Source organism: Chitinophaga sp. G7 BAM 1005 (genome assembly GCF_057126945.1).
In genome coordinates, this window is the sequence record NZ_CP181478.1 from 5,014,078 (window position 1) to 5,071,748 (window position 57,671).

The 57,671-nt window shown below is 46.6% G+C and carries 41 protein-coding genes (1 of these 41 running past the window's edge); 13 read left to right on the forward strand and 28 right to left on the reverse strand.

The genetic code is table 11. The features are described from left to right. The 3 genes from ACMXI2_RS19980 to ACMXI2_RS19990 form a co-directional block, all read right to left on the reverse strand. Positions 1-1,818 carry the 5' portion of a heparinase II/III domain-containing protein gene (locus ACMXI2_RS19980; RefSeq protein WP_483777832.1) on the reverse strand. The gene continues 1,296 nt to the left of window position 1, outside the view, so 1,818 of the gene's 3,114 nt are visible here — the first part of the coding sequence; it begins with the start codon at positions 1,816-1,818; its stop codon lies off the left edge, out of view. A 91-nt stretch (positions 1,819-1,909) separates the two neighbouring features. After that, positions 1,910-3,460 carry a RagB/SusD family nutrient uptake outer membrane protein gene (locus ACMXI2_RS19985; RefSeq protein WP_483777833.1) on the reverse strand — a complete coding sequence of 517 codons (1,551 nt, stop codon included), beginning with the start codon at positions 3,458-3,460 and terminating at the stop codon, positions 1,910-1,912. A gap of 107 nt (positions 3,461-3,567) precedes the next feature. Continuing rightward, the gene (locus ACMXI2_RS19990) at positions 3,568-6,678 is read right to left on the reverse strand and encodes a SusC/RagA family TonB-linked outer membrane protein (protein ID WP_483777834.1); all 3,111 of its coding nucleotides are present in this window, start codon (positions 6,676-6,678) and stop codon (positions 3,568-3,570) included. An 802-nt stretch (positions 6,679-7,480) separates the two neighbouring features. Between ACMXI2_RS19990 and ACMXI2_RS19995 the strand changes: the two genes are divergently transcribed. The 4 genes from ACMXI2_RS19995 to ACMXI2_RS20010 all read left to right on the forward strand — a co-directional run bounded on the left by ACMXI2_RS19995 (position 7,481) and on the right by ACMXI2_RS20010 (position 10,263). Further along, positions 7,481-8,053 (forward strand): Crp/Fnr family transcriptional regulator, encoded by a 573-nt coding sequence (locus ACMXI2_RS19995; protein WP_483777835.1) that lies wholly within the window; start codon positions 7,481-7,483, stop codon positions 8,051-8,053. A 220-nt stretch (positions 8,054-8,273) separates the two neighbouring features. Next, positions 8,274-8,633 carry a DUF1801 domain-containing protein gene (locus ACMXI2_RS20000; RefSeq protein WP_483777836.1) on the forward strand — a complete coding sequence of 120 codons (360 nt, stop codon included), beginning with the start codon at positions 8,274-8,276 and terminating at the stop codon, positions 8,631-8,633. Between the two features lie 42 nt (positions 8,634-8,675). Beyond that, complete coding sequence (locus ACMXI2_RS20005; RefSeq protein WP_483777837.1) at positions 8,676-9,266, forward strand: Crp/Fnr family transcriptional regulator; 591 nt, start codon at positions 8,676-8,678, stop codon at positions 9,264-9,266. A gap of 46 nt (positions 9,267-9,312) precedes the next feature. Beyond that, positions 9,313-10,263 carry an amidohydrolase family protein gene (locus ACMXI2_RS20010; RefSeq protein WP_483777838.1) on the forward strand — a complete coding sequence of 317 codons (951 nt, stop codon included), beginning with the start codon at positions 9,313-9,315 and terminating at the stop codon, positions 10,261-10,263. A 111-nt stretch (positions 10,264-10,374) separates the two neighbouring features. Here the strand turns inward: ACMXI2_RS20010 and ACMXI2_RS20015 are convergent, their stop codons facing one another. Then, complete coding sequence (locus ACMXI2_RS20015) at positions 10,375-10,596, reverse strand: hypothetical protein (RefSeq protein WP_483777839.1); 222 nt, start codon at positions 10,594-10,596, stop codon at positions 10,375-10,377. 181 nt (positions 10,597-10,777) lie between these two features. Between ACMXI2_RS20015 and ACMXI2_RS20020 the strand changes: the two genes are divergently transcribed. The 6 genes from ACMXI2_RS20020 to ACMXI2_RS20045 all read left to right on the forward strand — a co-directional run bounded on the left by ACMXI2_RS20020 (position 10,778) and on the right by ACMXI2_RS20045 (position 16,014). Further along, positions 10,778-12,664 (forward strand): tetratricopeptide repeat-containing sensor histidine kinase, encoded by a 1,887-nt coding sequence (locus ACMXI2_RS20020; protein WP_483777840.1) that lies wholly within the window; start codon positions 10,778-10,780, stop codon positions 12,662-12,664. Further along, positions 12,654-13,295, forward strand: coding sequence for a response regulator (locus ACMXI2_RS20025; protein WP_483777841.1), 642 nt, complete (start codon positions 12,654-12,656; stop codon positions 13,293-13,295). Before ACMXI2_RS20020 ends, ACMXI2_RS20025 begins: the two co-directional genes overlap by 11 nt. 87 nt (positions 13,296-13,382) lie before the next feature. Further along, positions 13,383-13,724, forward strand: a complete 342-nt coding sequence (locus tag ACMXI2_RS20030) for a zinc-ribbon domain-containing protein (RefSeq protein WP_483777842.1) — start codon at positions 13,383-13,385, stop codon at positions 13,722-13,724. 5 nt (positions 13,725-13,729) lie between these two features. Continuing rightward, entirely contained in the window at positions 13,730-14,155 is a 426-nt protein-coding gene (locus ACMXI2_RS20035; RefSeq protein ID WP_483777843.1) for a hypothetical protein, read from the forward strand. 33 nt (positions 14,156-14,188) lie between these two features. Continuing rightward, positions 14,189-14,797: an SIMPL domain-containing protein gene (locus ACMXI2_RS20040; RefSeq protein WP_483777844.1), complete on the forward strand. Its 609-nt coding sequence runs from the start codon at positions 14,189-14,191 to the stop codon at positions 14,795-14,797. A gap of 182 nt (positions 14,798-14,979) precedes the next feature. Next, positions 14,980-16,014 carry a Fic family protein gene (locus ACMXI2_RS20045; RefSeq protein WP_483777845.1) on the forward strand — a complete coding sequence of 345 codons (1,035 nt, stop codon included), beginning with the start codon at positions 14,980-14,982 and terminating at the stop codon, positions 16,012-16,014. A 56-nt stretch (positions 16,015-16,070) separates the two neighbouring features. Here ACMXI2_RS20045 and ACMXI2_RS20050 read toward each other — a convergent pair whose 3' ends face one another. The 17 genes from ACMXI2_RS20050 to ACMXI2_RS20130 all read right to left on the reverse strand — a co-directional run bounded on the left by ACMXI2_RS20050 (position 16,071) and on the right by ACMXI2_RS20130 (position 47,928). Then, entirely contained in the window at positions 16,071-19,274 is a 3,204-nt protein-coding gene (locus ACMXI2_RS20050) for a TonB-dependent receptor (protein ID WP_483777846.1), read from the reverse strand. A gap of 601 nt (positions 19,275-19,875) precedes the next feature. Beyond that, positions 19,876-21,279, reverse strand: coding sequence for a DUF5005 domain-containing protein (locus tag ACMXI2_RS20055; protein ID WP_483777847.1), 1,404 nt, complete (start codon positions 21,277-21,279; stop codon positions 19,876-19,878). Between the two features lie 8 nt (positions 21,280-21,287). Further along, a complete protein-coding gene (locus ACMXI2_RS20060) occupies positions 21,288-24,350 on the reverse strand; it encodes a SusC/RagA family TonB-linked outer membrane protein (protein WP_483777848.1) in 3,063 nt (1,020 codons plus the stop codon). A 36-nt stretch (positions 24,351-24,386) separates the two neighbouring features. Then, complete coding sequence (locus ACMXI2_RS20065) at positions 24,387-26,093, reverse strand: RagB/SusD family nutrient uptake outer membrane protein (RefSeq protein WP_483777849.1); 1,707 nt, start codon at positions 26,091-26,093, stop codon at positions 24,387-24,389. Between the two features lie 22 nt (positions 26,094-26,115). Beyond that, positions 26,116-29,196, reverse strand: coding sequence for a SusC/RagA family TonB-linked outer membrane protein (locus ACMXI2_RS20070; protein ID WP_483777850.1), 3,081 nt, complete (start codon positions 29,194-29,196; stop codon positions 26,116-26,118). A gap of 2 nt (positions 29,197-29,198) precedes the next feature. Next, positions 29,199-30,158, reverse strand: coding sequence for a DUF4961 domain-containing protein (locus tag ACMXI2_RS20075; protein WP_483777851.1), 960 nt, complete (start codon positions 30,156-30,158; stop codon positions 29,199-29,201). Positions 30,159-30,179: 21 nt separating this feature from the next. Beyond that, positions 30,180-30,617 (reverse strand): DUF5004 domain-containing protein, encoded by a 438-nt coding sequence (locus tag ACMXI2_RS20080; protein ID WP_483777852.1) that lies wholly within the window; start codon positions 30,615-30,617, stop codon positions 30,180-30,182. An 11-nt stretch (positions 30,618-30,628) separates the two neighbouring features. Beyond that, entirely contained in the window at positions 30,629-32,338 is a 1,710-nt protein-coding gene (locus tag ACMXI2_RS20085; protein WP_483777853.1) for a RagB/SusD family nutrient uptake outer membrane protein, read from the reverse strand. Between the two features lie 185 nt (positions 32,339-32,523). Next, positions 32,524-34,836, reverse strand: coding sequence for a GH92 family glycosyl hydrolase (locus tag ACMXI2_RS20090; RefSeq protein ID WP_483777854.1), 2,313 nt, complete (start codon positions 34,834-34,836; stop codon positions 32,524-32,526). 2 nt (positions 34,837-34,838) lie between these two features. Then, a complete protein-coding gene (locus ACMXI2_RS20095; RefSeq protein WP_483777855.1) occupies positions 34,839-36,215 on the reverse strand; it encodes an SGNH/GDSL hydrolase family protein in 1,377 nt (458 codons plus the stop codon). Positions 36,216-36,223: 8 nt separating this feature from the next. Then, positions 36,224-38,653, reverse strand: coding sequence for a glycoside hydrolase family 38 C-terminal domain-containing protein (locus tag ACMXI2_RS20100; protein ID WP_483777856.1), 2,430 nt, complete (start codon positions 38,651-38,653; stop codon positions 36,224-36,226). Positions 38,654-38,660: 7 nt separating this feature from the next. Then, the gene (locus ACMXI2_RS20105) at positions 38,661-40,145 is read right to left on the reverse strand and encodes a RagB/SusD family nutrient uptake outer membrane protein (protein ID WP_483777857.1); all 1,485 of its coding nucleotides are present in this window, start codon (positions 40,143-40,145) and stop codon (positions 38,661-38,663) included. A gap of 16 nt (positions 40,146-40,161) precedes the next feature. Continuing rightward, positions 40,162-43,485 carry a TonB-dependent receptor gene (locus ACMXI2_RS20110; protein ID WP_483777858.1) on the reverse strand — a complete coding sequence of 1,108 codons (3,324 nt, stop codon included), beginning with the start codon at positions 43,483-43,485 and terminating at the stop codon, positions 40,162-40,164. Positions 43,486-43,524: 39 nt separating this feature from the next. Further along, positions 43,525-44,508, reverse strand: a complete 984-nt coding sequence (locus ACMXI2_RS20115) for a FecR family protein (RefSeq protein ID WP_483777859.1) — start codon at positions 44,506-44,508, stop codon at positions 43,525-43,527. 42 nt (positions 44,509-44,550) lie between these two features. Next, positions 44,551-45,177 carry an RNA polymerase sigma-70 factor gene (locus tag ACMXI2_RS20120; RefSeq protein ID WP_483777860.1) on the reverse strand — a complete coding sequence of 209 codons (627 nt, stop codon included), beginning with the start codon at positions 45,175-45,177 and terminating at the stop codon, positions 44,551-44,553. Between the two features lie 85 nt (positions 45,178-45,262). Then, a complete protein-coding gene (locus tag ACMXI2_RS20125; RefSeq protein ID WP_483777861.1) occupies positions 45,263-47,602 on the reverse strand; it encodes a GH92 family glycosyl hydrolase in 2,340 nt (779 codons plus the stop codon). Positions 47,603-47,643: 41 nt separating this feature from the next. Further along, complete coding sequence (locus tag ACMXI2_RS20130) at positions 47,644-47,928, reverse strand: DUF3817 domain-containing protein (RefSeq protein WP_483777862.1); 285 nt, start codon at positions 47,926-47,928, stop codon at positions 47,644-47,646. Between the two features lie 210 nt (positions 47,929-48,138). On the opposite strand from ACMXI2_RS20130, the gene ACMXI2_RS20135 reads away from it, so the two are divergent. Next, the gene (locus ACMXI2_RS20135) at positions 48,139-48,453 is read left to right on the forward strand and encodes a hypothetical protein (protein WP_483777863.1); all 315 of its coding nucleotides are present in this window, start codon (positions 48,139-48,141) and stop codon (positions 48,451-48,453) included. Between the two features lie 72 nt (positions 48,454-48,525). Here the strand turns inward: ACMXI2_RS20135 and ACMXI2_RS20140 are convergent, their stop codons facing one another. Together ACMXI2_RS20140 and ACMXI2_RS20145 are read right to left on the reverse strand one after the other, a co-directional pair. Continuing rightward, on the reverse strand, positions 48,526-49,395 hold the full coding sequence (locus ACMXI2_RS20140; RefSeq protein WP_483777864.1) for an SDR family oxidoreductase: 870 nt from the start codon (positions 49,393-49,395) through the stop codon (positions 48,526-48,528). Between the two features lie 70 nt (positions 49,396-49,465). After that, the gene (locus ACMXI2_RS20145; RefSeq protein ID WP_483777865.1) at positions 49,466-50,326 is read right to left on the reverse strand and encodes a helix-turn-helix domain-containing protein; all 861 of its coding nucleotides are present in this window, start codon (positions 50,324-50,326) and stop codon (positions 49,466-49,468) included. A gap of 26 nt (positions 50,327-50,352) precedes the next feature. Here ACMXI2_RS20145 and ACMXI2_RS20150 point away from each other — a divergent pair, with 26 nt between their 5' ends. Beyond that, the gene (locus ACMXI2_RS20150; protein WP_483777866.1) at positions 50,353-51,288 is read left to right on the forward strand and encodes a 3-keto-5-aminohexanoate cleavage protein; all 936 of its coding nucleotides are present in this window, start codon (positions 50,353-50,355) and stop codon (positions 51,286-51,288) included. Between the two features lie 52 nt (positions 51,289-51,340). Here ACMXI2_RS20150 and ACMXI2_RS20155 read toward each other — a convergent pair whose 3' ends face one another. The 4 genes from ACMXI2_RS20155 to ACMXI2_RS20170 form a co-directional block, all read right to left on the reverse strand. After that, positions 51,341-52,231, reverse strand: coding sequence for a glycoside hydrolase family 43 protein (locus ACMXI2_RS20155; protein WP_483777867.1), 891 nt, complete (start codon positions 52,229-52,231; stop codon positions 51,341-51,343). Positions 52,232-52,319: 88 nt separating this feature from the next. Beyond that, on the reverse strand, positions 52,320-52,844 hold the full coding sequence (locus ACMXI2_RS20160) for a hypothetical protein (protein WP_483777868.1): 525 nt from the start codon (positions 52,842-52,844) through the stop codon (positions 52,320-52,322). 44 nt (positions 52,845-52,888) lie between these two features. Continuing rightward, positions 52,889-53,446, reverse strand: coding sequence for a hypothetical protein (locus ACMXI2_RS20165; protein WP_483777869.1), 558 nt, complete (start codon positions 53,444-53,446; stop codon positions 52,889-52,891). Between the two features lie 196 nt (positions 53,447-53,642). Continuing rightward, entirely contained in the window at positions 53,643-54,641 is a 999-nt protein-coding gene (locus tag ACMXI2_RS20170) for a hypothetical protein (RefSeq protein WP_483777870.1), read from the reverse strand. 398 nt (positions 54,642-55,039) lie between these two features. Here ACMXI2_RS20170 and ACMXI2_RS20175 point away from each other — a divergent pair, with 398 nt between their 5' ends. After that, positions 55,040-56,497 (forward strand): amino acid permease, encoded by a 1,458-nt coding sequence (locus tag ACMXI2_RS20175; RefSeq protein ID WP_483777871.1) that lies wholly within the window; start codon positions 55,040-55,042, stop codon positions 56,495-56,497. Here ACMXI2_RS20175 and ACMXI2_RS20180 read toward each other — a convergent pair. After that, positions 56,478-57,662, reverse strand: coding sequence for a hypothetical protein (locus ACMXI2_RS20180; RefSeq protein WP_483777872.1), 1,185 nt, complete (start codon positions 57,660-57,662; stop codon positions 56,478-56,480). The two genes, ACMXI2_RS20175 and ACMXI2_RS20180, sit on opposite strands and share 20 nt — an antisense overlap. Between the last annotated feature and the right edge of the window lie 9 nt (positions 57,663-57,671).

The following is a 57,671-nucleotide window of genomic DNA, read 5'->3' on the forward strand; positions in this document are numbered from 1 at the left end:
ATCACCATCAGAGAAACCATGCAGGGTTCCTGCTGTGTTGATGTATTGCGCCTGTGCATCTACCACCACAGTGCTATGAGAAACGGTATTCGTGGACCAGGTATAAACTTCTTTTACAAATTCATTCATCGCATCCGGATAACCCAAATCAGGCATCATTTTCTGGCCGTTTGCAAACAATTCCACATTTAAAAAATCCCAATGGTAATGCGTTCCTTTATAGCCATAATTAAATGAAATACCTATGTTATCATTTTTGTTGTTAAGAATCCCCATGCCATATCCTGCCAGCAAACGAGTATTTTCCGGGGCCAGCGCTATTTTTCCCCGAAGCGTATCTTTAATTGCATGTCTGAATAATGACTGGTAGGAATCAAAAGAGTTATCACCGGTTTTATCCATGAACTTCAACCAGTTTAAAAATTCAGGCGTTCCATAATTTTCGTAAGCTACCTGGTAAATATTGCTGTTTAGTCCTACAATGCCTCCCAGGGTACTGCCGGAATCGCCGATATCCGGCGTATATTTTTTTGCGACCACCATCTGCAAAGGGCTTTCAAACATCATTCTCATCCTGGTTTCTCCAAACAGGTCTTTCCCGGCTCTTTTTAACAATGCGCCCAGCACAGCAAGTTTCTCCACTGTTAAAATATTATAACCGGGAGATTCGAGTGGAGTACCATCCCTGAAAATCATGTTATACAAAGCATAGCGAATACCGGTTTGTACGCGGCTTACGCCTGGCTCGTCGACCATTTTATGGATATACTTTTCGGTTTCCATATACTGCCGGGCAAGCAACACATACAATAATGCCGCCTGATGCATACCATAATTCCCCTGTATCTTAAATTCCAGGTATGCATCCAGTGCATCTTCCAGCACATTAGCTTCAACGGCAGCCCTTATTTGCCTGCCCGATTTACCATATAGCTTCTGCAGGGCAACATCTTCATCAATACTATCCCATACGGCGTCATAGGCTTCTGCAATATTTTGTATAAACCCGGTTTCCCAAATGAGGTTAAAAATTTTTCCGTTATATACTGCTCCCTGCTGCTTTAATATGTAACCATATCTGGATTGATTGGCGTGGTCCATCGAAGGATACACTTCTGCCAGTCTGTATAACATTACGGCCGCTTTATGCGCATATCTTTTATCTCCGGTAAGCAGGTACGCCCGGCCAAGGTTCAATATTGCCGGTTCAATATAACTTTTCCATAACCAATGATTAGCATATGCTACAAACCAATAGCGTTCACCATCCGGCGCTATCCAGCCCCAGCCGCTGTCAGTATAGTTGCCATCCCATCCTTTCTTCTGAGTAAAACTGCTCTTATAATATGCTCCATAGTCATTAGACGGATAGGTTTCACCGCCAACAGGACATTTAACCTTAAAAGGCTCGCGGGGATTAATTATCCACGGGTATGTACCTCCCTTTTTGAATACAGCATCGCCATGCTGCGGGCAGCCCAGGGGATTTAAATCAAAAGCGCGGGGAACCACTGCACCTGTCAGCAACGACCTTAAATCTTCATCCTTCCATCCTACCCATTGATTTGCCTCCTGTACAATTTTATCTCTTATATCACCAGCTTTAACATAATGCTGTATGTTGTTCAAAGCTACCTGCACATCTTTCTCTGTGTAAATCATCCGGTTTTGCTTCAACTGGTATCCTGGCTGCCGTTCAGGCTTTGCAACATAAGCAGGAATTTCTGCCGGTTTTCCCTTCTCCTGTGCCAACACACAGGTAGGTATCAATATATGCAGTCCAATAAAAACACCATAAAAAAAACAGGGCTTCATCATTATGCTTATTTTTTTCGCGATATGTTTAATAAGAATACCTGGCATAAAACTAATTATGCCAGGCTCAGGTAAGAGAAAAATTATACAATAACTACCAATTCGGGTTTTGTACCAGGTTAGGATTAAGCGCAAGTTCATTTACAGGGAAAGGCCACAAATAATCTCTCTGAGAATTAAATGAACGGGATGCTCCGCTTTGCGCCAGAATATAATTGTCGGCGGTAAGTTGTGGAGTGGCTGTTCCAAACCCTCCCGGAAAAAAGTAGCAACCTAATATTGGTTTTGGCAGTACAGTTTCTGCAATTTTCCAACGGATAATATCCCAATATCGGAAGCCTTCCATAGCCAGTTCCACTCTCCGTTCTCTTCTTATTTCCTCCCGCATATTCAGGCTATGGGCTGCCACAAAGGCATTTGTAAGATCAGGCAGGCCTGCCCTGGTTCTTAACAAATTGATGGAATTTTTCAAATCGGCATCGGTAATATTTCCATTCAATTCATAGGTTGCTTCTGCATAAATCAACAACACTTCCGCATACCTGATAACAGGCAGGTCGATAAAAGACTGGTTGTTATTAGGCGGCAGCTGATCTGCAGCATTTACGAACTTACGATAGCAGAAACCGGTAGTTTGATACACCAGCTGTGGAAAAGTATATGGCGTATTTTGAAAATACTGGTCTCCTTCTTTCATAACAGATGCAGCCAAACGTGCATCGCGATTTACGAATATTTCGGAGTGACTGGTTGGCGCTACATATAAAGGAGATTTATCCATAGGCAAACCGTCCTTCATAAGATAAGCATCTACAAGGGACCTGGTTGGATTACAGGCTCCGTTGATAATAACACCGATATTGTGACTGAGGATCTGGTCGGTCATGGAGCTACCATATTGCCTTACCAGAATATTCTCGCGATTCTGTCTTCCTTTTCCTGCGTATTGAAACAAATCAAAATAATTGGAAAACAAATCGTGCTCACCACTTTCTATTACGGCTTTTGCCGCCTGCATGGCAATGGTAAGATGAGCGGTTGGATTACCATAGCTATGAAATTTAGCACGGGTACCTTCATACAATGCCACCCTTGCTTTAAAAGCCAAAGCAGCTGTTTTTGAAATGCGGCCGTAGTTAGATCCGGCGCCCAGCGCAGTGGGAGTAGGAAGTATTGCGGCGGCCTCGCTCAGGTCTGAATAAATCAGGCTCACAACTTCTTCACGCGGGGATTTGGCGGCCGTAAGTTCTGCAGCATCCTCTTTCAAGGTAGTTTTTATCAGGGGAACATCTCCATACTTTTGTACCAGTGAAAAATATCCCCATGCCCTAAAGAACTTTGCTTCCGCTATATACCTGTCAACTGTTGCAGGTACCACGCCGGCAGCAACCGCATTAACCGATTTTTCTATGATGTTATTAGCGGCCCTGATTAACTGATATGGTGCGGTAAAATCTGACGATGTTGCCGGGGGTTGCCTTGTTCCTGAACTGATTTCGTTGGCAACCATTGCAAATCCGTCGTCGGACATATTATCCGCAGTAAGTGGCATTGTGGGCAGAAAAGTATATAAATAGTTGGCTGCCGCTTTGAGATCACTTTCACTTTTCCAAAATGACTCATCACTCACAACATTTTCCGGCATTCTATCTATACTACATGATGAGAGCGCCAAAATGAAAAGTATATTTCGAAATTTAAGTAGTTTCATCTTAATGATTGTTTGCTTAAGGAAATACATAACCAATAATCCTAAAAGGTGATATTTAAACCTATAGACATATTTGAGTACAAAGGATACTGGTATCCTTCCTCATTGCTATATTCCGGGCTGAATGCACCTTTAAAAACTCCAAGATCTGACCAGGTGAGCAAATCCTGACCTGTTACAAATACTCTCGCTCTGGATATTTTTATTCTCTGAATAAATGTAGTTGGCAGGGAGTATCCGATCTGCAGGTTTTTCAGGCGGACATATCTTCCGTTTAACACCCATTTATCCGATTTCAGATAGTTATGTCCTCCACCCAGGAACGGTCTTGGAAATGCAGCATTCCTGTTATCTTCTGTCCAATAGTCCTTTTGAAAAGACATTGGATTATTCCATTGTGCATCCTGGGGGTTGATGTATTCGGAACTGGGATAAAAGGTCCTTGAGCCTACTCCCTGGAGGAAAAAGGAGAAGTCAATTCCTTTCCAGGCAAATCCACCGGTAATACCAAAAGTGTATCTCGGCTGGTCTGTTCCCAAATAAACCAGGTCACCATGATCTTCCGGGGTTGCCTTTCCTACATTAATTAATTTATCACCATTAATATCCACATATTTAACATCTCCCGGACCCGTTAAAGCATTTTGAAATGCAGCGTTGTCCACCTCATCAGCAGACTGGAAATAACCGTTGCTTCTATATCCCCAGATAGAGTTAAGCGGATATCCTTCGAGGATATTTACAATGCCGGCTGATATTACTTTCTGCCCTGCATAGTGTAACAGCTTGTTTCTATTGTCTGACAGGTTAAACCCAATATTGTAACTGAAATTTTCATTAAGCTTATTCTTATGCTGAACTTCTAATTCCCAGCCCCATGATTTTAATTCGCCGTTATTTTTCCTGGGTGTGTTTACCCCAAATGTAGACGGCAGCAATTGTGGGGTAAGCATGTTACGATTGTACTTAACGTAGTAGTCAGCTGAAACGGTCAATTTACTTCCAAACAAACCCAGATCCAGGCCGCCATTAGTCGTTTCCACGGTTTCCCATGCCAGGCTGGAAGAAGGGACTACGTTTTGATAAAAGTACATAGCCCTGGCGCCGCCTAAAACAAGCGCATTTGCCCTGGCGAGCATATTCAGGTAATCGTAGTTGCCAATAATACTGGCCAACGCGCTTCCCAGCTGCCCCCATGATGCTCTTAACTTAAGTGCGGAAATCAGTTCTGATTGTGGAAACCAGTTTTCCTTGTTAATGTTCCAGCCTGCAGAAACGGCGGGAAATGCTTTTGTTCTTAAACCGGGCGCCAGTCTTGAGCTTTCATCCACCCTCATTGTGGCCTCAAAAAGATATCTGCCAAAATAGCTATAATTCAGTCTACCGAAATAAGACTGATTCGCATAAGTACTTATAGACTGACTATTGGTTTTGGTAGCGTCATCTCCGAGGTTCAGTGCTGGGATATCATTACTGGCGAGGCTTCTGGCAGTTGAATATACCTGTGAATACCTGTAATCTTCAAACTGATAACCACCCATTATATGAAAATCATGATTTTTCCCGAGGTGTAAATCATAATCCACCAGCAGCTGTACGTTCTTATTGGTAGTTATGTCATTTGTTACTTCATACGAGTTGGGGGTATTCAAATAATAGGTAGGCGTGTAGCGCTGCCAGGTGGTTACAGTTCTATTAAACAAGTCCCTGTCCCCTCTTACATATTGTCCGCCTAATACAGCCCTGGCTTGCAGCCCCTTTACTAAATTAGCCAGCTTAAAGGTTACAACCCCGTCAAAGTTGTTGTTCTTATAGTTATTATAGCCACCTTCTTTCAAATATGCATAAGCCATGTTGGCAGATCCGCCGCCAGCGCCACTAAGCTTTCCTTCCGGAGTAAATATAGGCCACCGCTGCCTGTAACGTAATGTCATATTCATTAAGTAGGAAGCGGGTTGCGAAGAAGCTTCCTGATCTGAGTTTGAATAAGCCATCCTCGCGTCCATAGAAAGATAATCGGTTAATTGCGCGCCAATATTGATACGTGCATTATATCGTTTTAACTTATCGGGCCCAATTTTAAAAGCCCCATTCTGGTCCATAAAACCAAAAGAAGCCATGTAGTTTATCTTATCCGAACCCCCACGGGCAGAAATATTGTGTGATTGCATAGTGGTAAAGTCGCGGATTAACTGATCCACAAAGCTCTTCTGATTGAGATAGATGTATTGGCTGGTATCTGCCGGGTTAACGAAATATTCGACACCCTGCCTGATATATTCCAGTGTAGCTGAATCATAAGAAGGTCCGATACCAGCATTTTTGTTAGACAGGTTTGCAAAAGTAGCTTCATCCAGCAAAGACATTCTTTGTGGGACATCCTGCATCCAGCTTTTTCCATACCTGCCGGAATATTCAAAAACTGTTTTCCCTGATTTCCCTTTCTTGGTGGTAATCAATATAACGCCACCGGCAGCCTGAGCTCCATATATGGCAGCGGCGGCGGCATCCTTCAGCACACTCATGGTTTCAACATCTTCAGGATTCATGGTTTGCAATGTGCTTATAGGAACCGTTACTCCATCCAGGAGTACCAGCGGGTCAACATTACCATTGGCAGAAGTAGCACCTCTGATCTGAAGAGCAACGTTTTCGCTTCCGGGCTGTCCTGAAGTTCGTGTAACAATCAATCCGGGCGAAGTTCCCTGCAACGCACTGGCAAGGTTGCTCACGGGCCTGCCTTCAATAGCTTTAGCATCTATGGTGGAAACAGCGCCGGTAAGGTTCACCTTTTTCTGTGTACCATAGCCAACTACTACTACCTCTCCTAAAGCAGATTCTTTGGAAGATAGCGCAACATCAATTACGTTTCTTGCACCAACTGTTTCCAGTGCGGTGCCATAACCGGTAAAAGAAACAATTAATACGTCGTTCTCCTTCAGCTTTAATCTTAGCTGTCCTTCCGCATTGGTGGTACCACCCGATTTTGTACCCTTTACGATAATGTTCACGCCCAAAAGTGGAGTCCGGTTGGCTCCATCTGTTACCCTAACTGTAACGTCTCTTGAAGTTTGTGCAAACGTGTGGAACGGACTACAGATTGCCGCAAGGGCAATAATGATTAGAAATAAACATCTTTTTGACTTCATCATAAGTCATTAGTTTGGTTGATAAAAAAATAATTACAGATCTCGACTCACAACATTGCACTTAATAATGCAGGCGCATAAATAATTAGACGGAATTACTTTAGTCTTATTGAGATTAAATGTACTCATTTTTTTGCTTACAAATACCACGATATTTAGTATGCAAAATGTGTTATTCACATTAATTTAATCATACATACGTTTAAAGCGAAAAATCACACTGCTATTGAAATACAAATCAAAAAGGTAAATCCAATCAAAATATTTCATGACTTTTCTATGACATATTATCGGTAAAATACTCTTTGCTATCAATTCATGGGACTATAATATGATATATTTATGTACTCATTTCTAAATAATTTTTGTATACTTTATTAGAATAACTATTAACGTATAAACAGAAAGAGACTTCTTAGCCAAATCAGGAGTGAAGATGACCTGCACAGGTATTGTATCCGGGTTTTGGTTTTGAAGATATCTGGCCGATGGTTTATCTCTTAATACGCGGGACAAGAATATGCGCTTGGGCTGCCTGCTACGTTTGTACCAGAAAACAGGTGGGAAGGCCCAAAAAAGCGCCTAAATACCTACCGGGGTAAAACAATGAAAAAGTGCTACTTAAACTACAGTGCTTTTAATACAAATATTTAGGTACCTCTAATATCTTTTCTTCGGGTAGCCAATCCTGAAAAATCAGACACCCTCAAAAACCTGAATAAACCATACAACTCTATACCACAAAGGGGCAGAAGATCTAACCAGAAAACTTATCTTTAAGTTAGATATCTAATCTCAAAATACAATGGAAGAGTTCTTTCTAAAAGTAAATCACTATCACAAGTTAACTCCCGAAGCAGCATTTGCCTGGACACAAATTCTTAAACGGAAAGAATATAAAAAAGGCAGCTTCCTGATTAAAGCTGGTGATATTGCAAGAAATGTTTCTTTCGTTTCCCGGGGTTTGTTTTCTCAGTATTGGTCGGATGAGAATGGAAATGTTTATATTAAACGTTTCTTTTCTGAAGGTTATTTCGCAGCGTCTACAACATCGCTTTTAAGCAGCACCCCGAGTGCTACCACTATCCAGGCATTAGAAAACTCAGCAGTTTGGGAATATGATTTTGGATTATTTAAAGCACTTACCCAGAAATATCAGGATATCGCGGGATTTTACATCCATTACATGGAACGTCATTGGATAATTGAAAAAGAACCAGAGGAAATTAGCTTTAGACAATATACTTCACAAGATCGGTATGAAGACTTCATCAAAAAATATCCTCACCTCGCTAAGCGTATAAAAAAACACCACATTGCTTCATATCTGGGAATTACTCCAACCCAGGTGAGCCGGATATTTTCAGCCAAAAAATAATTTTACACCTATATTCCTGTGTTTCCTCAGCAATGTTGAGGAATTATAAAATAATTTCTATTTCCTCAACAAATGTAAATGTTTAAAAAAAACAGATCCCTCATATTTGTGTCACAACCGTCAGGAAGATGGATTGACACTTTCAGTTGCAACGATCAGTCACTATTTATGTCTTTAGTGTTATCATTTCATTTTTCACCAAATTAAAAAACAAATAATCATGAGCAAGACAAATAAAATTGATGAGTTCTTAAGTAAGCTTAACCATCCTCTAAAAACCGAAATGGAATTGGTCATAAAAATAATCCGTGAAGTCAGTTCTCAAATGGAAGAAGACGTAAAATGGGGCGGCCCGAGTTTTGACTACAAAGAACCAATGGCCACCTTAAATCCAAGGATGATTGATTTTGTAGCTGTAATTTTTCACAAAGGTGAGCTGTTAAATGACAATACCGGACTTCTCGAACCCGGACCTAAAGGCAAAGCATATGCTAAATTCCGATCAATGGAGGAGGTAAAAAAGCACAAAGCTAATCTTCAGAAAATAGTAAAAGACTGGATAAAAATAATGAACAGTTAAATGCGCTTTTACCTTAGTATATTGCCACGATAATCAATTAATATGTATGAACAGCTGACTAAATATATTACAGACAGGGTTCAATTAAGTAAAGCCGATTTGCAGCAGGTACTCTCCTGTTTTAACCTCCTGAAAGCAAAAAAGAATGAGCTGGTAGGAAGAACAGGAGAACCATCAAGACGTATGTTTTTTGTAAACAAAGGATGCTTACGGGTATATTTTATAAAACCCGACGGAAGAGAGGCCACGCGCCGGTTTGCTTTCGAAAATTCCTTCTCTTCTTCGCTAACATCCTTTATTGATGGCGCATCGCTCAAAGAAGATACGCAGGCCATTGAGCAATCGGAATTGCTGTATATTCACCGCGAGGATTTTTACTCCCTGCTGAACACTATTCCTGGTTGGGAAATATTTTATCGTGGTTTTCTTGAATATGCCTATTTAACCAATACCAGGAGACTGGAAGATTTTATTACACTAAATCCACGGGAGCGCTATCAATTACTGCTGAAAGAAAACCCGCAGATGGTGCTCCGTTTACCTAATAAGTTGGTGGCAAATTATCTCAATATTACCCAGGAGGCACTCAGCAGAATAAAATCCGGAATACGATTATTTGATCAGGATCAATAATATAAATATTGGATAGCTGGACTTTTGTAGCTCAATTCAATCAGCTATGCGTATTATAACATTAGAAGAGCACATTGCCTTACCCGATTTTGCCCATGAGATACAGCAATGGCCATTGCCCAAGCCAGCAGTAGAGCAACTCGCTGATATCAGTGACATTCGCTTAAAATCAATGGATGATAACGGTATTGACATGCAGGTATTGTCTGTAATAGGCAGGGGCGCAGAAAGTTTACCAACCCGGGAAGCCCTGAGCTTTGCCACCAGGTACAATGATATCCTTGCCGCAAGAATTGCCGCCCACCCCACCCGGTTTAAGGCATTCGCGCATCTCCCCATGTCTTCTCCGGAAGCGGCGGCAAACGAGTTGGAAAGAGCAAAAGAGGAACATCATTTCTGTGGAGCCCTGATCAACGGGCTTACAAATGGTAAATTCCTGGACCTTCCGGCATTCAGGCCATTACTGCAAAAAGCGGAACAATTGCAGATGCCCCTTTACCTGCATCCCGGCCTGCCACCTGAACCTGTGGCTGAAGCCTATTACAACGATCTACCGGGTTCAACAGGGGTTATGCTTGCATGCGGCGGTTGGGGATGGCATGCTGAAACAGCCCTGCAGGTACTACGTTTGACTATCACCGGAACATTAGACCGGTACCCCCGGTTAAAGATCATCATTGGGCATATGGGAGAGATGATACCTATGATGATGTCCCGGCTGGATGAAAAATTCAACGTTACCAGCACAGGTTACCACCGGCGTTCAGTCAGTCAAACCCTGCGCGATCAGGTACACGTTACTACCAGTGGGATTTTTACCTTACCTCCACTGATGACCGCACTGGGAACTTTTGGTATCGATAATATCATGTTTTCCGTAGATTATCCTTTCAGCACAAACGAAGCAGGAAAGCAGCTGCTGGAAAGCATTCCACTGCCTCCTGAAGAAATAGCGAAGATAACAGGCGGAAATGCGGAGAGATTGCTGGGCCTGTAGATTATTTCGTCTGTTTCGGTATCATCATCAGTGAATCGAACTTTTCGGCAATCGCCCTGGGATCAATCCCGGCGAATTCGCTGACCAGGTAATGCCGCTCATCGTTTGGCGCTAAACCCCACAAATTCGTTCCATCTTCGAAAATCTGGATACCATCACCGCCAGTATTTCCGCTTCACCGAGATTGGCGAAACCGTGGAGCATCGCCAGGGCGCCCACATCATCCACATCGGAGTCCATATCAGTATCGAAAATAATTTTTACGGGCTGCGCTAAAGCGAGATGGCATAGCAGCAGGCTAAGGCTAAGGATCAGCAATCCAATATGTTTCATTTGTTTCATCTTTTCAAACGTGGCACTTTCGTGAAAACAGACGGGCAACCGGGCATTTAGGACCTATCAGCAAAAAAATATTCAATTCAGTGAAAATGAGCGGCTTTTGTCAAAAATGGATTGTTTAATTACCTTTCATGTTTGAAACAAAACACAATGGTATCATATCAGCATTAAGAGAATGAATAAAAGAGCGTTGCTTTCTATCTGTCTTCTTCTGGTTTCTTTTTCCTGCCTGGCGCAAAATCAGGGAGCCTTTGTGGGGTTTGGTAATCTTCCCGTAAAAACCCCTGATTCGTTATTGCAGCATCTGAGGCAGGCTGGTGATATTAAAGCCAAAATGCTTGCCTCACAGTCTTTAACGGCATTCCATGCTGCTCACGGAACAACAGACTCGGTTATCTTTTATTCCAGGCAAATGATCGATGCGGTAAACAATAGTGAGATGAAGGATCACGATAAGCTTTCCTATCAATCCACACTATATCATACCCTGGCGAAAGCTTATAGCGAACAGGGATTACATGATGAAGCACTGCGTTATTACCTGGAAGGTATCAGGTGTGCAGAAGCATTGAACAATAATGCGGCTATCAACGAAAATAAACTGGGTATAGCAAATGTATATTTTGCACGGAACGAATACGACAAAGCGATTGAAGCATACAACGATCTGCTGAACAACTCCCATGACGAACAACTGATACATATTGCGTATCAACAACTGGGTATAATTTACCTGGAGAAAAAAGATCTGCTCACGGCGAAAACGTATACTGAAAAGGCGCTCTTATTTTTCCGGCAGGAACACCAGTTAAAAAACGAGCTTCAAACAAAATTGGCCCTGGGCATTATTGCTGAACTTAATCAGCATACGGAAGAAGCATTTTCCATATACAACGAAGTAAAAAATAATGCAGAGGCCCAGCAGTTTTTCGACATATATATTAACGCAGGACAAAGACTGGGTGATCTGCTTATTATCAACAAAGAATATGAAGATGCCAAACGTTTACTTTCACTGGTATATACAAATGCTATCCAGTGGAACGACATGAAAGCACAGCTGAAAGCGTTGAACAGCCTGCGAACTGTGCATGCAGCCACCGGCGACTATGAAAATGCCTATGCAATAATGACACAGTATCTGGGTATTTCCAGGGAAATGCTAAATCTTCAAAATAAAAAAGAGATCAATGAGCTGGAAATAAAATACCAGACTGTTCAGAAAGAAAAAGAGATATTAAATAAAGAGAACGAACTGCAACACCAGAAAACAATAAAATATAGCCTGTTAATTGGATTCCTGGTGATCCTGTTACCCGTTATCGGCTTGTTGTATATGTATTACCAGAAGTTGCAGGCGCAAAGCAAACTGAATGCAACAATGGATGAAATGAACCAGCAAAAAATGGCTGTGCTGTTAAAAGATAAAGAACTGGCGTTGCTGAAAGCTTCCGTAAGCGGGCAGGAAAAAGAACGAAAGCGGATAGCGGAAGAATTGCATGACAGTATTGGCGGGAACCTTGCCGCCATTAAGCTTCGCCTTTCAAACCAGCATAGTGTGAATGGTTTAAAAGAGTTGATAAAACAGATTGACGACACCTACCTCCAGGTGCGTGATCTTTCGCATGATCTCATTCCGCAAAAATTCAACAATACAGGATTTACAGAACTGATCGCCGGGTATCTCAGGCAATTTGATGTTCCGGGGAATGCTAAGATATCTTTCCAGGCTTATCCCAGGGAAGAAATAGACCTGATTGGAACCACGCTGAAAGTGGAGATCTATAAAATAATACAGGAGCTGATCACCAACACACAAAAGCACAGCCAGGCATCGAAAGTTGAAATACAACTGACGAAGATCGATGGTTTGCTAAAGCTGCTGTTTGAAGACAATGGCAAAGGTTTTTCTGTGGAAACAACCAAACATGGCATCGGGTTCCAGAATATACAGGAGCGGTTAAAATTATTCGAAGGGGTACTTTCTATTGACTCATTCCCATCGAAAGGCACAGTAATAGATATTGAAATATCCTTAAAACCAGAATGGTATGAAGCATAATATTATTCTAGCAGATGATCACAAATTATTCCTGGAAGGTCTTATCAGGCTCATAGAAAAAGAGGGCGACCTGCATGTTCTGTATTATGCACATAATGGAAAACTGGTGATGAATTACCTGGATCAGCATCCGGAGGAGCAGGTAGACCTGGTAATCACAGATATCAGTATGCCGGATGTGGATGGCATAACGCTTAATAATCACATAAAAGAAAAGAGACCGGAAATCAGCACACTGGTGGTGAGCATGCATACGGACAATAACATGATTGATGCCCTTATTCAGCACCAGGTAGATGGCTTTTTATCAAAAAACGCAGATTCCGACGAATTTCTTAAAGCGATTAAAATGATCCTGAAAGGTGAAAAATACTTTTCAGACGCCGTAAAACAGAGTTACCTCAATAGTGCTTTCTATAAGGAAAAAGAAACCCTTGAAATGCTGACCTCGCGGGAAAAGGATGTACTGAAATTAATTGCAGAAGAATATACCACCCAGGAAATTGCCGATAAACTTTTTTTAAGCAAACACACCATTGAAAGCTACCGCAAAACACTTATCCTGAAATTAAAAGTACGCAACCTGGCAGGACTCACCAGGTATGCCGTCAAGCTGGGCTTACTCAGCTAACCCCCTGAAAACAGGGTATTGATTTTCACTGGAAACCATGTTGTTGCCCACAACGTGCAGATCTACCTTTGTTTCAAATAAAACAGCATGATAGTTTTTTTTGGAATAAGGGAAAAGAAGATCGGCCTGGAGCCTGTGCACCAGCACTCCTGTAATCACTGTTCACAAAGGAAAAGTTTGTACATACAAACGAACTGCGTTTACTTCCATGTGTTCTGGATCCCTGCATTCCCCGTTTATAAGAAAACTTACAGCATTTGCAGCAATTGCCGGCAGGCGCTAACCAGCAACGAAATGCCGCCGGACTTACATGCAAAAGCCGGCGACCTCAAAAAACAGGCAAAGATCCCCTGGTACCTGTTTACCGGTTCCGGCCTGGTAATGCTGTTTATCATTTTTGCAATTTTCATTTCTAATACTAAAAAATAATAACCATGATTTACGGAATCTCATTGATCTTATTAAGCATCATCGCTGTCCCCTCCCTGTTACTGTCAAGAAAACCCAATGCAAAGGAATTGCTGGAAAAAGTGGAACCATACCAGGGATGGATAGGAATTATTTTCTGTTTCTGGGGAATCTGGGGCATAGTAACCGCCGTATTGCATATGGGCTGGCTTACAGCAGCTCCGATCTGGTGGGGAACATTACTGGCGGGCAGCCTGGTAGAAGCCTGCTTAGGTTTTTTACTTGGATATCCGCTCATCACTAAATTATTCCTTTCCAAAAGTGAAAAAGCTATGGAAAAGGCGGTACAGATCAGGGCGAAAATTGCTCCAAAACAAGGGAAGCTCGGGATATTGGGCATTATCGTAGGCATATGGATGATCGCAGCTTCTTTAATATTTACGATAGCATAAGTATATATTTTCCAGTAAGTCAAAAATAAACCAATGAAAAAAATACTACTGGCTGCAATGATATTGTTTGCAGCATTGAATAGTTATTCCCAGGAAAAGGAGAGCTCCATCGAAGTGAGGGGCATTGCCAAAATAGACCGGGAAATTGAATCCTACCTGATAGATTTTGCAATAATAGACGAATTGAGAGAAGATGACGGGAAAAAAACTTTTGAAGATCTTAAGAGTGCTTTTTTTGCCCAGGCTAAAGCAGCAGGTTTTGAGGAAAGCCGGTTTAAAGAAGATAAGATGGGTTATCAGACGTTGCAATATTACAGGGAAGGCAACTTATACACATTTGAAACCCGCTCCAAAGAAGAACTTTTAAAAGTTGCAAAATTGGCAAACGGAGTTGTAGTGAATATAATAAGCACAAGGTTAAAATTTAAGCCTGTTAAAGACAGTAAAAAACTATATGAGACCGCATTTAGCGACAGCAAAGAAAAGGCCGCCAGCATTGCAAAGGCAATCAATAGAAAACTAGGCGCGGCTATTACGGTTACAGATCTTAGCTCTCCTGAATCAGGATCTGAAGAAAACCTCTCTTATAGGCCGGTTACAGATCAATATTACTATCTGTCTGTTAAATTTCTGATAGAGTAGCCGGCCTGTCATTCATTTGTTATCTCCCAGCATTAAGGCTCAAAAGGTATCGTAATCAAGCTCATTTAGTCCACTTATTGAGCCTTATTAGATATCCCTTTGAGCCTTATTTCAATTAAAGCTCAAAAAACAGTCATTTGTAGCTCAAAATATCTTAACTTTGAGCCACAAATGACTTTTCAATGAGCCAGAAGGAACAAATACTTGCCTACATTACGAATAACCCATCTCTTTCCTCAAAGGAAATCTATGATGGAATGACTCTTCATATAGCTTATGCGACCCTCAAGAGAACACTAACCCAACTACTGAAAGAAACCCTGATTGTTACGGAAGGGAAAGGAAAAGGGACCAGGTATTTCATCAGCCCATCATATAAACTGCTACATCCGGTTAGTATTGATGAATACTTCAAATTGGAACAGGATCAACGAACCATTAAAAGCGACTTTAACCTGTTTTTGATCACTAATATCCTGGTCAATACAACATTGTTTACTACTGAGGAACAACAACACTTACAGGCACTACATAATACATTTAGAAAAAACGTCTCCAGCCTATCCCCCACTGAATATCACAAGGAACAGGAACGCCTGGCCATCGACCTAAGCTGGAAATCATCACAGATTGAAGGTAATACCTACTCTTTGCTTGAAACTGAACGTCTCCTAAAGGAAAAAGAAACCGCAGAAGGCAAGCCTAAAGACGACGCTACTATGTTGCTCAATCATAAAGAGGCACTGAATTTCATCATTGAACATCCCGATTATGTTGTGCCACTAACAGTAAGCCGTATCGAAGATATTCACAGTATACTCGTTCGGGATCTTGGTGTAAACCGCAATATCCGTAGCGGGAGAGTTGGTATCACTGGCACTAACTATCGCCCACTGGATAATGAACACCAGATTCGCGAAGCATTACGCGATATGTGTGAACTAATCAATGCCAAAGACAACGTATTTGAAAAAGCTTTATTGGCATTAATTCTACTATCCTATATACAGGCATTTGCTGACGGCAACAAAAGGACGGCGCGTATTATTAGTAACGCAATACTAATCGCACATCAATACTGCCCTTTATCTTTCCGTACTGTTGATTCTGTACTCTACAAAGAAGCCATGCTTATCTTCTATGAACAGAATAACATCAGTGCCTTCAAAAAGATATTTATAGACCAATATGAGTTCGCAGTGAATACTTACTTTTAAAGATATAGCCCGCAAGCATAACAACTTACGGGCTATATCATTATACTTCGCCAGAACTAGAAAATAAACCGCAACCCCAGCTGCGTTTGCCAGCGGCTTAACAAATCCGGGCTGGCAATAAAGGTTTCTTTCAAAGAAGGATCGAACTGGTAAGTGGGTACTCCATTGGTTACGCCCGTTACAGATATCGGCTGGAAATACCCCGAGTTGCTCGCATACTTCCGGACGCCCCATTTACTGCTGATCAGGTTACCGAGGTTAACTACATCCAGGCTGATTTGCACCGTCCGGATTTTCTCCCCGGTCTTAAAATAAAAGTCCTGTAATACGCGCATATCCACCTGGCTGAACCAGGGACTCACTCCTGCATATTTTTCTGTGTACATTCCCCGCCGGCTTCTCAGGTAATGATCCTGTTCGATGAATGCTTTATACGCAGCTTTCTGGGCTGCGGCATTCTGCACTACGCCGTTTACATCAGTAAGAGGTGCAAATTGCATTAAGTCGATTTCGCTATTCTTTGGAACATAGAGCAGGTCGTTGCTGGTAGTACCATCGTTGTTGATGTCTCCTCCATAGATATAGGCGAAGCGGTTACCACTGCTCCAGTTACCGAAGAGGGAAACGGTGGTGGCATATTTACCTTTTCCGTAGTTGAACTTTTTGCTGGCAGCTACTACGAAGCGGTGGGTGTTTCCATAGAGGGAAGGCGTATTCCTGGCCTCGTTGGCGTTATTGAGAATAGGGTTCCGGTCGAATGCGTCGCCGCTGATCTCTGCTGAAATAGAGCTTGCATCGCGCGACACCAGGTAATTATAGGCGCCGTATAAAAACAGGTTGTTGCTGAACGTTTTCTGAACGGTGAAGCTGGTATTGAACTGGTCGCCTGTTTTTGTATTGGTGAAAATATACGCATTCACAGCACCTTTGTCGGTGTCTTTATAAACGCTTCGTGTATCGCCGATACCGCTGTTCAATGATCCGGTAGGCGTACCCAGTTTATAGTTTCTTACCATCATGGCGTTTACATCTTTCGAGTAGGCTACATCCACACTGAAGATAGTTCCCTGCCCGGCCCTGATATCGGCGCCGATGTTGGTACGCCAGATCTGCGGCCATTTAAAATCGCGGTCGGTGGCACAATAAAACCCGGAAGTGGGGTTACCGATCTGGTTACCAATCCAAACAAACGGGAAGCGGCCGGTAAAGAGACCGGAACCGCCTCTTAGCTGTAAGCTTTTGTCGGCTTTTACATCCCAGTTGAAACCGACCCTCGGGGAGAACAGGGGTTTAGACGAAGGAAGCCGGGTATTATCCAGTTGTTTTCCCTGGCCGTTTGTAACCGGTTCTCCGTGTTCATCGAAGAGGGTCAGGTCATCATTATTTGGAATGGTTGGTGAAGTTTTTTTGCCATCCGGCGATTGAAAAGAGGAATTCATATAAAGAGGAATATCCATCCGTAGACCGAAGGTAACCCGCAGGTTATCGGAGGCCTTCCATTCATCCTGCAAATAGGCTGATAACTGTGCCACCGTGATATAATACCAGTTCCATTTATCGGCGGCGCCTGCGGCTCTTGCTGCCGCTACATCAACATCCAGAGGGTATGCGCCAAAAACATATTTACCGCTAACCGGTACACTGTCTTTAAAAACCTGGATATCCGCATCACTGAAGAGGGTGGCGCCATAACCGGTGAGGTTAAATGAGTTCCCGAATTTAAAGGACTCATAAGATCCTCCAACAGTAATTGTATGTTTTGGGAGGATGATGTTGAAATTATCTGTTACCTGGAAAGCATCCTGGTTCAGCCGGTTGTTGATGGAAAATGGCTCATGCCCGGCTACGATGTACATGGTACCATACTTGGTGATATTCAGTACCGGAAAGGGTTCGGAGAAAGGCGTTCTTTTATCCTTGAAAGTGGTATACACGGCTCTGAGCTTATTGGCGTAGTGGTTGCCGAAGCTGGACTTCAACTCAGCGCCGAAGGACTGCAATCTATTTTCGATTTCGTAGCCGGAATTCCTGAACTGCAAGGTTTGGTAATCGGGGCCACGATCGCGGATAGCATTGGGGTGTGCAGGTTTTTCTTTAGTTGCCTGCAGGCCATTATAGGTAAAAGCCAGGCTATGATTTTCGTTGATCACCCAATCCAGTTTTGCCAGCCACTTATAATTTTTTTGTTTGAGATTAAAACCCTGCCAGGGACCGGTTTCATAGTCGAACTTGTCCCGCAGGATATCGCTTACGGCTACCAGGTCCGATTCCAGCACGCGGGAAGTATTATTATTGTTACCGTTGCTGGCAGTACGGGCCACATAGCTACTGGCGGCATCGTCCCGTTGTTCCGTTTCAAAATTGGCGAAATAGTAAAGTTTGTTTTTGACAATGGCGCCTCCTACTGCAAAGCCCGCCTGTAGTTGTGTGAGGTCGGGTACGGCTATTTTGTTGCCATCCACTTTTTTGCCGGTCATGCCCTGGTTGCGATAAAAACCGTAAACGGTACCGCCGAAAGTATTGGTACCCGACTTGGTAACGGTATTAACGCCGGCGCCGGTGAAGCCCGCCTGGGTTACATCATAGGGCGCCAGGTTCACCTGTATCTGGTCGATGGCGTCGAGAGAAATGGGTTGAGCGCCTGTTTGTCCGCCGGGTGTAGGCGCATCCAGGCCAAATGGATTATTGAATACGGCGCCATCGAGTGAATAGTTGTTGTATTGCCCGTTGCGGCCGGCGAAAGAGGTACCGTTGATCGTTGCAGAAGCGGAGGGAGTGAGCCTCGTAAAATCGTCTGCAGAGCGGGAAATAGTTGGCAATTGGCGCAATTGCCGTGAGCTGATATTGGAAGAGGCGCCTGTACGCTGGTTATCGAAAATTTTGGAACGGCCGGTAACAGTGATGGCCGAGAGGTTAGCAGAGCTGAGTTCCAGCTGTAAGTCCAGCGCTGTGTTTTGTCCCAGTTCGAGGAAGATGTTCTCTTCCGATTTCTCTGAATAACCCACGAAAGAGGCAGTCACTTTGTAAGGGCCACCTACCCGGAGATTAGGTACCTGGAAGGAGCCATTATTTTGGGTAATAATGACTTTGCTGATGCCCGCCTCCCGGTATTCGATTTTTACGGTGGCGCCGGCTAATGGTTTGCCATCCTTACTTTGAATAGTGCCACTCAGGGTGGCAGTGGTTACCTGTGCATTGACAAATACGCTGGTGAGCAGACATAATAAGGTCAGGCATCCGGTAAGAACTGGATTTCTCATAGCAGCAGTTGATTTTGGTTGACTATGAATGTATCGTTTTTTCGTAACCTTTTATTAACAAATTTTACACAGGATAGCTATGGGTACTCATTTTAGTAGTAAATAAAAAGCAACATAGATTCAGCATACATATGCTATAATCGATATCTAATTAACGGAAATTGCGCGCTGAATAAAGCGTGCTTAAAGACTGACTGCGGGATGCTTCATGGTTACTTTGCATACGCTTCGCATATACTTAGTACATGCTTAATACATGGAGATAACCCGGAGGGGACGTGGAGGGGACGTGGACTTGATCACAGGGCCCTTTACCATAGGGCTTTACAGACGAAAAAATACCGGGCGTTGTAGACTATACGACTCAAAAAGTGAAACGGAGTGCTAAAAGTGAGTGAACGGCATTCAATACATCATTGCATAAATGCCGCTCACCTTCTTAAAAACCTTTTAATTTCATTGAATTTTCCGGAAAGCACACAAAAAGCGAAAATAAGGCCAATTTAATACAGCAATTAAAATCTGGCAGTGCGCTAATCTTCCCAAATCACAAAAAGTAAATCAATAAAATCAGCGCAATCCGGAGAAAGACAACCTCCGCTTATTGCCAGTTAAACACCCGTACAAAATACGGTCTGTACCTGTCAGCACTACCGGGACTATTGAAGTTAGTAGAAAAATCAGTGGGATTGATATTGTAAGAAATCACCAGCTCCCCTTCCCTGCTGAGTGCATGATGCACAAACGAATTATAACTGATGAAACCTACGCTGTATTGATCCGGGATATGGTACAGTGTCCGTTTGTTCGTCCACGGTCCTACAGGGGTGTTTGATTCAAGAATATAGATATCCAGTCCGAAAATAATCTGCTGCGATACGAGGTAATACTTGCCATTTTTATAAAACACATTCGGCTGGCTGATGTCATTACAAACATTATACTTTACCGGGGTGGTGCTCCATCCGGCGCCGTTGTAATATTCCCAGGTTCCCGTCAGATCATGATTGGCTGCGCGGGCGACGTACATAGAAGAGGTGAGAAAACCATTTTCGGTGCTGTACATGTATGTATAGCCATCGGGGGCTTTCATGCTGCCGGCGCTGTAGTTACTGAGTACGTCTTTATCCTGGATCAACTGGTTCAGCTGCATGGAGGGTAAATCGAAAATGGCGAGATCTGTGCTTACGTGCGCAAAGTCCCAGGCGCCGCTGCCGGTTTTCTTCACATGACTTAACAGCATCTGCACTTTATTGTTATATACCTGTCCGGCGCCGGGCCAGTACCAGTCCTGGTCTTCGGGTGCGGCGCCATATTTGATCCAGGTTTGACTGGCATTACCTGAACCGGGGTTAAGTTGAACAAAGCTTTGCAGGGAGGTATCCAGTTGCAGGTGTGCAGCGTTGCGGAGCATCACGTTGTTGGTGCGGTTACGGTCGGCGCTTACCTGCCCGAAGAAACTATCCTGGAATGACCATAGGAGACGGCCATCCGGCAGTAATACCGAATAGCAGCCATCGCCGCCATTCCAGCCCTGGTAGCGGGTAAGATAATCGTTGTAATCAAGATCGCTGTATACCGTTACCGCCGGATTCCACTGGCCATTGTTTGGCAGCAGTTGCAAACGCGGGCCGGCAGTGGCCTGGTTCTTTTTCAGGATCCGCACATACCAGTATTTTTGTGTTCCTGCTTCGGAAGTAACCCGGTAAGCATAACGGTTGTTGTTAGCAGAAAAATCCACCTTCACTCCCGGCGCAGGCAGTACCGTGGCATTTTTGGACACCATTACCAAAGGGCTCACGGCGCTCAGGTCCGCATCATCTTCTACCCATACGGTAACGGTAGCAGAATCTGCTCCGTTTACTATCTCTGAAGTACCCACCTGGCCTTCCGGCAGCCGGAAGGAGATGATGGCGCGTTCCTGGCTTTGATAACCACTGAGCGGGTTCTTCACACAGGAAGTGAAAATGCCGCCGGTGATCAATAGCAATAGCATTTTGTTCATAAGATTATTTATTTAAAGCTGATTTGGAGACCCAGGTTTACCACACGCTGATTGATGTATGCATCACCGGCGGAGTTACTTGCTACTTCGGGATCCTGCTGGTATTTATCGTAGTTGGTCCACGTAAACAGGTTATACGCACTCAGGTACACACGTGCATTATTCAACCGGCCCGGCAGCCAGCGGCTGGGCAGCTGATAGCCCAGGTCCACCGTTTTCAGCCGCACATAGCGGGCATCTATCAGCCAGAAATCCGACATATATGTACGCGCACTGTTTACGGTGGTAGGATTGCTGGTGAGCCGCGGGAACTGCGCTTTATCTGCATTCTCCGGCGTCCATCTTTGCTGGTGAATTGGCTGGAACTGGCTCTGGAACGTTTCTATACCGGTGCCCACTACACTGAAGCTGTATCCGAAAGAACCCTGGAACAGCAGGTTGATGCTGAAGCCTTTGTAGTTGGCGCCAAGCGTAAGACCCAGCACCGTGCTGGCCAGATTGGGTTTGCCAATGGGGCCCTGGTCGTTGTTATCAATTACACCATCGCCGTTAATATCTTTGTATTTGAGATCGCCCGCCTGGATGGGATATTCGCTGAGTGGTGTGGCGGGTTTATCATGTGTATTGGCCTGGATCTTCTGGATATCTTCGGGTGTGTAGAAACCAATAAAGGTGTATCCGAATGGCTGATCGATGGGCAGTCCAGTTTGCCGCAGCCAGGGATAGGCGGGTTGTGCTTCGTCTTTAAACAGTACTTTGTTTTTGAAGTATTGGAATACGAGACTGGTATTAAAGTTCACCTGGCGGATATTTCCCCGGTAGTTGATCTGCCCGTCGAAGCCCTGGTTGCTGGTTCTGGCCACGTTGGTGGGGCTGTAGCCAATGCCTATCATGTTAGGCACAGAGCCTTTGCGTACCAGCTGATCGAAGCGGATATCGTGAAAATAATCTACCGTAAAAGATAGTTTGTCTTTAAAAAGATTTACATCGATCCCCACGTCTGCCTTTTTTGCTTTTTCCCAGCTCACGTCCATGTTGCCAAGATCGCCTTCATAGATGGAGCCGGATTGTGTATCATTCTCCCCGAAAGAATAACCGCCGCCATTGATATATTCCTGGCGGTACAGGTAACGGTTACCTGAAGTAACGTCGGAGCCTACCACACCGTATGAACCACGCACTTTCAGGAGACTTACAAAGCTGTTGTTCTTTTTAAAGAATGGTTCTTCTGAAATACTCCAGCCCACTCCCACAGCGGGGAAGAAGCCATTACGTTTCTTCGCCTGGAACCTGTCGGAACCATTGTAGGCGCCATTAAAATCGAGCAGGTATTTCTGTTTGTAGTTGTAGCCTGCCTTAAAGGAGAAGCCCCTGAAGTTGGCAGGAATGTCTGCCTTCGACGTATAGCTTTGCCTGTTATACAGCGCCAATGCATTAAAGGTGTGATCACCGAAAACACGGTTATAGCTGAGGAAAGCCTGTGTATTCACATTGCGGCTATAGAGGTCTGTGTTACCTGTTACCCTGTACTTTTGCAGGCGGTAGTTGCCGCGGGGATCGAGGGTGTACGACTGATCGGCCGGGTTATAGTAATACGATGGCGGTTCCGCTTCGCGGAATAAATTTCTTGCATACTGTTCGATACCGCCGTATGCCACACGGCCTGTGAGCGACAATCCTTTCGTCAGGAAATCGAGCTGCTGTGTGATGTCGTACAGCACATCGAAGTCCGTTCTTTTGGTGCGGCTGTAGCCGCCGTTGGCGAGTCGTGCGTTGAGTGTGGGCAATGCATCCTTTGTATCCACGGCATAAGCGTAGCTGCCGTTAGGGTTCATCATGGGCGCCGAATACGGATGTATTTTTTCAAAATTGTATACTTCTGATACCACGTTGGCCGACCGCGGCTGGTTAATGTCACCGAAACGGGTGGTGAGATTGAGCCGCATGGTTAACGTTTTGGTAGCGCGCATATCGAGATTGGAGCGGAAATTATACCTGCGGAAGAAGTAGTTTGTATTCACTTCGTTTCTTGGATCAGAGAAGTCTTTCACCAACCCGTTCTGTGTGAGAAACCCGCCGGAGATAAAGTATTTCACCGCTTCTGTTCCACCGGAAATATCTACGTTGGTATTGGCCTGGTAAGCGTGTTTTTTGAATACGGCGTCATACCAGTTGATATCCGGGTGGCCGTAGGGATCGGCGCCGGTTTTAAATAACTCAAGGTCCCGGGCGGTAAACTTCGGCGCCAGTCCATCGTTTTTGTAAGCTTCATTTACGAGTGTAGCAGCATCATAGGAATTCAAAAATTTTGGTGTTTTCACCGGCGACTGCTGCCCTGATTCCACGCGGAGGTTTACCTGCGGAAGTCCCACTTTGCCACGGCGGGTAGCCACCACCAGTACGCCGTTAGCGCCTTTGATACCATAGATCGCCGTGGTGGAAGCATCTTTCAGGATGGAGATACTTTCAATCTCATTCACGTTGATCTGTTGCAGCTGATCATAAGAATATTCTATGTCGTCCACAATGATCAGCGGTTTATTCCCATCGCTGTTGAGCGAGCTAACGCCGCGGATAAAAAAATCGGAAGCATCCTTTCCCGGCTGACCGGAACGCTGCTGTGAAACGAATCCCGGCAGCTTTCCCATCAGTGCATTCTGCACGTTGGCGGTAGGTACATTCCTGATTTCAGCACCGGTAATAGCGCTTACGGCGCCGGTGCTGGTGATACGTTTAGCGGTATTGAACCCTACCACCACCACTTCATCAATGCCCTGGGTGGAAGACTGCAACACTACATCCACGGCATCGCGGCCGGCAATATCCACTTCCTGGGCGGAAAACCCGATCAGTTTTACGAGCAAGGTATGGGAGCTGCCTTTCAGGGCGAGTTTGAACCGGCCGTTGGCATCGGCTATCACGCCGTTGGTGGGCACGCCCTTTTCCGAAATGGAAGCGCCGGGCAGCACCCCATTCACATCTTTCACGGTACCACTTATATTTTTTTGCTGGGCCGTTGCGGAGAATGGTGCAGCAACCAGCAGCAGGAGAAACAGTATAATATTTTTCATCTTCAGTCAGTTAAATTTCTTGTAAGGAATATGACTTTACCAGCCCGGATTCTGGCGCATGTTATCGTTCTTCACCACTTCATCGTATGGAATGGGATACAGATACATTTTGGGCGCTATAAACACCGGTTTAAATACTACGGCTACGTTGTAGTTAAAGGCCGGGCCATCCTTGATGATGTTCATGCCGTGCAGTGATTTTCCGTACACCTGCTGCGCAATTTTCCAGCGGCGGATATCCCAGAAGCGGTGTTCTTCAAAGGCCAGTTCTATCCTTCTTTCGTTGTGCACGATGTTACGCATTTCATCTGCTGTCATATTTTCTTTGAGCCCGTACATGCCATTGCTGCCTGCTGCAATACCTGCACGTGCGCGCAGATCCTTCAACACCTGGTATACTTCTGCGGTGGGACCGTTGGACTCATTTTCTGCTTCTGCAAAATTGAGCAGTACTTCCGTGTAGCGCAGGATGATCCAGTCGTGGCTGGTATTGCTGTATTGCGTGGCATTTTCAAAGTTGCCCATGAACTTGCGCATGTAATAAGATGTTTGCGTGCCGGGTTCTGCGCCGCCCGGTTTGTGCTGACCGCCCTGAAATGTTTGCAGCTCTGTATTCAGCCAGCGGGCGCCGTTGTACAGGATGCTCATGGCCAGGCGCGGATCGCGGCGGGCATAGGGATCATTGGAGTTGTAGCCGGATGCCGGATCGGTGATCGGTAGCCCGGCATTGGTAGGGAAGGCATCTACCAGTTCCTGGGTGGGATTGGTGCGCCCTCTCGCTACCGCGGCAAAACCTACCGGTCCGTTGGTACTTTCAATTTCCGTAGTGTTTCCCCCCTGGCGGAAGAAGATAACCTCACTGTTGTTTTGGGTAATGAATACGTCTTTGAAATTGGGCGCCAACGAAAAAGTTCTTTCATTGATCAACTCGCGGGCGGCGTCTGCGGCTTGTTTCCAGCGGGCTTTATCATAACTGTTGTAACCTGTGAGCGGATTATTGGCCTCCATATTTTGTCCATTGAACAAGGGACTGGCGGCATATAGCAACACGCGCGCTTTTAATGCCAGTGCAGCGCCCCTGGTGGCGCGGTGACTGTTCAGCTCCGGCGCCACAACAGGATTGGGTCGCAGACTGTCTTTGATGGCATTGCATTCGTTTACAATATAGTTTACACAATCTGAGAAAGAGCTGCGTGGTATCTGCACATCATCTCCCAACTCTCTTACTTTATCTCCCATCAGTGGTATGCCCCCATAGCGTTTCAGCAGTTCAAAATAAAACAGGGCCCTGATAAAACGGGCTTCTGCCTTCCATGCGTAGCGGATAGAGGCGCCGTTGGGTAATTTTTCTTTTACGGGCGATACATCGATGTTGGACACAAAAAGACTGGCAGCACGGATAGCGGCGTAGCAGTTGTTCCAGGGTGATTCATCTGCGATGGGCGCATAGGAAGTGTACGCGCCGGTTGCGAGCTGTGATACCGCGGAGGTACCCACCAAACCGGAGATGGCATCGTCTGACGCGGCGTCGAGCAAATCGCCGCCTACGCGGTTGTAGCCACCGGGAAGTTTAGAATAGATGCTGTTAAGAAATTTGTTGGCATAGGTACCCAGTGAATCATCCTGGTCAAATACATACCCGATGGTTACTTTTTCGAGTGGAATAACTTCATAATCTTTTCTGCAGCTGATGATGACTGTCATACAGCCGGCCAGGAAGATCAATATGCGGAAATGTTTCATGGTGCGTTGTTTAGATGGCTGACTAGAATTTTATGTTGATACCGGTGTTCAGTACCCGCTGGATGGGATAGGCTCCCACTCCTACTTCGGGGTCAACGAAATCGTATGCAGCGTGTGTAAACAGATTTTGCGCATTGGCAAACACCTTTACGCTGCCGAGCCGCACGCGGCTTGTCCAGCTGTAAGGGAGATTGTAAGCGACGTTTATATTTTTCAGGCGGAAGTAATTGCCATTGCGTACCCAAAAAGAGGAACTGAATTTATTGTAGTTATTGTTGGCATCAGCAGTTAAGCGTGGATAGGTTGCAGTACCTGCTGTTTCCGGTGTCCACCGGCCGGTGATCTGTTCATACGCCTGCCCGTAAGTAAAGTTCTGGAACTGGAAACCTGCTTCGGTGGCAAAATTATCTACATAATTAACCCTGTTGGTTACACCCTGTAACAATATGCTTGCTTCTATTCCTTTCCAGGAAAATCCGATGTTAACGCCATAATAAATACGTGGTTTATCAGTACCGATGGGTGCTTCATCAAACTGGTTGATGACGCCATCGCCGTTGAGATCCTTGTAACGTATGTCGCCCGGCAGCGGCTTGTAACCGGCGATGGTAGCACTGCCGGCAGCTTCTTCTGCTGACGCAAAAAAGCCGTCTGCTATGTATCCGAAGCGCATGCCTACCGGCTGTCCTGTTCTTTTGTTCCAGTTGTAGTCGCGGCGCTGTTCATCTATAAACACCACCTTCGTACCTTCTATACTTCCGTTGGCAGTCACAAAAAAATTAAGCTGCTTTATCCTGCCCTGGTAGGTTGCGGTGAGTTCTCCGCCCTGGTACAGGTTAATGCCGATATTTTCCGGGGGATAAGCAGCGCCGGAGAGGGCAATACTTTTTCCACGTATCTGTAAGAGGTTTTCGTATCGGTCGTGGTAGTAATCGCCTGTTATCTGCAACCTGTTATTGAATAATGACAGGTCCATTCCCACATCCAGTTTGCGTGCTGTTTCCCAGGAGATATTCACATTGGCCAGGCCGTTCTCTTTGAAGCCGGAAGCCGGGGAGCGTGCCGTTCCCTGGGAGTAGATGCCGCCGCCAATGCCATTATCTTCGCTAAAGTCCTGGCGCCAGATGTAGTAGCCGGAATTATCGATACCGTTGCCGGTGTGTGCGTAGGTACCTCTTAGTTTCAACTGGTTTAACCAACCGTTGTTTTCTTTGAGAAAACTCTCCTGCGCGAGGTCCCAGCCGATACCGCCACCGAAGAAGGTACCGTATTGTTTGCCGGGCAGATACCGGTTAAAGCCGCTCCTGTTAAGGGCGCCTTCTATGAAATATTTATTGGCGTAGTTGTAGGCCACTTTACCTGATAGGTTGGTGGATTTACCGGGCAGATCATAGTTAAAGATGGTTTGCCTGGTATCAGCCAGCACTACGGCATTCACGCCGTGGGGTCCAAACTGCCTGTCGTAGTTCAGTGATACCTGTCCAAAGAAATACTGCGCGTTAAAAACGGAGATGAAATTATTCTGCTGCGCCACGGCGTTGCCGGCTTTGGTATACAGGGTGTCTTCATCTGTGATGGTTACCCGGTATACCAGGTCATTTTTACTGCGGTCTATTGCATTCGCCGATTGTATAGACAGGTTGCCTTTCCCTTTTACAGACAGTCCGGGCAGCCAGTCGCCGAGGTTGTAGCGCAGATCTACATTTGCCATCACATCTTTGCTGTTGTCCTGTATATAGCCGCTGTTGATGGTTTGCGACAGGAGGTTGCTGGTTAGATTGGTGGTACCACCCCAGCTGCCGTTAGGATTGTAAACGGGATATGCTCCATTGGGTGTTCCCAGGAGTGTTCCCAATATATTATTCGTTCCTGCGCCCGGCTGTGTTCCTTCCTGGAGGCGGCCAAAGAGCTGCATACCTACATTAAGGTTACGGGTAACATCGATGTTTACATCGGTATTGATCAGGTAACGCTTTAATCCTGCGTTGGTATTATAGTTGTTATCGGAAGAAGTTTTGAAGATACCCTGCTGACCGGTATAATTGAGTGACACGGAATACCGGGCTACATTACCACCGCCGTTGATGTTGAGGTTGTAGCGGGACATGGGCGCATTATCCTGCAGGATGGTGTTGTACCAATTCACATCCGGGTTGGTATAAGGTTTTGTATGATCGCGGAATGCGATGAAGTCGGCTTCCTTGTATAGTGGCGCTTTACCATCATTCTGCAGCGCTTCGTTCAGCAGGTAGGCATACTGCCATGCGGGTAATGGCTTTGGCAGGCTAAGGGACTGCTGTATGCCTGTTTGTGCAGTAAAGGATACGCGTGGTTTGCCCGCGCGGGCCCGTTTGGTGGTGACCAGTAATACGCCGCGGGAACTGCGTTGACCAAGCATGATAGTAGACAATCCATCTTTCAGCACTGAAATCGATTCTATATTTTCCGGATCGATGGAAAATACATCCCGCTGAATTCCGTCTACCATCGTTACCGGTACCTGCCCGCGTAACGATAAATTCATTTCGGTGTTATCATTGGGTTCCGATGCACCTGGTTTAGGAATATTCCCGATGAAGATGTCTACATCAAAATTATTACCCGTGCCCGGATTCCGGAACCCGCTTACCTGCTGGGTGTAGAGTCCTGCCAAACGGCCTGGTAGCGCATAGGCATACAATGTAGCCGGTGTGGTGGATAATTGATTGGTGTATACCGTAGCAATGGAGCCTACTGAACTTTTTGGTGAGGCATCTCCATAGAGTACGGGAATACGTTGTGGTAAAGGGATAAACAGTTCATCCATGCGCAGTGTGAGCGCTGCGGTGTCGCGTATTTTTTGTTCTATTGCTTTGTAGCCGGGATACCGGATAACGAGTGTGCTGTTCAGCGCAGCATGGATACTGAATGTACCGTTGGTAGTGCTGCTGGTGGTGTCGCCGGTATTTTTTACGGAGATGGCCGCCCCTGCAAGTGGCTGGCCATAGTTATCAATCAGCCGGCCGGAAATGATACCGGTTTGCTGCGCCTGTGCATTTGCGCAAAGCGTAAGTACACAACAGGCAAGGGCTGAAATATATTTTTTGATGTAGCTGTGAGCCATTGTTATTGACATTTGAATGTGTACACAAAAGGGGCAGCAGTATTGCTAAATCCTACTTTCACTGTGCCGGTAGCATCTGTAAAAAAGTATTCGATCTTCTCCAGCGTTTGTCCTTCCTGCATGTTGAAATATGAGCGGGGCCAGATAGTGATAGCTGATTTATTGCCGGTATAACTTTTCAGTTTTGAATTGTCTGTTTGCGTGCAAACTTCGAGGATATGCCCATCGCTGGTATATCCTTTTGCGCAGAGATAAATGCTGCCTACGCCATTGAGCGCTGTGGGCACTACATCCGGGTCGAAGCTCAGGGTGAGGAAATCATTGTCGGTGGCTACGCCGGGGCTTACCGCCGCTATCTGCGGATTACAGAAGTCGATAAGATCACCCTGACCATCTGTAATGGAGAAGCAATCTTTGAACATGCATTTGTATACATTACAGGAACCGAATACATCGCTGAGTCCATCGCTGCTGGTGCCGAGGAAATAACCCGTTTTAAACTGTATATTTTCCGGACCGGGTTTGATCACCATTGTTACATCGATCTTATCTTTTACACCTTGTGGTACGTTATACGCCTGATCTGTCCAGAACACCACCCATTCGAGGTTATCTGTCATGTAGTTGCCGCCCATGCCGAACCTGTTTTTCAATGCAGCGGGCCAGGACAGGCCGCCGGCTAGAACAGAAGAAGGCACCGGTACCATTTTACCGTTGCCATATGAAGTGGTGGTGTAGGTGATGGTAGAATTGGCTGCGGCGGCCCAGCTTTTAGGCGCCAGGAAGCCGATGATCAACCTTACGCCGGTGCGGCCACCATCCGCCACATCGATCCGGTTATGCATCACGATGGTCATTTCTTCGCCTGCCTTTGCAGCAGGGGGCTCGTCCACCCCATCGAGGAATACACAGCCTGCCAGCAGCAGCAGGAACAGGACGATACCGTATGTATAATTTTTCATAACGTGTTGTATTGTGTTGGATCAGGGATTCAATCTTTCAAGTGTGTAGTCGTATGTGTTGGCGGTGCAGCCGGGACTGAACGTAAAATTGATGTTCCGTTTCCCGTTCACCACCGGGTATGTGAAGGTGGTGCTGACCGGGTTGCTGATACCTGTTTGACTGAAGCTGATCCGGAAAGGATACTTAGGATCATCCAGTGCATAGCTGCCGTTTTTACTGACTACAAAGGGCAATGGATTTTCAATGGTGTATTGAAGATCTGTAGTGAACCGTATCCTGAACTTTGTGAAGTCCGTGAGTGTGGTGATATCCACGCCATTGCGCATTGCTTTCACGATGCGCCATTCGCCGGCAATATCTTTTACCGGCTCGGGCACGAGTATTTCATTGCGGTGGCAGGAGTTGATAAAGAGTACCAGTATTGGCATCAGTAAACATATGTGGAATCTTGATTTCATCATGTTGCTTTTTACCAGGATGGATTTTGTTTTAACTCGGGCGATTTCGCGGTTTCTCCCTGCGGGATAGCCCACAGGTACATTGCTTCGCGGAAATTGTGTTTGCGTACGGGGAAGATGGTATAGGTAACGTTAGCGCCATTGCGTTTTACTTCCATGCCGGTCATCTGTTTATTTTCCGTTTGCGCCGCTATTTTCCATCTTCTCACATCCCAGAAGCGATGGCCTTCAAAAGCCAGTTCCACTCTCCTTTCCGCGCGGATGGCCTCTCTCATCTGTTCTTTTGTAAATGCTGCGGGCAATTCATACGGCGATAGCCCGGCGCGTTTACGCACCAGTTCCACGGCATTGTATACCTCCTGCACCGGGCCTGCATATTCGTTCTGTGCTTCTGCGAAGTTCAGGAGGACCTCTGCATAGCGCATCAGCGGAAAGCAACGTTGCGAACCGTGGATAAAGTTGGCGGCGATATTTTCGTCGAGCATTTTATTGGTGTAATAACCGGTGGGGGTTCCGGCGTGGACTGCATCCTGACTGATACCTTTGCCATCGGGGCCCAGATAAATATTGACTGGTTCTTTCAGGCCGGTGTTCTGGATCAGCAGTGTCTGATCACGGATTACGGAATAAGCCAGCCGCGGATCGCGGTTGCTGTATGGATCGGCTGCGTTGTAGCCTGACGAGGGGTCGGTAATAGATTTACCGTTTGCCATGCCGAAGGCGTCTACAAAACCCTGGTAAGGAAAGCCTCCCTGGGCGCCGTTCCGCGATGGTGGTTGCCAGGCGCTTTCGAGTTCACGGTTACCACCCTGCATCCTGGCGAAGATATATTCCGGGTTCACCCGGAGGGTAAATAATTTGTAAAAGCCATACCCGGGTGCGGTGGTATTGTCTTCGTTCAAAGAATAAGCGGCGGTATTCATGACGGCAGCGGCGGCAGCGGCAGCCAGTTTCCAGCGTTCCGGCATATTGTCGGGGTACCCGGTAGGGGCATCCTGCGGGTTGATGCCGCCACCATTAAAGAGCGGGCTGGCGGCGTATAGCAGCACCCTGGCTTTCAGCGCCAGGGCAGCGCCTCCGCTGGCCCGGCCATAGTCTTCCCGTATCCGCACCAGCGGTAATACGGCGGCTGCGGCATCACATTCCGATATGATGTAGTCCACACATTCCTTATAGGAGTTGCGCACTGCGGGGATTTTATCTTCTACCTTATACACAGAGTCGCCGAGTAGCGGAACGCCTCCATAGTGTTTCAGCAGATCGGCATAATACCATGCTCTCAGGAAGCGTGCTTCCGCGCCCATTACGTTGCGGATATACGACGGGATGGGTGAGCCGGGCAGGTGTTTCAGCAGCTGGTTCACCCTGCGGATATTGGTATAGGGCAGGTTCCAGGCATCGGCGCTGATGATGGAAGGGTTGACGGTACCGGTGGCAAATTGTATGGAGGTGGTGACTGTGGCGGATTTCTGTGGCTCCGCCTCATCACAGGAGGCGTCGAGGCCGCCGTTGCCAAAGCGGGTAGCGCTTTCCGCAAAGCCAATGTCGACGTAAATGTTGGTGAGGAAAGCGACAGTGCGGGCGCTGTCGGCAAATACCGTTTGCTCGTCCAGGTTAGTCGTTTCCGTCTGATCCAGGAAGTTTTTTTTACCGCAGGAAGCGAGGGTAAAAATTCCTATGCACAGGCATACAGGAGCAGTGAACGCGAATTTCATTTTCATAACGTTAATACGTGTTAGCATCCAGCTTTTGGTGATAAAAATTTACATACGTGGCATGACATTGCCTGCCTGTAAAAGCGGTCTTCTACAGTGGCTTATGATGCGGGATCTTTTTTGATTGGTTACTGTTTGTCCCTATGGTATGACACCTTAAAAAGACAGTACCGCCATTCTTCCGTTAATTTTTATTTAATTCCCCAGTTTTGTGCCGGTTGGTTACCCATTTCCAGCACCAGTGTACCGCCGGCGGTGATATCTGCGTGGTTGATATAACAGTGCTGATATGGTTTCCCGTTTAGCCACGCACGCTGAATATAGCGGTTGGCAGGCGTATTATTGCGGGCGCTGATGGTAAACGTTTTGCCTTTGGCGTAAGCAGTATCGAGGGCGACGGTAATGTTACCGAACACCGGGCTGGTGATTTCATACCGCGTACTTCCGGGGCATACAGGATGCAGTCCGCTGGCGGCCAATACATACCAGGCCGACATCTGCCCTACATCTTCATTACCTACCAATCCCTCTACAGAATTGTGATAGGCACGGGCGCAGATTTCACGGGTCCATTTCTGGGTAAGCCAGGGCACGCCCAGGCGGTTGAATAAAAACGGTACGTGATGTACCGGTTCGTTGGCATGGTTGTAATAATCGTTCCACATCATGTTTTGCGGTACTTTATCAAAGAATGTGGTCAGATCTGCCAATACTTTTTCCTTTCCGCCCATGAGCGCCACCATGCCTGGTACATCCTGCGGCACAAACCAGCCCTGCTGATAAGGACTGCTTTCAATAGTGCCATATCCCTGCTGCATGCGGCCCTGCTCTAGCCAGGGTTGCCAGCTGCCGTCGTCATTGCGGGGACGGAACCATGCTTTAGCGGTGTCAAATACATTTTTATAATTGGCGCCACGGGCCAGGTATTTTTTGGCATCCTCCTTTTTGCCCAGTGCGCCGGCCAGTTTGCCGAGGCACCAGTCGAAATAGGCGTATTCCAACGTCAGCGATACGCTTAACCCGCCGGTGGAATATCCTTTGCTGCCGTTTCCAAATTTCTCTACAGAATTTTTGGCGAAAGCGTATCCTTTATTGATATCAAAGTTACGGATCCCTTTTGCCCATGCATCTGCCATTACCGACACCGCGGGGTTGCCGATCATACAACCGCTGTAGGCGTTGAGGAATTCCCAGCGTTCGAGGTAGTGGTTACCGCTTTCATCTGCCAGCGTTACCAGCGAATTTACCATATCGTTTACCACGCGGGGGTTGATGATGCTTTGCAGGGGCATCTGGCTGCGGAATACGTCCCAGCCGCTGAAGATGGTGCGTTTAGTGAAGTTTTTCACGGCGTGAACTTTTCCATCTCCCCCTATATATTTCCCATCCGCATCAGAAAAATTGCGGGGATCTATCATGGTATGATACAGTGCTGTATAAAATATTTTCTTCTCCTCTTCAGTGCCTCCTGCTACGGTTATTTTGCCGAGGGCTTTGTTCCATGCATCGAATGACTGTTGCTTAATGGCATCAAAGTTCCAGTCTCTGATCTCTGATTCCAGGTTATTTTTAGCGCCGGCGATGCTTACGAAAGAGATGCCTGCTTTCATCAGTACGGCTTCCTGTGCGTTGGTAGCAAACTCCGTGTAGAAGCCAAGATGTTTACCTGCTTTTTCTTTAGCGCCCGGTATTACTGTTGCCTTTGCGATCTGCTGCTGGTAGCGGGCGCTTTCAACATCTTCCCGTTTGCGCGACCATCCGTCGGGGATGTCTGCACTCCAGACACCATGTTTTGAAAATGGTTTGCTGAATTGTGCATAGAAGTATATGGTATAATTGCCTTTACCATCGCCGTTCCCCCAGCCGCCACCTTCCGGCGTACACTGCATGTATCCCGCGATGGTGCTGTCGTTGACCACTTTTACCTCCTGCCAGGTGGAGGTACCGCCTACCCTGCGGGCCAGATCGATCTGTATACGTGATTGCTGATGGGCGGGAAATGTAAAGCGCATGATGCCGCTATGTGGAGCGGCGGTCATTTCTGCGGTGATATTATTTTCTGTGAGCTTAACAGCGTAGTAACCTGCGGTGGCCTTCTCTTCTTTTTTTGAGTAGGTAGAACGATACCCTTCTTCCGGATGTTGCCGGCTACCCGCAGCGGTTTGCAGGGGGCCGGTGGCAGGCATTACCAGGAAATTACCAAGATCGCCATACCAGCCGATGCCGCTCATTTGGGTAAAAGCAAAGCCTTCTATGGTGGTATGTTCATAGCTGTACCCGGAGCCATTGTCGCCACCGGTAATGGTATTGGGGCTCAGCTGCACCATACCAAAAGGCGTGGCGGCGCCGGGAAATGTTTTGCCAAGACCGTGATAGCTGCCGGCGGCATCTTCACTGGTGCTGGCGCCTATGAAAGGATTTACATAAGCAGCGGGGCCTTGCGCCTTGCTGATAGTTGCAACAAAGAAGAGTGCCGAAACAAATATAGAAGCAGTGGTTTTCATCTTTAAATTTTAACGATCTCAATTTTATGAAGCACCGGTTTGTTGATGGTGTAGATCAGTTTGACGATGGTATCGATCTCCTGCAACCAGGCAGTACGCAGTTCTTTGTACATGGCTGTTTCATAATTTTCTTCGTGGTAGCGCAGCATGCCATCTTTTTTTGCAGCCGTACGTACACTGTCCAGTGCAGCCGCGTCATCGTGCAATAATAAATTCTTTTTATCAAAAAAGTTGCCCTGTATCCAATAATAGCGGCGTAAACGGCTCTCCAGCTCAGCCCGGCGGAGATTGAGCTGCATGATGGAAAATGCCTGTTTGTATTGCGGCGTTTCCGGCAGTGTGGCAAGGTTAATGCCTTCCGCAAATGCAGCGGCGGACCATTTACCCATAGCATGACCATCTATCAGCAGTGTATAATCTCCCGATGATAATCCATCTACCCGTAACATTTCCCGGTTAAAATCTTCCGTAAAAGGAATCCAGTTCAATGCATCAGCCTGTTTCTGCGTATTGCCCCAAACGCGGGCAACCGTATCTATAGGGAAAGGTAATGATGCGGCCAGGTAACCGAAACTTACTTTGTTGCCGGAAGCCGTCAGCTGGCTGATATTGCAATTCACTGCCTGCTGCAATTTACCGGCGCCTGCGTTGATGCTTACTTCCGCAACCGGTTTGCCATTCAGTCCCTGGCTTTTCAGGAAGAGGGCAGCCATCACCAGGTGTCCGGCATTGCCGGGATGGATTCTGTCGGGGCCAATCATGGTGAAAGTAGAATCCTTTTGCTGCAGTTGTTCATTCAGCGCTTTCATGGGCCGGAACAGGTCTGTAAAAGGCCAGTTGTTTTTCTGTGCGGCCTCTTCCTGGAACTTTATTATTTCCAGCATCGCCGTTTGTTTACCCCGGAAATAATTCCCCGGGATCTTCGCGGTTTCATCGTAAGGCGGCGACGACATCATTATTTTCTGTATCGCCGGTAATTTGAGGAGCCGTTGCTCTATTTGCCCGTAACTACGGCGGGAAGCAGCTATGCGCTCTGCGGCGGTTTTAGCGGCATCGCTGTTGTTAAACTCATAATAGCCGGTATCGTTCATACCAAAAGTGAGTACCAGCACCGTAGGCTTTTTCGCCAGGATATCATAATCCAGGCGACGGTATATATCCGAGGCTTTGTCGCCACCAATGCCGCCATTGAGGATCACCAGTTTTTTACCGGGGAAATGGGTCATGTAGTAGAGATAAATATACGAGACATAGGCGCCTGCTTCGGTGATGCTGTTACCTACAAAAATCACGCGGTCGTTTTGCCGGAAGGGTTTTACCTGCGCCTGTGCGAACAAGGTGGCAAGACATAACCCGATAGAATACACGAACTTTTTCATATAGTTGTTTAATTATTTACCATTACATTTTTCAGGCGGATGGTGCGGATACCGAAACGGGGTATCGCTAAGCGGATAATTGTTTTGCCGGCGAGCTGGCGGCGTTGCAGGGTTTCCACTGGCTGGCCATCCAGTTGTTCTATAACAGCCTGCGTGGCCTTACCGTTGAAAGATAGTTGCTGTTGCCCGCTGTTTCCGCCGGCGTTATACAACCTGATAAGCAAATCTTTTCCGTCCATGAGCAGCGTGGATACCTGCCAGTGATTATCGGGCAGGGCGAGCAATGAAAAATCTTTTCCACCGGTGGCAGGCAGTACCTGCAATGGTTCACACCAGCGCGTTTCCTCGTTGCTGATGGCGCCTGTGTCCCAGTTGCCGTTATGCGGTACGATGGCATAATTCACTTCCGTAGATCCGGTGATATCGTAATTACGCCCCCAGAGCGCACGGCCCGCGTATTGCAGCGTAAGGCCCAACGGATAATCCTTCCCATGTACGTAGCTGGTAGTATGATCGGTAAACAGGGCTAGTCCGGTATTGCCGTCGGTTACATCAGCCCAGTGAAGGATCACATTATTTTTGATGCTGTCCCAGCTGCTGAAGAAAGTGTTCTCCAACCGGCTGTCTGTCACATCAAAGGGTGCGTCTTTACTGAGTTTTTGCGGAGAGAGAGAAAGCGGAAATAATACCTGCAGTTTGCAGCTATCGTTATAAAACGCTTTACGATATGCTTCCGTGCTATAATTATCCGCCTGTGAATATGCGCCGATACCGGGGTTCCCTTTCCAGTTGATCTTCACTTTCAGATCTATTCTCCGCTGACCATTGGTGAGTGTAACCTGTTGTGTAAAAGGGTGGCCGGCAATAAAGCCGTTAATCTCCACCGACACGCGGGCTTTGTTATTTTCGGTGATGCGGATAGTTGCTGCAGTGTCCATACTGGAGCGCCAGGCGCCTTGCTGGTAAAAGTATCCCCGGAGTTCATTGAACCCGCGGTTGTTTTTAGTATCCACCATTTCTTTGCCGGTGGCTTTCACCAGGAGGCTGGTGATAACGCCGCCCCTGGCGGGATTTATCGTTATGCGGTATAAGTCTGTTTCCAGGGTTTCCGGCGTGATGTGGTTTTCACCACCTGTTATTGGCTGCAACCTGTAAACGCTGAATCCCATTGGCGGCACAGCAACTTTAACGGCTCCCGGCACTGTTGGCACCTGTCTTCCTTTACTATCGGTTACTTTCCAGCTACCCTGCAAATCAATCCACTCTTCACGGAGAAGTGCCGTGGTATTTAATACGCGTATGTAAATAGCGTGGTTATGATTTTGTTGCAGGATGCTGTCACTAACGGCGATAGTGTTATCTGTCCAATGTTGCACTTTATCGATCCAGGTATCATTATAGGGCACAATCCAGCAATCGTGGTGCTGGGCCAGCAGCAGCGATTTCCAGGCGGTATCCAGCTGTTGCTGCGGCCACGGAACATGATCATATAAAGCGGTGATGGCGGCATATTTTTCGGCGGCGATCAATTTATTTTCCGCCGCTCTTACCTGTTGCGCAATGCGTTGTAATACCTGTGCGCCCCATACCAGGCTTACCTGGATATCTTCCTGGCTCAGGCGCCATGAGGGCACATTTGTTTTGTTTGCCACGTTGCCGATATAATTCCGCCACGTTTCATACTGTGCATTACGTTTCAGCCAGGGACCGTTGCGCCAGCCGGCATCCTGCAGGCACATGCCTATGGGGTTGGCGATGCCGGCCGCACGGGCGGACTGTAAATATTCTTTGCTGTTATTCCAGGCAGTAGTTTGCCAGGTAGAATTGGGTAATAAGGCTTCCGAACTATATCGTGGTACAGTTAGCAGCCGGCTGCCATCGGGCCCTTCCCAATATACCAGTTCACCGCCAAATGCACGGGTATAGCCACCCCAGCAGGTATTGGGATTTTTCAGGGAGGCATATTTAAATCCGAACGAGCGGAGTATCTGCGGCAATGCGCTGGTAAAGCAGGGTTCTTCACTTGAATAGGTGGTGAATACCGCGCCGGGGAAATGTTCCCTTACTTTTTGTATGCCGTAGCTGAACTGGCGGATCATGCTTTCGCCCGAGCTGGTGTAGAGATAACTCTGGCCATATCCCGGGTTTACATATTCTATGCGGCCATTGCCCGATTGATCGGCAAACAGTTGTTGGAAAACACCATACGCCTGTGGTTCACGGGCCTTTACCATATCCCAGGTTTCGGGTTCTATTTCCAGGTTAATTTTCCAGTATGGATTCTCCTGCAGCTGGCCGGTGATAAACCGGGTGTATCCTGCGGGATAATGTCCGTAAACGCCGCCGTGATAGCCATCGATAAAGTGAGGCTGCTGGGCAAAAGATTCCTGTGCCGCAGCGGTGAGTAAAACCGCCAGGCAAATATTCATTCGTTTCATGCTGTTGTTAAAGGGCCAAGTCCGGGTTTTTCTGAACTTCAGCTAATGGTAATGGAAATTGAAAATCAGTTTCTTCGAAGCTCCGCAGGTGATTGGGGGCTTTGTATCCAACCAGGTTGATCATGCTGCCATGCGCCACATCAAAGGCTTTGCGGGTGCGCAGCATATCGTACCAGGTCTGGAATTCAAAACACAGTTCCCAATATCTTTCCTTCAGGATATCATCTGTTGTTAAAGTTGCAGGTTTGGGCGCCGCGGGAAATGCCCGGTGGCGTACCGAATAATATGCGTCGATAGCCGCAGCATCCGAGGTAATGCCGCCGTCGATCACGCTTTTTGCTTCTGCACATAAAAGCAGCACATCGGCGTAACGTATCAGCGGAAAGTTAGCTCCTGAGCGGCCGGTTTTCTCTGCTTCTTCATCCCAGAATTTGAAGATGTAAGGTTCGGAGAAAAAGATGGTTTCGGCCGGATTGCCGTAACGCGGATATTTTGTGTAGAAAAAAGCCTTTTCCTGTTTGCGTCCATCACCTGCTGCATACGAATTGTAAAATGCGGGCGCCGGCGCCATTGCCCCTCCGTAGGCCGGTTGAATAGAAACCGGTTCACCGGGATACGGAAGATATGCCCAGTGAATGTTGCTCACTGCCACAGTAGGATGACGTTGCAGCATAAAAATATGCTCCCTGGTATTTTGCACCGCCGGGTTGCGCAGATCGCTGTATTGTTCAAACAGGGAAAACTGGTGGCTGTCGATCACTTCCATCGCTTTATCATATGCCATCCGGTAATAGGGCATTCCTTTCTGCAAAGGATAGCCTGCCATTGTAATGTATACTTTCGCCAGCAAAGATTTTACGGCGCCCAGGCTTACATGCCCGCTCTGATCCGTCCAGGAAAGACCGGCGTTTTCTGCTGCTGTAAGGTCTTTCACAATCTGTTCATACACGGCTTCTTTTGGCGAGCGGCGAATCCTCACATCATTAATATTTTTTGTAGTGGTCAGTTTCAGGGGGATATCACCAAAAAGCCGTACTGCCTGGAAGTAATACCATGCCCGCAGGAAATGCGCCTCACCGAGATAACGCTGCTTTGTTAATTCATCTACCACCAGTGTTACGCTGACGTTTTCAATAACGCTGTTGCAGTTTTCCACCGGGTAATAGGTAGCGTTCCACCATGCCTGTAATTTTGAATTGGCATTATCGAGCCTGTCTAACCGCAGGAACTGGTCGTCCTCAAAACCTGATGGCCGTGGCCGGCGGCTGTACCCGGTGATATATTCCAGTGAATACACGGGGCTTACGGCTACGCCGATATTGGCCACGAAAGGAGTAGCAAGACCGTCGTATGTACCGTTTACCGCGGCGCTCACATGTTCAGGTGTTTTGTAGTAGTGTGTGAGGCTGAGAGAACCCGAGGGCTCCTCTTCCAGGAATTTGTTGCAGGAAGTAATCAATATGATCATCCCCAACAGGACCAGTTGTTTCATATTTCAATTCCTTTATTCAGAATGTAACATTTAATGTGAACGCCAGCGTTTTCGCTTTCGGGTATTGATACATATCCACTCCCTGGTTAAAGTCGCCATCAAACGAGGAGGCTTCGGGATCGTATCCTTTATATTTTGTGAACAGGAAATAGTTTTCTGCGCTGACACTGATGGCGGCCGACTTTATATGATACCGTGCGAGCCAGTCTTCCTTCAGCTTGTACGCCAGTGCGATATTGCGCACGCGTAGGAACGTGCCTTTCTCTATGTAATAACTATCCATTTCATTATCCAATCCGTCCTGTGGCAGCCGCAGCGCCGGGTTCATGCCCCCCTGCTGTTGCGGCGTCCAGGCGTTGAGGAGGCTGCGGTAGCTGTTGGTGGTGGGCGCTGCGTTTTCCATGAGCATCCTGGTAAAATTTGCCAGGCTGTGTCCATAGATCGCTTGCACATCTACCAACAGCGAAAAATTTTTATAGGTAAATGTATTACTCAGGCTTGCTTCAAAACCGGGCATGCCGTTGCCGAGTACCGTACGGTCGTTGGCATCTTTCACTTTATTATTGTTCCCATCTGCGTATTTCACATCGCCTGGCTTTTTGCCATAGGTGGCGGCTTCCAGCGCTTCATCTGTTCCCCAGGTACCCAGCCGGCGGTAACCATAAAATTCATTTAACGGGCGTCCTTCCATGATGCGGCCACCCCAGGGATACATGATATCGCCATTCAGTTCCAGCACGAGGGAGCGGTTCATGGAATAGATCAGGGAGGTGTTCCATGAAAACTGTTTGCGCCGGATGTTGTTGGTGACCAATGACAGTTCAACGCCCCTGTTGCGGATAGAACCGATATTGTCAAAAACGCCCTCGTAGCCGGTGGTAGCGGGCATCAACCTGTAATACAACAGATCTTTTGTTACACGGTTATAAACATCGCCGGTAAATTGCACCCTGTTGTCCAGCAGAGAAACATCGATGCCGATATTCAGCTGGTGGGCTTTTTCCCATTTAAGATTTTTGTTGCCCAATGCTTCCAGCATCTCTGCCGGCGCCGCCTGACCATTGAATGCTACCTGGCCGCTCCTCAGTCGGTCCTGCGTTACGTAATCGCCGATATCCGCATTACCTACAATGCCGTAGCTGCCGCGTATTTTCAGGTCGCTGATACTATGCACATTCCGGAGGAAAGGCTCCGAAGACAACCGCCACGCGCCCGAGAAACTGGGGAAATAACCATACATATTATTGGCACCGAAGCGCGAAGATCCATCTGCGCGGAAGGAAAATCCGAACAGGTAGCGGCTGTCGTAGTCGTAATTGAAGCGCATGTAATAAGAGTTCATCGCTGTATTGCTTGTTCCCGACTGCGGCCGTTGTGGCACCAGCCCTGTTTGCAGGCTGTTGTAGGAAAAGAAATCATCGAAGAAGCCTTCGCTTCCTGCCTGGGTGCTCATGTTCCCGAAATAGTACCAGCTGGCGCCTGCCACGGCGGTGACTTTATGTTTGCCAAACTGGTTGTTCCAGGTCAGGTAATCCTCTGAAGTCCAGGAGCCGGAATTACCATTTGCCCGTGTGGCCACGCCCTGTTGTGTATCAGAATATCCGCGGATATCCCTGCCGGAATAATACAGGTTGTAGGTGGCGCCTGTTTGTCCGCTCAAACCTGCTGTGATATGCAGTTTACTGTTCAGGCGGATGGTGGTGATCAGGTTGCCCATCGTATACGTGCGGCCGGCCACCGACTTCACTTCCTGCATAAGTCTTACCGGGTTTTCAGAATCTTCTGCACCGGGATAATCCCCTTTTCGTGAATACGTACCATCGGCATAACGTACCGGCAGGAAGGGCAGAAATTCATAGATCTGGCGCACGGCATTCAGCCCGAATGTATTGATGTCCACATTATTTTGTTTGGCGGCGCCGCTGTTGATCACCGCCTGTACGTGCAGCCATTTTGTAACATCCCAGCCGAGGTTGATAAAGCCGTTGATCTGCCGGGAGTAGCTGTTGATCAGGATTCCCTGCTGGTCGTTGTAAGAAAGATTGACCAGGGCAGAGAAGCCATCCTTTCCTGCAGACAGCGACAATGAATGCTCGTGGGACACTGCGAGGCGACTTGCTTCCTTTTGCCAGTCCGTATGATATTTAGGCGTACCGTCTACATTGAAAAGTTCTTCCTTCCGCGGAAACTGGCGGGAGGCATCGAGATGCGGCGCTGTGCGGCCCGGAAGATATTCATATTCCCGCTTGAACATCTCCAGCGCTTCTTCCGCATTCATCAGCTTTACTTTGCGGGCCAGGGAGCCGAAGCTGAGGGTGTTACGGAATGAAATAGCCGGGCTGCTTTTTGTTCCTTTCCTGGTGGTGATCACGATCACGCCATTAGATCCCCTGGCGCCGTAAATTGCGGAGGCAGCGGCATCTTTCAGCACATCTACCGAAGCCACAATATTCGGATCAAGGATCAGGGGATCTGCGCCCACAATCCCGTCTACCACATACAGCGGGCCGTTGTAGGCGTTGATAGAACCGGTGCCCCTGATTTTTACGATCGGGTTGCCGCCGGGTTTTCCGGAGTTCATCATCACGCTTACGCCGGCTACTTTTCCTGCCAGTCCCTGCATGAGGTTCATGGTAGTAGCGCGTTCTTTTAATACATCGCCGCTTACGGTGCCCACAGCCGTAGTGAGCTTTTCCTTGCTGGAAGTACCGTAGCCGATCACCACTACTTCTTTGAGAGAAGCATATTTTGCCAGCAGGGACACGTATAGCATATTCACTCTTTCCACCGGCACTTCCTGTTCGCCAAAGCCCGGAAGACTGAAGCGCAGGGTATCGCCCGGATCGGCATGGATGCTGAAGGAGCCATCCGGATCCGTTACGATACGGGGTGGCGCCCCTTTCTTCGTCACATACACACCCGGCAGCGGGTTGCCGTTGGTATCCGTTACCTTTCCTGTTAATACCGAAGCCTGGTTCAAAGGCGGCGGTTCCTTCCGGGTGATGAGGAGGTTCCTGCCACGCAGTTCATATTGTAATACAGCCGGCAATAATTTCAGCACCTGTTCCACCGGAATATTCTTTTTATTGATCGTTACTTTTCCGCTTTTTGCTATTTCCGACGGGTTATATACAAACCGGAATGTGGTGGCTGCTTCCACCTGTTCAAACACTTTATCGAGTGTTTCATTCACAACGTATATATCTACCGTGGTCCGTTTCAGTTCTGTTGTTCCCGGTTGCGCCGTGATCCGCGGCGGGTACAGGCAACACAATGCCAGCACCAGGCAGGCAAGCCACCTGGGCGTCATGTGCACGCACTCCGCTGTTTTCACTTTCATAACTTGAAATTATCACGCCACATGGCTGACCCTTCCGGATTATTTATTTGGTTGACCTTTTTTGTAAACCAGGTATTCGTTTTTGCCCGGCGTTTGCCGGTAGCTGAACCCATAGATATCACACAGCATACCCAGTACGTTTTTAAACGGTACGTTGGCATCGAACCGGGCGGTAAGCAATGAGTTGGCAATTTGTTCACTGGCAAACAGGATACGTACATCGTACCTGCGTTCCAGTTTCTGTGCAATATCGCGGAACAAAGCTTTCTTAAAGATCAGCTGGCCCTGTGTCCAGGCGCTGATATCGGCAGCAGCGATGTTATTTGTTTCCAGCTGATCTTTTGCAGCGTGGTAAATAGCCTGCTGATTGGCCACCAATGTAGTATGGCTACGCTGATTATTGCCAATGGCTACTTTTCCGCTGGCTACCGTTACGGTTACTTTTGCGTCCGGCGTATAGGCGTCGATGTTAAAGCTGGTGCCGAGTACGTTAATGTTGAGTGTACCGGCATGTACCAAAAAGGGAGCGCCTTGTTTGGGCGCTACTTCAAAGTAGGCTTCTCCATCCAGCCAGATCTCCCGGCCTTTAGTTTCTTCATACCGGATCTTACTGTCTATATTCAACCACACAATGCTGCTATCCGGCAGGCTGATCTTTTTTATAGCGTTTTTAGTTGTTTGTTCTGTAACACTTGCTATCGTTTTTTCCGGCGGAACCGGTTGTTTACGGGTCAGGAAGAATGCGCCTGCGGTAATAAGCAAAGCCACTGCAGCAGCGGCGGCCCACCAACGAACGGACCGGTAGCTTACCCGTGGTTCCGCCGCGTCTACCTGGCGGCTGATACGCAGGAAGAGCAGCTGTTCCAACGCAGCGCGTTGCTCCGGGCTGAATTGCGCGGTGAAGGCCGGATCATTTTCGAAAGACCTGTACCAATTGTCCACCTCACTGATTTCAACTTCAGTGGCTGTACCGTCCAGGTATTTATCCAATAATTCTTTTAACCGGGTGTTGTTCATATCCATAGTCTCTCTAACATTAGACACCTGAAAAATGGCTTACCGCCATCACGATTCAAAATAGTTTGACATTTGCCCCCACAGCAGCAACAGGGATACCACGCACCAGAACACGATGTAGTGGTATTGTTTCAGGTGAGAGCGTAGTATTTTCAGCGCTTTCACCATATGTTTCTCTACGGTGTTCACCGAAATATTCAGTTGCCGGGCGATGTGCTGGTACGACAACTGCTCTCTCCTGCTCAGGTAAAATACTTCCCGGCATTTTTCGGGCATGCTGGCGCAGGACTCATCTATGTGCCGCTGCAATTCCTTTAATTGCAGGGTGCTGGCGGCATCGGACGCATAGTGGCTGTTGTCGTTCAGTACATGTTGCTGATAGGTGTTCCGCACCAATTGTGAACGGATGGTATTCAGTACCCTGTTTTTCAGTGACGTGTGCAGGTAATTGCGGAGCGAGGTGTTAAGAGAAATGGTTTCCCTTTTCAGGTACAAGTCTACCAGCAGGCTTTGCACCAGCTCCATGGCGGTTTCCTGCACTTTTACGCGCCGGTAAGCGGCATCCAGTAACTCCTGCCAGAAGCGCCTGTAGATATCCTCAAACGCATCCTTATGGCCCTGCTTTACAAACAGGAACAACTCTTCATCTGTATACGTGGAAAAATCTTTTCGCATCGACATGAATTCGAACTACGGGCTAATTTAATCGTTTCAGTACGAAATTCTTACTGTCGGTACGAAATTATCGGCAGCCGTGTTATTACCGGCTGCTTAACGAAAAAGGTTTATCCTCATTGGCGATGCCCCGGCCGGTAGCCGGTTTGTTACCCATTTCCAGCAGCAGCACCCCGCCATTAACGATATCCGGGTGCCGGAGCCAGTTATGCGGCCAGGGTTTGCCGTTGAGCACAGCCGACTGGATATATACATTTTCCGGGCTGTTGTTACGGGCCTCCACTACAAACTGCTTCCCGTTTTCAAAGGTTAGCGTCATTTTCGGAAACAGCGGGCTGCCGATCACGTATTGATCTGTGCCGGGACATACGCTGTAAAAGCCCATGGCGCTCATCACGTACCAGGATGACATCTGCCCCTGGTCTTCATCACCAGGGTACCCGTTTTCGCCTGCATTGTAAAGTTTGGCCATTACCTTCCGCACGTGCGCCTGTGTTTTCCAGGGTTGACCGGCATAGTTATAAAGATAGATCATATGTTGCACGGGCTGGTTGCCGTGTGCGTATTGTCCCATGTTGGCATTTACCATTTCCGTCATTTCGTGGATCGTTTGTTTGTAAGCGCCAACATTCACTTTATTGGGGGCGCTGAAAACCGAATCCAGTTTTGTGATGAAGGGCATATTCCCACCCATCAGGTTGATCAGCCCCTGTACATCGTGGAATACCGACCATTGCCAGTGCCAGGCATTTCCTTCTGTGTAGGGGCCGCCCCATTCATACGGATCAAAGTTTTCCAGCCAGGCGCCATCCAGCTTACGGCCACGCATAAACCCGGTGAGGCTGTCGTACTGGTTTTTATAATTATACATGGTGCGACCAAAAACGTACTGATAGAAATCGTTGCCGGTGAGCTTCGCCAGTTGATAGCCGCAAAAATCATCGTATGCATATTCCAATGTTTGCGAGGTGCTGCCGTGTGACTCCGGGAAACTTACATATCCCAGCTGATAGTATTCTTTCCAACCTGCGCGTCCATTGGCGCCGCCCCAGGGGCCTTTGTTCATGGCTTCGTGGAAATAGGCGTCCAGCGCCTGTTTGGGATTGAAGGTGCGGATACCTTTCACCCAGGCATCGGCCAGCAGGGAAATGGCGTGATTGCCGAGCATGCCGCCTGTTTCGCCGGGGAACGACCAGGCAGGGAGCCAGCCGCATTGTTGCTGTGCATCCAGCAGCGCCTGCATATAGCGCCCTTCCATAGTGGGGTGCAGGATGGTATTTAGCGGGAACTGTGCGCGAAAAGTGTCCCAGAAGCCGTTGTCGGTGTACATGTACCCGTTATGTATCCTTCCGTCGTATGGACTGAAGTAATAAGGTTCTCCTTTGCTGTTGTATTCAAAGAAGGTATGTGAGAAAAGATTTGCGCGGAAAAGACAGGAATAAAAAGTGGCTTTATCTTTTTCCGTGCCACCTTCCACCAGCACCCTGCCAAAGAGGGTGTTCCATATCCTGGCGGCAGCCGCCCTTGTTTGTTCCAGCCTGGTGAAGGGTTTGAGTTCCTGTTGCCAGGTAAGTTCCGCCTGTTGGGTACTTATATAGGAAGAAGCAACCCTGGCCTGTACCACAGCGCCGTTTTTAAAACGGACAAATGCGCCTACCCCTTTTCCTTCGGCGGATAGCGTATCTGCAAAGATCCGGTTGTTTGTATTTTCCCAGGCGCCGCTGGCTTCAAAGGGTTGGTCAAACACGATCACAAAATAGTTCCTGAAGCCTTTGGGAATAAAGCGGCCATTGGTGACGTAGCCGGTGATTTTTCTTTCTGCCGGAAATATTTGTACGCCACTCAGGGCATCATAGCCATCCAGCACAATGTAGGCAGGTTGCTTTGCCGGGAAAGAAAAGCGCAGGTGTGCGCCTCTTTCGGTAGGCGATAATTCCGTAGTGATTTTATTGGCGAAAGTTACCTTGTAGTAGTCCGGGCGGGCTACTTCATCCGCATGACTGAAAGCCGTGGCTCGCTCCTCTTCTCCCACGGTGAGTTTTCCCGTTACCGGCATCAGGCTGAATACGGCATAGTCGCCCACCCAGGGGCTGCATTGGTGCGTTTGCTGGAAGCCGCGGATGGTAGTGGCTTTATATTGATATTTCCAGCCGTCGCCGTTTTTGCCTGTTTGTGCAGACCAGGCATGCATGCCAAAAGGCAGTGCCGTAGAAGGATGCGTATTGCCATTACTGAGTGAAAATTCGGAATTGGTGCCCTGTAATGTATTGGCATAGGCGACCAGTTCTTTTTGCTGCGCCGCGGTGGCGAGGGAGCAGCAGCAAAGTAAGCCGGTGAAAAACCGGCGGGTGTTTTTTATACGTGGTATCTGCATGGCGTGATAACGGCTTTTAGAGTAGACACCCTGCAAGATAGTTACCGCCATTCGCCATTTATTTTCTTTGATGACTGCCCGCGTGGGGCCCATCAGGCTCCGTATTCTTCCTTCAGCTTTTTTTCAAATATAAATGGTACAAACGGCAGCAGCGATCCCACGAAAAAGCCGGCAACCCTAACTATACTCCACCTGTATTTAATCCAGCAGGAAAGCAGGAGCGCCACAAATACGATAAATAATACACCATGCAGCCACCCGAAATACTTTACCGGTTCGGGAACAGAGAAGATATATTTCATGGGCATCGCCACAAATAATAATATCAGATAAGATACTGCTTCGATCAATGCTGTTTTACGATATAAGTTTATCATCTCAAAAAATCAATTAAATGATCACCTGTTAGAATTAATGAGGGCAAAGATAGGTGAAGATCAGATCTTTCATCGATATATGAAATAGTTTTACCGGGGTGGAGGGTTTAAAATTGTTTGTACGAAATCATCACAATATTTATCTCCGCGCCGTAGCCCCGAATGCAGTCATTAAGTATTTAACCCTTTTCAACAATAAAAACCTTTATTATGTCTGTTTACGCACGGTTCGGTTTCGTATGCGCTTTGACGATGTCATTTGCGTTAGCCTCAAATGCACAATTGAAATTAAACACAAAAACACTGGGCGCCGGCGCCAAAGCAGTGAAAGCAGCAAAGCTCAATCCGTGGGGCATGTCTATGGCTTTTGAAAAATTGTGGAAGGCGTCACAGGAAAGCAGTGGTGATAAAAAGAAAGGTTCCCAGTTATTCTCTTCTCATCCTGATACAGAAAAAAGAATGAATACAATGGCGGAGAAAGCGAAGAAAGATGGGTATGAGAAACCTGTTGTAGCAGCGAAATAATTATTTTTTCAGAAAGATGTAAGCCAGAAAGGATGAATGTAATCCTTTCTGGCTATACTAAAGCCGGTGAGGTTAAGCCCCTAAACGTTTTAACTCCTGTTGCATGGCTCTTTTGGTTGCGCTATCGATCAGCTTTTCAGGCAGCAGGGATATCAGAAAAGTTTGTATGGCATGGGGCCAATAAGGCATAATACTCTTTCTGCCACAACCCACAATGGCCAGCACATGCTTTGCATAGGTGGCCGCGGCCGGCCTCATAAAGGTGACAGGTTTTTTATTGGTCCCGGTGTTTACACTACCGGTTATTATTGAAATCACTTCCACATTTTCTAATTCACGGGCCAGCGAAGTGGAAAAGGCATTGTTATATGCCTTTGAGCCTGCATACACCGCTAAATAGGGAGGTGGGAACAGGCCCGCGTACGACGAAATATTTAATATAAGCGCCTGTTTTCCCAGTTGTGGCAGCAAACTACGGGTAAGCTGTGATGGGAAGGCCATGTTGAGCGTAATGGTTTCATCAATTTCGTTAGCAGAAAAATCCGTGAGTGCCTTCATCGGCCCTATCCCCACGTTATTAACCAGTACCGTCACAGGTAAATGTTCAATTTCTTCCACATTCACCCGGCTTTTCCTGCTCCCATCATGTAACAGGAGAACTACCCTGCATTGCGGGTTATCCGTTTCAATTTCCAATTTCACCGCCTGTAATTTCTCTTCGTTCCGGCCATGTAAAACGATATTAAAGCCTTTCTCTGCCAGTGCCATAGCGATAACCTTCCCGATTCCGTCGGTTGCGCCGGTAACAACAGCAAAGGCTCCCGGCTTCAGGTACTTTTTAAGATCCGTGCGACGGATATAAGGATAAACAAACTTTATCCCCCTGAATAAAAGCCATAACAGGCATACTACTCCGACCGTAAGAATGATGTGGGTTCCCATTTGTTATTTTCCTGCAAAGTTATCAGCAGCCATTCACCCGTAAAATGGATGGATAAGGGGAACTATTGGATTATTTGCGGCAATTGTGGCGGAATTGCAGTGGCGGCTGGCCTTCGGCATTAGAAAAATAACGGGTAAAGTAAGCGTGATCAGTAAAACCCAACTGCCAGGCTATTTCCTTAACGGATGCATTTGTTGCATACAGTAGTCTTTTTGCTTCTACAATGATAGTTTGTTGTATCCAGAAACTTACCGTGAATCCTGTTGTCTGTTTTACGGCGTCATTCAGGTATGCAGGGGTTATATTTAACAGGGTAGCGTAAGCAGAAGTAGTTTTATGTGTTTTAACCTGTTGCAAAAGTAACCGTTTAAATTGCTGTGTTAAAAGATGCGTGCGTGATAAAGATGCGTCCCTATTCTCCTGCCGGCGATAAGCAGAAGCAAACATCCCAATACCGGCGCTGATCAATGAATGCATTACCCGGGGCATAAAATTCAATTGCCGGCGGTTTTGCGCTATGGACGCCATCAATTCAATACCATCATTCAGGGAAGAACTTTCTATGCCGGATAAGGCTAATGGTGTGTTTTGAAAATAGTAATCATCAAAAATTCTCCTGTAATCTTCTTCCACAAAATTAGTATCCAGTGTGATCAGCCATGCTTCAGTGTTATTATCTGCTGTAACGCCATAATGAATTTGTCCGGGTAACACGCACAACGCCATACTTTCAATTAATTCCACTTCTTTAAAATCAATAACGATCGTACTTCTGCCTTTTTTTTGAAAGATAAACAGGTAATGGTCATCCCTACGATGTGCTGCTTTTTTGTAGAAGTCTTCTTTATTCCGCGTTCCAATAAATTTGTTGATACTTACCTCCTGGTCCGTAATGTCTTTTAACGATTGTGTCAGAATATTATCCGTCATCAGCAGCTTTTTAAACGATTAAAGCTATGATAAAAAGCTCAACCGGTATGCTAAAAATAATGATGAAAGAAGACAAGCCCTGCCCTGTTGCCGCAGCAGGTAAATACCCACTTCAGGGAAAAAATCCTGCAATTTGCTCACCCTCCTCCACAGCGCTGACGCTCCTGCTTTCGGCTGGTACCGGCGAAAAAACCGATCATCAAAATACAGGTATCATTTATGCAGTGACCTCAAAAAAGCCAGGAAGTATGTTTATAAAAGCAGCATTAAATGGTTCCAGGACCAAAGCCGATCATCCGGATATTCCGGTTACCACAGCAGAACTGGTGGCAGCCGCCACAAGCGCTGTTCTTGCCGGGGCTGGCGCCATCCATTTCCATGTACGTGACCACGACGGTAAAGAAACCCTGGAACCTCAGTTTGTAAATGAACAGGTAAAAGCAGTAAAGGCAGCCGTGCCGGAAATCCCGGTAGGCATCAGCAGCGGCGCCTGGATAGTACCCGATATCAGCAAGCGGCTTGCATATATCCGCGAGTGGGAAGTACTACCCAACTTTGTGTCTGTAAACGGGCATGAAGCTGGTTTTGAACGCATCATACAGGCAATACTTGATAAGAAGACAGGTGTGGAAGCTGGCCTCAACTCCGCAGTGGCAGCCGCTAATTTCAGGAGCAGCGGATTACTGAAGGAATGTTTCCGCTTGCTAATTGAACCGGAAGAGCAGGAGCTGACGGCAGCACTGGCAACGGTGAAAGCCATTGAAGATAAGCTTACCGATAAGCAGCCGCATCAAACCGTGGTATTGCATGGTTTTGACAGCACCTGCTGGGAGTTACTGAAAGTAGCCAAGTATAAGGGCTACGACCTGAGGATAGGATTTGAAGACACCTTGCTGGACCCATCCGGCGCCATTGCAGAAAGCAATGAAGCGCTGGTAAAAGCAGCCTTTCACTGGAGTTGATTATTTCTTTTCCAGGCTGAGCCTATTACTTTCATAATAACAGGCACTGCATTTAATATTCCATCTGTACTCCTTCGGAGGTCATGATAACCCGTTTCATGGTATCGTCGGAATTGTAATGCAGATAGTCGATACACACCGAGCGCCTGTGACTTCCTCCATTTTTCAGTCCGCCGTTGTGATAAATAAAATAAGATCTGCCTTTGAAATCCAGTATCGCCGGCCTGTTTGTTTCGCAATTTCCTGCCAGCTCATTTAATATTCCCTTAAACTCCCACGGGCCTTCCATACTCCGGCTCATGGCATAAGCCACTCTTTCCGGCATCTGGTAGCCATATGAAAGATAGTACCAGCCGTTGCGCTTATGCAGGTGTGCACCTTCTTCAAACCCCGGCAGGTCCAGTGTGTTTATCGGCCCGTCCAGTTCAGTGAGATTGGGTTTCAGTTTCGCATAAAAGCACTGGCCGTTCCCCCAGAAAATATATGCCTGCCCGTTGTCGTCGATCATTACGGTTGGATCGAGGTTAGCCTTTTCATGAACGCCTGATGGCAGCATATCAAGGGTGATCAATGCCGATTCACCGGCATCTTTAAACGGACCAGCCGGATTGGTAGCCTCTGCCACACCAATGGCCGAACCTTTAATGGTAGCATGGGCTACGGCCACATACCAATAAAACTTATCGTTGTGCGCGATTACTTTTGATGCATACGCATTACCGCTGGCCCATGAAAAATCCGTTGCCTTCAACGGAACAGGATGTTCCGTCCATTCCGTGAGGTTGGTGGATGAGAAGCATAACCACTCGTTCATTACGTAAGCTTCCGTTCCTACTGGTGCTTCGTCGTGGCCGGTGTATAGGTATATGGTGTTATTGTGGACTATTGCGGTGGGATCGGCAGTGAATTTATGCCGGATTATTGGGTTTTGATGAGATAGCATAACCTGTGGATTTAGTTTTCAGCAGGTGGGTTATCGATAACTGTGCCACCGTTCCAATAAATGGTGTCATCGCCTCTGACAAAAATGCCTAAACAAACTGTTTCCTCGTTTGGTTATGTAATACAACGTCAATGTTACTACGCTGCCAAAACTGAATAATCTGGGATAATTGAAATGTCCACTGATCCTCTAGCAGAAACATCATCTCTTTTACTTCTCCCTGATATCTAAACTTAATAAAGTTACGCACTCCCGTTTTTGTGGTAATTGCCTTTCCTCCATAGAATTCACCTTTAATCTCCAAAAGAAAGATTTCTATCTGATCTAAATTCACTATAGGATAATTATTCAGTCCATTCTCATTACTTACCGTTATTTTATCCGGCAATAAGCAAATAGTTCCAATGACACTATACTCCTTGATGACAAAATTCGCATTCAACATCAAAACACCTATGAATAGAAAAACTATAGACACTAATCCACCTCCTTCTCCTCGAATAAAGTTAATGAAAGCAATACATACAAACAATACTCCTCCCCATGTAAGTATTCTAAGTACAATGGACCTGCTATTGACTATTAAAGGTAGTATGACTTCAATCTTATCCATTCTTCAGAAATTTGTTTTTAATTTTTAATATCTGTTAATTGAACTTAAGGAGTTTTAAGATTATCCAAAAATCCTCCATCATTTGCCGCCTGAACTACTACATTGGCATTATCCAAAGCCGCACCCACATTATGAACAGTACTTTGAGTCCCTGCATTTGCTCCTTTTGCAAGGATTCCCAATATTTTTGTAAATCCAACTGTACTTGATACTACATTAACGACTGCTAACCCTTGATCAAGTTTACTGGAAGCATCTGCACCATAGAGATCTGTTTTAGTGGCCAATACATTCAAACTATTCGGAACACTAAACAATGGATTTAAGCCCGCAATTATCTTGACACCACCCGGAGGATGTCCATTTCGATTGTACTCTCCTGTTCCACTTGCCCATGCGTCTCCCTGCGCCAATATTCCATTCACATATGCCCATCCTGACTTTGTTGCAAGATCTGTTTCATGCATTCCCACTCCTGCACCAACAAGTAAATCCGATCGGTCCTTCCCAGGCTTAAAAACCTGCGAAGTAACATTATACACAGTACCCTTACTACCGTCCGCATAGGTTATCGGATTGCTATATACGACTTTATCTTCCACTGTAGCCCACTTCTTTCCATCGGACCCCTTATACTGGGAAATACGGTAGGAATGAAATAAGCATTGCTGGAATTCTGAGCGCTCAATTGTCCTATTCCGCTAACAATACCAACAAGTACTAACAAAATGATTAACGACGATTTCATAAAGGGATTTTAAATCAATGAAAGTCACAACCAGAGAATAGCAGTTAGTTTTACCTAACCGATGATTTTATCCTCTCCATCTCCTTCCATTGTCTTTCATTTTCTTTCTTTAACTCTATAATATATAGCGTAAGTTCTTCTATCTTCTGCAACAGCTTCTTGTTCATTTCACCAATATCCAGCCCATCCTGTTTTACTTCCACCTCAGACGGGATCTCCGGCAAATGCCCATTCTTCTTAATAAAGCTCTCTACTTCCTGTAAAGGCGGCAATTGATAATTAGGATGAAACACAAAGTCCGCCCAGCTGCCCTGAGTCACCTTCACTTTCCGGGCGCCAACGGTACCTTCCACAGCCAGTTTATAGCTTCCGGGACTGGTAGTACCGATTCCAACATTACCCACGTTGTTAATAGTCATCCTAACAGTAGCAGTGGCGTTTATCCGCCCTGTTTCAAAGTAGAGATTACTGGCTGCATTAGCTGCCGAAATATGGAGATCACTATAGCTCTCAATTACATTATCTTTACGATAACCCGTTACCGCAAAGGCTGAATTTGCCGTCCCCAGGTACAATAAAGAATTGGGAATACTTTTATTCTCCAGTCTTATCATATTATCAAGCGTACTGTCGGCCGATTGTACTGTAAGTTTTGCTATCGGTGCTATTGTTCCGATACCGATATATCCGTTTGGCTTAAAGGTCATCCAGGGAGAAGGATGGGGAGAATCCGCAGTTGTACTTCCTCCAATATAGGCGTAATTAACTGTTCCACTGCTATTATTTACACCAAAAGCAGCAAGCTTTCCTGTTCCATTATAGGAAATGCTGAACTCCCGGGCCCATGTGCCAGTAAAATTAACATCCATATTAACTCCCCAGGGATAATTTGATGGATTTGTAAGTTTAATTGCACCACCATTTACATGCAGCGAGGCTGAAGGTAACGAAGTGCCAATACCTACCGGTCCGGTTGATGGAAAGATGTTCTGGGAATAGGTAAAAGTACTTGTAAGAAAAGCACAGAAAAATAAAAAACGATACTTCATAGTCAGGTTATTATGGTACAGGGTCGATAAAAAAAATGATAATTAAGGCTAATGCTGCAGTCCATCGATTACATCATTATCCGTTGTTCTGGGTTAACGTTTATAAAAAAATGATTAAAAATTGGCTAACTATTCTCTTTCACATAAAAATCCGGGTAACACTTTCAATTCACTCACTAAATTATGATTAAAAATTAAACCTCAAAATCTTTTTTAAACATTTCATATCTACAAGCCGTATTCTAAATATTGGCAACATGTTTTTACCGGGGCATAGTGTATAGGGAGTGTAGGGGAACATCCTCCCGCTCCTCCTTAATAAACCGGAAAATTTAATCCCTGCGCCCTATTTCTGCCGAAATTACCCCAAATTGCAGCCTTATCCAGCATCATAAACATTGAACTCAACAAACGAAAAAAACGACGAAAAAAGCCTTAAAAGAGGATTACAGAACAGGCATATCCAGCTGATTGCCCTGGGCGGCGCCATAGGTACCGGCTTATTCCTGGGCATAGGTCCGGCAGCCGTACTGGCAGGACCATCTGTTATTCTGGGCTATGCACTGGCCGGCATCATTGCTTTCTTTATTATGCGCCAGCTGGGCGAAATGGTAGTGGAAGAGCCGGTATCGGGGAGTTTTAGTCATTTTGCCTATAAATACTGGGGGGCGTTTGCGGGTTTTTCTTCGGGATGGAATTACTGGATCCTTTATATCCTGGTGAGCATGTCGGAACTGACTGCCATTGGCGTGTATGTACATTTCTGGTGGCCGGAGATCCCGTTATGGTCTTCCAGTCTTTTCTTCTTTATTGCTATTAATGCGTTAAACCTGAGTTCTGTTAAAGTATATGGAGAAGCAGAGTTTTGGTTTTCCATCATAAAAGTAGTGGCTATCATCGCCATGATCGTTTTTGGTATTTATCTGCTGATAAGCGGAAGCGGCGGCGCACAGGCCAGTATTCAGAATCTCTGGAACGATGGCGGCTTTTTCCCACGGGGATTACTGCATGCCGACGGTAAAGGCGGTTTCCAGGGATTGTTTGCAGCCATTGCGCTGATCATGTTTTCATTTGGCGGGTTGGAACTGATTGGTATCACTGCCGCGGAAGCGGACCAGCCGGAAAAAACAATACCAAAGGCCACCAACCAGGTGATTTACCGTATCCTGATCTTTTATGTAGGTGCCCTTGTTATCCTGTTTTCCTTATCGCCGTGGAAAAGTATTACTACAGACAGCAGTCCCTTTGTAACGGTATTTGAAAGCTTAAAAGGGTTCCAGTTCTCTCTTTTTGGTAAAACCATCTATTTCACCAGCCTGATTGCAAATGTGCTGAACCTGATCGTTTTAACCGCGGCCCTTTCCGTTTACAACAGCTGCGTATACAGTAACAGCAGGATGTTGTACGGCCTGTCGAAGCAAGGCAATGCACCCGCATTTCTATCTCAACTAAATAAAAACCATGTACCTGTAAAAGCGATTCTTGTATCGGGATTGTTTGCTGCTATCTGTATTGTGGTAAATAAAGTGATCCCTGAAAAAGCGCTGGAGGTGCTCATGTCACTGGTAGTGTCGTCATTGATCATCAACTGGCTGATGATTACCGTGGTACATCTGAAATTCAAAAAGAGTAAACGAACCGCGCAGATCCAAACAAAATTCCCTTCCTTTATTTATCCGGTGTCCAATTACATTTGCCTGGTGTTCCTGGTGGGTATCCTGATCCTGATGTGGATAACGGGGATGAAGCTACCGGTAGAACTGATCCCGGCGTGGGTGGTGTTTTTATATGTATGTTTTTTGCTGGTGAAGAGGAATAAAGTCAGCACACCCATCACTACTTCATCACCTGGTTAAATCCATACCGCAAATTAATACTCGCTACAAAAACGCTGAAAGGGTCTTTCTCTTTCAGGTAATTATCAATGCCTGCTTCGGCCACAATCCATATACTTTTGGCGATCCTGAATTCAGTACCGAAATTAAACAGCAGGGACTTCTCCGGGTCGTCATAATTTTGATACTTAAACTGCGTTTCCGCAAATCCCCTGAAGCCAGAGGTGCCCAGGTAGTAGCGGACATTCACTGTTGCATTGATGAAAGTGCTGTCTTTAAACTCAGACCGGGGCAGGCTAAAACTACCGCCCAACAGCAGCTGACTGCTTTTCCCGATGCCCAACGCCCAGGTGAGCCAGGTATTGAAGGAAGCGAAGCCGGCATTTTTTACCAAGGAATCGCGGGATTGTCCTATCCACGCAATGGCGCCATCCAGGCGGGTAGCGTTCCAATGTTCGCTTTTAAACTTTTCTATCAGGTCATCTACTGCTGCGTAATATTTCTTTTTATCGGTGTCGTATCCTTTTTTAAAGGCGTCGTAGCTGGCCTGTAAAGTGGTATCGGGATTTTGTTTGAGATATTCTTCTGCTTTGTTTTCTGCGAAATCCCAGAACTCTTTATCGTGCGCTACTCCATATTCTGCACGCTCTGCAGGTGGCACTTCCTTATGTACAATAATGATCCAGTTATTTTTAAATTCCCGGAGCGCTAACTGTGCCTGTTGTTGCGCAACAAAAACAGCTCTTCTTTTTGCAGCATTCAATAACAGGTCGTCTTTCTTCCTGACAATAGAGAACCGGTAGCCGACAGCCAGTTTAGAGGATACGTTCCCCGAGTCTACAATCGCGCCGATACTAAAGGAAGAGTTATACCAGAACTTCCTTTTACCATAGTCTTCCAGTGTCCAGTTTTTGCTGGCCAGTTTTCCGGGGGAAAATTCCACCGCAAAATTTCGCGGGATGACGCCCGGGCTGTTTGAATAAAACGGGGACAAACTGAGCGCGAATTTTTGAATATCCGAAGGACGCAACAGGTTAGAAGGATCTGCTCCCAACGCTTTAAATGCCGGCATGTCCGGTACGGAAAAGTTTAACAGGTAATGCTCGGTACTGTCTGTTTTAAACTGCGCAGATGCCTGAAAAGAAATCAGGGATAACAGCATACATATTTTTCTCAGTGCTGACATACATGTGTT

Bases quoted from the DNA above. Each gene is read 5' to 3' on its own strand.
- ACMXI2_RS20105 (WP_483777857.1), bottom strand. From the start codon at position 40,145: ATGAAACAACTGGTCCTGTTGGGGATGATCATATTGATTACTTCCTGC.
- ACMXI2_RS20010 (WP_483777838.1), top strand. From the start codon at position 9,313: ATGCGTATTATAACATTAGAAGAGCACATTGCCTTACCCGATTTTGCC.
- ACMXI2_RS20070 (WP_483777850.1), bottom strand. From the start codon at position 29,196: ATGGCTCACAGCTACATCAAAAAATATATTTCAGCCCTTGCCTGTTGT.
- ACMXI2_RS20000 (WP_483777836.1), top strand. From the start codon at position 8,274: ATGAGCAAGACAAATAAAATTGATGAGTTCTTAAGTAAGCTTAACCAT.
- ACMXI2_RS20145 (WP_483777865.1), bottom strand. From the start codon at position 50,326: ATGACGGATAATATTCTGACACAATCGTTAAAAGACATTACGGACCAG.
- ACMXI2_RS19985 (WP_483777833.1), bottom strand. From the start codon at position 3,460: ATGCCGGAAAATGTTGTGAGTGATGAGTCATTTTGGAAAAGTGAAAGT.
- ACMXI2_RS20130 (WP_483777862.1), bottom strand. From the start codon at position 47,928: ATGATAAACTTATATCGTAAAACAGCATTGATCGAAGCAGTATCTTAT.
- ACMXI2_RS20030 (WP_483777842.1), top strand. From the start codon at position 13,383: ATGATAGTTTTTTTTGGAATAAGGGAAAAGAAGATCGGCCTGGAGCCT.
- ACMXI2_RS20075 (WP_483777851.1), bottom strand. From the start codon at position 30,158: ATGAAAAATTATACATACGGTATCGTCCTGTTCCTGCTGCTGCTGGCA.
- ACMXI2_RS20005 (WP_483777837.1), top strand. From the start codon at position 8,676: ATGTATGAACAGCTGACTAAATATATTACAGACAGGGTTCAATTAAGT.
- ACMXI2_RS20170 (WP_483777870.1), bottom strand. From the start codon at position 54,641: ATGAAGTATCGTTTTTTATTTTTCTGTGCTTTTCTTACAAGTACTTTT.
- ACMXI2_RS20140 (WP_483777864.1), bottom strand. From the start codon at position 49,395: ATGGGAACCCACATCATTCTTACGGTCGGAGTAGTATGCCTGTTATGG.
- ACMXI2_RS20050 (WP_483777846.1), bottom strand. From the start codon at position 19,274: ATGAGAAATCCAGTTCTTACCGGATGCCTGACCTTATTATGTCTGCTC.
- ACMXI2_RS19990 (WP_483777834.1), bottom strand. From the start codon at position 6,678: ATGATGAAGTCAAAAAGATGTTTATTTCTAATCATTATTGCCCTTGCG.
- ACMXI2_RS20155 (WP_483777867.1), bottom strand. From the start codon at position 52,231: ATGCTATCTCATCAAAACCCAATAATCCGGCATAAATTCACTGCCGAT.
- ACMXI2_RS20045 (WP_483777845.1), top strand. From the start codon at position 14,980: ATGAGCCAGAAGGAACAAATACTTGCCTACATTACGAATAACCCATCT.
- ACMXI2_RS20160 (WP_483777868.1), bottom strand. From the start codon at position 52,844: ATGGATAAGATTGAAGTCATACTACCTTTAATAGTCAATAGCAGGTCC.
- ACMXI2_RS20055 (WP_483777847.1), bottom strand. From the start codon at position 21,279: ATGAACAAAATGCTATTGCTATTGATCACCGGCGGCATTTTCACTTCC.
- ACMXI2_RS20120 (WP_483777860.1), bottom strand. From the start codon at position 45,177: ATGCGAAAAGATTTTTCCACGTATACAGATGAAGAGTTGTTCCTGTTT.
- ACMXI2_RS20100 (WP_483777856.1), bottom strand. From the start codon at position 38,653: ATGAAACGAATGAATATTTGCCTGGCGGTTTTACTCACCGCTGCGGCA.
- ACMXI2_RS20085 (WP_483777853.1), bottom strand. From the start codon at position 32,338: ATGAAAATGAAATTCGCGTTCACTGCTCCTGTATGCCTGTGCATAGGA.
- ACMXI2_RS20135 (WP_483777863.1), top strand. From the start codon at position 48,139: ATGTCTGTTTACGCACGGTTCGGTTTCGTATGCGCTTTGACGATGTCA.
- ACMXI2_RS20015 (WP_483777839.1), bottom strand. From the start codon at position 10,596: ATGAAACATATTGGATTGCTGATCCTTAGCCTTAGCCTGCTGCTATGC.
- ACMXI2_RS20115 (WP_483777859.1), bottom strand. From the start codon at position 44,508: ATGGATATGAACAACACCCGGTTAAAAGAATTATTGGATAAATACCTG.
- ACMXI2_RS20090 (WP_483777854.1), bottom strand. From the start codon at position 34,836: ATGAAAACCACTGCTTCTATATTTGTTTCGGCACTCTTCTTTGTTGCA.
- ACMXI2_RS20095 (WP_483777855.1), bottom strand. From the start codon at position 36,215: ATGAAAAAGTTCGTGTATTCTATCGGGTTATGTCTTGCCACCTTGTTC.
- ACMXI2_RS19995 (WP_483777835.1), top strand. From the start codon at position 7,481: ATGGAAGAGTTCTTTCTAAAAGTAAATCACTATCACAAGTTAACTCCC.
- ACMXI2_RS20020 (WP_483777840.1), top strand. From the start codon at position 10,778: ATGAATAAAAGAGCGTTGCTTTCTATCTGTCTTCTTCTGGTTTCTTTT.
- ACMXI2_RS20035 (WP_483777843.1), top strand. From the start codon at position 13,730: ATGATTTACGGAATCTCATTGATCTTATTAAGCATCATCGCTGTCCCC.
- ACMXI2_RS20150 (WP_483777866.1), top strand. From the start codon at position 50,353: ATGATAAAAAGCTCAACCGGTATGCTAAAAATAATGATGAAAGAAGAC.
- ACMXI2_RS20180 (WP_483777872.1), bottom strand. From the start codon at position 57,662: ATGTCAGCACTGAGAAAAATATGTATGCTGTTATCCCTGATTTCTTTT.
- ACMXI2_RS20110 (WP_483777858.1), bottom strand. From the start codon at position 43,485: ATGAAAGTGAAAACAGCGGAGTGCGTGCACATGACGCCCAGGTGGCTT.
- ACMXI2_RS20040 (WP_483777844.1), top strand. From the start codon at position 14,189: ATGAAAAAAATACTACTGGCTGCAATGATATTGTTTGCAGCATTGAAT.
- ACMXI2_RS20080 (WP_483777852.1), bottom strand. From the start codon at position 30,617: ATGAAATCAAGATTCCACATATGTTTACTGATGCCAATACTGGTACTC.
- ACMXI2_RS20060 (WP_483777848.1), bottom strand. From the start codon at position 24,350: ATGAAAAATATTATACTGTTTCTCCTGCTGCTGGTTGCTGCACCATTC.
- ACMXI2_RS20025 (WP_483777841.1), top strand. From the start codon at position 12,654: ATGAAGCATAATATTATTCTAGCAGATGATCACAAATTATTCCTGGAA.
- ACMXI2_RS20065 (WP_483777849.1), bottom strand. From the start codon at position 26,093: ATGAAACATTTCCGCATATTGATCTTCCTGGCCGGCTGTATGACAGTC.
- ACMXI2_RS20125 (WP_483777861.1), bottom strand. From the start codon at position 47,602: ATGGCGGTAACTATCTTGCAGGGTGTCTACTCTAAAAGCCGTTATCAC.